The sequence below is a fragment of the Ruegeria sp. AB10 genome (assembly GCF_056542745.1).
The window spans coordinates 57,672-115,342 of record NZ_JBQGAI010000004.1; the positions used below are offsets into that span (position 1 = coordinate 57,672).

General features: G+C 58.6%; 44 protein-coding genes (2 of these 44 cut by a window edge). 21 read left to right on the top strand and 23 right to left on the bottom strand.

The window, feature by feature from the left end:
• From ACR0NT_RS09910 to fahA, 15 genes are all read left to right on the top strand, one after another.
• Window positions 1-132, top strand: the final stretch of a protein-coding gene (locus ACR0NT_RS09910; protein WP_170674793.1) for a tripartite tricarboxylate transporter TctB family protein. The gene continues 405 nt to the left of window position 1, outside the view; 132 of the gene's 537 nt are visible here — the last part of the coding sequence; its start codon lies beyond the left edge, outside the window; its stop codon occupies window positions 130-132.
• Between the two features lie 8 nt (window positions 133-140).
• Window positions 141-1,673 carry a tripartite tricarboxylate transporter permease gene (locus ACR0NT_RS09915; RefSeq protein WP_170674795.1) on the top strand — a complete coding sequence of 511 codons (1,533 nt, stop codon included), beginning with the start codon at window positions 141-143 and terminating at the stop codon, window positions 1,671-1,673.
• Window positions 1,674-1,680: 7 nt separating this feature from the next.
• On the top strand, window positions 1,681-3,165 hold the full coding sequence (locus ACR0NT_RS09920; protein ID WP_170674797.1) for an aldehyde dehydrogenase: 1,485 nt from the start codon (window positions 1,681-1,683) through the stop codon (window positions 3,163-3,165).
• A 15-nt stretch (window positions 3,166-3,180) separates the two neighbouring features.
• Complete coding sequence (locus ACR0NT_RS09925) at window positions 3,181-4,476, top strand: aspartate aminotransferase family protein (RefSeq protein ID WP_170448225.1); 1,296 nt, start codon at window positions 3,181-3,183, stop codon at window positions 4,474-4,476.
• Complete coding sequence (locus ACR0NT_RS09930; protein ID WP_170448227.1) at window positions 4,473-5,432, top strand: homoserine kinase; 960 nt, start codon at window positions 4,473-4,475, stop codon at window positions 5,430-5,432. Before ACR0NT_RS09925 ends, ACR0NT_RS09930 begins: the two co-directional genes overlap by 4 nt.
• Entirely contained in the window at window positions 5,429-6,664 is a 1,236-nt protein-coding gene (locus ACR0NT_RS09935) for a Tm-1-like ATP-binding domain-containing protein (protein WP_170448229.1), read from the top strand. The genes ACR0NT_RS09930 and ACR0NT_RS09935 overlap by 4 nt, the downstream gene beginning before the upstream one ends.
• A 413-nt stretch (window positions 6,665-7,077) precedes the next feature.
• Window positions 7,078-8,028 carry an MBL fold metallo-hydrolase gene (locus ACR0NT_RS09940; RefSeq protein WP_170448231.1) on the top strand — a complete coding sequence of 317 codons (951 nt, stop codon included), beginning with the start codon at window positions 7,078-7,080 and terminating at the stop codon, window positions 8,026-8,028.
• A 68-nt stretch (window positions 8,029-8,096) separates the two neighbouring features.
• On the top strand, window positions 8,097-9,719 hold the full coding sequence (locus ACR0NT_RS09945; protein WP_170674799.1) for an FAD-dependent oxidoreductase: 1,623 nt from the start codon (window positions 8,097-8,099) through the stop codon (window positions 9,717-9,719).
• A gap of 5 nt (window positions 9,720-9,724) precedes the next feature.
• Window positions 9,725-9,913 carry a DUF2783 domain-containing protein gene (locus ACR0NT_RS09950; RefSeq protein WP_170674801.1) on the top strand — a complete coding sequence of 63 codons (189 nt, stop codon included), beginning with the start codon at window positions 9,725-9,727 and terminating at the stop codon, window positions 9,911-9,913.
• 26 nt (window positions 9,914-9,939) lie between these two features.
• Window positions 9,940-10,968 (top strand): TRAP transporter substrate-binding protein, encoded by a 1,029-nt coding sequence (locus tag ACR0NT_RS09955; RefSeq protein WP_480442996.1) that lies wholly within the window; start codon window positions 9,940-9,942, stop codon window positions 10,966-10,968.
• A 3-nt stretch (window positions 10,969-10,971) separates the two neighbouring features.
• Entirely contained in the window at window positions 10,972-11,520 is a 549-nt protein-coding gene (locus ACR0NT_RS09960) for a TRAP transporter small permease (protein WP_480442998.1), read from the top strand.
• The gene (locus tag ACR0NT_RS09965; protein WP_170674804.1) at window positions 11,517-12,833 is read left to right on the top strand and encodes a TRAP transporter large permease; all 1,317 of its coding nucleotides are present in this window, start codon (window positions 11,517-11,519) and stop codon (window positions 12,831-12,833) included. Before ACR0NT_RS09960 ends, ACR0NT_RS09965 begins: the two co-directional genes overlap by 4 nt.
• Window positions 12,834-12,870: 37 nt before the next feature.
• Window positions 12,871-13,416 (top strand): VOC family protein, encoded by a 546-nt coding sequence (locus ACR0NT_RS09970; RefSeq protein ID WP_170328687.1) that lies wholly within the window; start codon window positions 12,871-12,873, stop codon window positions 13,414-13,416.
• Between the two features lie 89 nt (window positions 13,417-13,505).
• Window positions 13,506-14,138, top strand: a complete 633-nt coding sequence (gene maiA / locus ACR0NT_RS09975; protein ID WP_170448241.1) for a maleylacetoacetate isomerase — start codon at window positions 13,506-13,508, stop codon at window positions 14,136-14,138.
• Between the two features lie 10 nt (window positions 14,139-14,148).
• The gene (gene fahA, locus ACR0NT_RS09980; RefSeq protein WP_170448243.1) at window positions 14,149-15,399 is read left to right on the top strand and encodes a fumarylacetoacetase; all 1,251 of its coding nucleotides are present in this window, start codon (window positions 14,149-14,151) and stop codon (window positions 15,397-15,399) included.
• A 42-nt stretch (window positions 15,400-15,441) separates the two neighbouring features.
• Here fahA and ACR0NT_RS09985 read toward each other — a convergent pair whose 3' ends face one another.
• Window positions 15,442-15,870: a MarR family transcriptional regulator gene (locus ACR0NT_RS09985; RefSeq protein WP_170448245.1), complete on the bottom strand. Its 429-nt coding sequence runs from the start codon at window positions 15,868-15,870 to the stop codon at window positions 15,442-15,444.
• 185 nt (window positions 15,871-16,055) lie between these two features.
• Here ACR0NT_RS09985 and ACR0NT_RS09990 point away from each other — a divergent pair, with 185 nt between their 5' ends.
• On the top strand, window positions 16,056-16,688 hold the full coding sequence (locus ACR0NT_RS09990; protein WP_480443000.1) for a dioxygenase family protein: 633 nt from the start codon (window positions 16,056-16,058) through the stop codon (window positions 16,686-16,688).
• A gap of 83 nt (window positions 16,689-16,771) precedes the next feature.
• Here ACR0NT_RS09990 and ACR0NT_RS09995 read toward each other — a convergent pair whose 3' ends face one another.
• From ACR0NT_RS09995 to ACR0NT_RS10015, 5 genes are all read right to left on the bottom strand, one after another.
• Window positions 16,772-17,761: an aldo/keto reductase gene (locus ACR0NT_RS09995; RefSeq protein ID WP_170674806.1), complete on the bottom strand. Its 990-nt coding sequence runs from the start codon at window positions 17,759-17,761 to the stop codon at window positions 16,772-16,774.
• Between the two features lie 164 nt (window positions 17,762-17,925).
• The gene (locus ACR0NT_RS10000) at window positions 17,926-18,705 is read right to left on the bottom strand and encodes an IclR family transcriptional regulator (protein WP_170674808.1); all 780 of its coding nucleotides are present in this window, start codon (window positions 18,703-18,705) and stop codon (window positions 17,926-17,928) included.
• 11 nt (window positions 18,706-18,716) lie between these two features.
• A complete protein-coding gene (locus tag ACR0NT_RS10005; protein ID WP_170448251.1) occupies window positions 18,717-20,075 on the bottom strand; it encodes a TRAP transporter large permease in 1,359 nt (452 codons plus the stop codon).
• Window positions 20,075-20,740, bottom strand: a complete 666-nt coding sequence (locus ACR0NT_RS10010; protein ID WP_170674809.1) for a TRAP transporter small permease subunit — start codon at window positions 20,738-20,740, stop codon at window positions 20,075-20,077. The genes ACR0NT_RS10005 and ACR0NT_RS10010 overlap by 1 nt, the downstream gene beginning before the upstream one ends.
• Window positions 20,741-20,806: 66 nt before the next feature.
• Window positions 20,807-22,045 (bottom strand): TRAP transporter substrate-binding protein, encoded by a 1,239-nt coding sequence (locus ACR0NT_RS10015; protein ID WP_170674811.1) that lies wholly within the window; start codon window positions 22,043-22,045, stop codon window positions 20,807-20,809.
• Between the two features lie 108 nt (window positions 22,046-22,153).
• Here ACR0NT_RS10015 and ACR0NT_RS10020 point away from each other — a divergent pair, with 108 nt between their 5' ends.
• Window positions 22,154-23,749, top strand: a complete 1,596-nt coding sequence (locus ACR0NT_RS10020) for a GMC family oxidoreductase N-terminal domain-containing protein (protein ID WP_170674813.1) — start codon at window positions 22,154-22,156, stop codon at window positions 23,747-23,749.
• Between the two features lie 185 nt (window positions 23,750-23,934).
• On the opposite strand, the gene ACR0NT_RS10025 is transcribed toward ACR0NT_RS10020, so the two are convergent.
• From ACR0NT_RS10025 to ACR0NT_RS10035, 3 genes are read right to left on the bottom strand one after another with little or no spacing between them, the layout of a single operon-like run.
• Window positions 23,935-27,975, bottom strand: a complete 4,041-nt coding sequence (locus tag ACR0NT_RS10025; RefSeq protein ID WP_170674815.1) for a hypothetical protein — start codon at window positions 27,973-27,975, stop codon at window positions 23,935-23,937.
• On the bottom strand, window positions 27,972-30,065 hold the full coding sequence (locus ACR0NT_RS10030) for an ATP-binding protein (RefSeq protein ID WP_170674816.1): 2,094 nt from the start codon (window positions 30,063-30,065) through the stop codon (window positions 27,972-27,974). The genes ACR0NT_RS10025 and ACR0NT_RS10030 overlap by 4 nt, the downstream gene beginning before the upstream one ends.
• 1 nt (window position 30,066) lies before the next feature.
• A complete protein-coding gene (locus ACR0NT_RS10035; RefSeq protein WP_170674818.1) occupies window positions 30,067-31,935 on the bottom strand; it encodes a TIR domain-containing protein in 1,869 nt (622 codons plus the stop codon).
• Window positions 31,936-32,428: 493 nt separating this feature from the next.
• Between ACR0NT_RS10035 and ACR0NT_RS10040 the strand changes: the two genes are divergently transcribed.
• The 3 genes from ACR0NT_RS10040 (at window position 32,429) to ACR0NT_RS10050 (ending at window position 37,845) form a co-directional block, all read left to right on the top strand.
• Window positions 32,429-35,146: a patatin-like phospholipase domain-containing protein gene (locus ACR0NT_RS10040; RefSeq protein ID WP_170674730.1), complete on the top strand. Its 2,718-nt coding sequence runs from the start codon at window positions 32,429-32,431 to the stop codon at window positions 35,144-35,146.
• A 102-nt stretch (window positions 35,147-35,248) separates the two neighbouring features.
• Window positions 35,249-35,938: a DUF928 domain-containing protein gene (locus ACR0NT_RS10045; RefSeq protein ID WP_170448266.1), complete on the top strand. Its 690-nt coding sequence runs from the start codon at window positions 35,249-35,251 to the stop codon at window positions 35,936-35,938.
• Window positions 35,939-35,982: 44 nt separating this feature from the next.
• Window positions 35,983-37,845 (top strand): CHASE2 domain-containing protein, encoded by a 1,863-nt coding sequence (locus ACR0NT_RS10050; protein WP_170674820.1) that lies wholly within the window; start codon window positions 35,983-35,985, stop codon window positions 37,843-37,845.
• A gap of 40 nt (window positions 37,846-37,885) precedes the next feature.
• Here the strand turns inward: ACR0NT_RS10050 and ACR0NT_RS10055 are convergent, their stop codons facing one another.
• Window positions 37,886-39,682, bottom strand: coding sequence for a caspase family protein (locus tag ACR0NT_RS10055; RefSeq protein ID WP_170674822.1), 1,797 nt, complete (start codon window positions 39,680-39,682; stop codon window positions 37,886-37,888).
• A 199-nt stretch (window positions 39,683-39,881) separates the two neighbouring features.
• Here ACR0NT_RS10055 and ACR0NT_RS10060 point away from each other — a divergent pair, with 199 nt between their 5' ends.
• On the top strand, window positions 39,882-40,559 hold the full coding sequence (locus ACR0NT_RS10060; RefSeq protein ID WP_170674824.1) for a glutathione S-transferase: 678 nt from the start codon (window positions 39,882-39,884) through the stop codon (window positions 40,557-40,559).
• Between the two features lie 162 nt (window positions 40,560-40,721).
• Here the strand turns inward: ACR0NT_RS10060 and ACR0NT_RS10065 are convergent, their stop codons facing one another.
• From ACR0NT_RS10065 to ACR0NT_RS10125, 13 genes are all read right to left on the bottom strand, one after another.
• Complete coding sequence (locus ACR0NT_RS10065; protein WP_170674826.1) at window positions 40,722-41,738, bottom strand: helix-turn-helix domain-containing protein; 1,017 nt, start codon at window positions 41,736-41,738, stop codon at window positions 40,722-40,724.
• On the bottom strand, window positions 41,735-43,744 hold the full coding sequence (locus ACR0NT_RS10070; protein WP_170675116.1) for a putative 2-aminoethylphosphonate ABC transporter permease subunit: 2,010 nt from the start codon (window positions 43,742-43,744) through the stop codon (window positions 41,735-41,737). Before ACR0NT_RS10070 ends, ACR0NT_RS10065 begins: the two co-directional genes overlap by 4 nt.
• Entirely contained in the window at window positions 43,744-44,874 is a 1,131-nt protein-coding gene (locus ACR0NT_RS10075; protein WP_480443005.1) for a putative 2-aminoethylphosphonate ABC transporter ATP-binding protein, read from the bottom strand. The genes ACR0NT_RS10070 and ACR0NT_RS10075 overlap by 1 nt, the downstream gene beginning before the upstream one ends.
• Window positions 44,875-45,009: 135 nt before the next feature.
• Window positions 45,010-46,032: a putative 2-aminoethylphosphonate ABC transporter substrate-binding protein gene (locus ACR0NT_RS10080; RefSeq protein ID WP_480443007.1), complete on the bottom strand. Its 1,023-nt coding sequence runs from the start codon at window positions 46,030-46,032 to the stop codon at window positions 45,010-45,012.
• Window positions 46,033-46,415: 383 nt separating this feature from the next.
• Entirely contained in the window at window positions 46,416-47,561 is a 1,146-nt protein-coding gene (locus ACR0NT_RS10085) for an iron-containing alcohol dehydrogenase (RefSeq protein ID WP_170448277.1), read from the bottom strand.
• Window positions 47,558-48,940 carry an aldehyde dehydrogenase family protein gene (locus tag ACR0NT_RS10090; protein WP_170675102.1) on the bottom strand — a complete coding sequence of 461 codons (1,383 nt, stop codon included), beginning with the start codon at window positions 48,938-48,940 and terminating at the stop codon, window positions 47,558-47,560. Before ACR0NT_RS10090 ends, ACR0NT_RS10085 begins: the two co-directional genes overlap by 4 nt.
• A 94-nt stretch (window positions 48,941-49,034) precedes the next feature.
• Window positions 49,035-50,321: a glutamine synthetase family protein gene (locus ACR0NT_RS10095; protein ID WP_480443085.1), complete on the bottom strand. Its 1,287-nt coding sequence runs from the start codon at window positions 50,319-50,321 to the stop codon at window positions 49,035-49,037.
• Window positions 50,322-50,392: 71 nt separating this feature from the next.
• Complete coding sequence (locus ACR0NT_RS10100; RefSeq protein ID WP_170448283.1) at window positions 50,393-51,145, bottom strand: N-formylglutamate amidohydrolase; 753 nt, start codon at window positions 51,143-51,145, stop codon at window positions 50,393-50,395.
• A gap of 11 nt (window positions 51,146-51,156) precedes the next feature.
• Window positions 51,157-51,942, bottom strand: a complete 786-nt coding sequence (locus tag ACR0NT_RS10105; RefSeq protein WP_170448286.1) for an inositol monophosphatase family protein — start codon at window positions 51,940-51,942, stop codon at window positions 51,157-51,159.
• Window positions 51,943-51,952: 10 nt separating this feature from the next.
• Complete coding sequence (locus tag ACR0NT_RS10110) at window positions 51,953-54,397, bottom strand: FAD-dependent oxidoreductase (RefSeq protein ID WP_170448288.1); 2,445 nt, start codon at window positions 54,395-54,397, stop codon at window positions 51,953-51,955.
• A gap of 8 nt (window positions 54,398-54,405) precedes the next feature.
• The gene (locus ACR0NT_RS10115) at window positions 54,406-55,287 is read right to left on the bottom strand and encodes a choline kinase family protein (protein ID WP_170675105.1); all 882 of its coding nucleotides are present in this window, start codon (window positions 55,285-55,287) and stop codon (window positions 54,406-54,408) included.
• 1 nt (window position 55,288) lies between these two features.
• Window positions 55,289-57,280 (bottom strand): ABC transporter permease subunit, encoded by a 1,992-nt coding sequence (locus ACR0NT_RS10120; RefSeq protein ID WP_170448292.1) that lies wholly within the window; start codon window positions 57,278-57,280, stop codon window positions 55,289-55,291.
• Window positions 57,277-57,671, bottom strand: partial view of a betaine/proline/choline family ABC transporter ATP-binding protein gene (locus ACR0NT_RS10125; protein ID WP_170448294.1) — the 3' end only. 628 nt of this gene lie beyond the right edge of the window; the window shows 395 of its 1,023 coding nt (coding positions 629-1,023); the start codon falls outside the window, past its right edge — the gene reads right to left on this strand; the stop codon is at window positions 57,277-57,279. The genes ACR0NT_RS10120 and ACR0NT_RS10125 overlap by 4 nt, the downstream gene beginning before the upstream one ends.

Here is a 57,671-nt window from a genome sequence, read left to right on the forward strand (position 1 = left end):
GGCCTTGCGGCTGCGTTCGGTGTTGCGGTTACCGTCATCTTCCGCGCCTTTCTGCAGGTCAAAATCCCCGCAGGTGCCGTCTATGAATACCTGCCGGATGCGGTGCGCGCCTTTGCGCTGACTTATCTCTGAGGGTCACTATGGAAACGTTTCTGTCCGGACTTTCTATTCTGACGCAATGGCAGGTGATCGTCGCCCTTCTGATCGGCTCGATCGGCGGGGTCATCATCGGTGCTCTGCCCGGAGTTGGTGCGGCTGTGGCCATCGCCATTCTTTTGCCCGCAACTTTCGCCTTTGAACCCATCGTGGGCCTGACGCTGCTGCTGGGCATCTATGGCTCGTCCATGTATGGCGGCGCCATTCCGGCCATTCTGATCAACACGCCGGGCACGGCGGTGAACGCGCTAACCACCTATGACGGCTATCCGATGACCAAACGCGGACAAGGGCACCGCGCGCTGTCACTGGCCTACTCCGCATCCTTCTTTGGCGGCGTTTTCGCCATCATCTGCCTGATGATCCTGTCACCGGTTCTGGCGTTGATCGCACCGCATTTCGGCAGCCGAGAAATATTCCTGGCCGCCCTTTTGGGGATCATTCTAGTGATCCTGGCCCACCGCGGACAGATTTTTGCAGCCGGTATGCTGGCGGCCTTCGGTATCTTCCTGAACACCGTCGGGCTTGAGCCGGTCAAATACACCCGCCGCTTTACCTTTGACCAAAGCTGGCTGGCCTCTGGCGTCGATCTGATCGTGGTCGTGCTGGGACTGTTTGCGATCAGTCAGGCGCTGCTGTTGTTACTGGAAAAGAACCACGCACCGGGCGAGGCGCATGTCAGCGGCAACATCTTTGCTGGCCTCAAGGAACTGCTGGGCATCAAACGGGTTGCAACCGTATCCTCCAGCATCGGCGTGTTCATGGGCATGGTGCCGGGAACGGGTGAGTTCACCTCGCAATTCCTTTCCTACACCTATGCGCAGAAGACCTCGAAAGACCCCGACAAGTTCGGGGATGGCTCGCCCGAGGGGCTGGTGGCGTCCGAGGCCGCCAACAACGCCGTTCCCGGCGCAGCCATGATCCCGCTGCTGGCGCTTGGTATTCCGGGTGAGGCGCTGACCGCGATGATGCTGTCCGTGTTTTATGTGCACAACGTCATCCCCGGCCCGCAGCTTTTCGAAAACCAGATGGACTTTGTCATGGCGCTCTATATGGCGCTGATCCTGCTGAACGTCATCGTTCTGGTGTTCCTGCTGTTCTCGACCAACCTGCTGCTCAAGATCATCCAGATCCCGACCCGGTTTCTGGGCATCATGATCCTGATCCTGGCCTTTGTCGGCGTCTATAGCCTGCGCAATTCGATCACCGACTGCGCCATTGCCGCCGGGTTTGGTGTGTTCGGCCTGATCCTCAAACGGCTGGACTTGCCGATTGTGCCGATCATCCTCGGCATGGTTCTGGGCGGCATCATGGAGGTCAAGCTGCGCAGCGCCATGGCACGGGTCAAAACACCGCTCGATTTCGTCGACCGCCCGATTGCGGCGATCCTGACAGCGCTGATCGTACTGATCCTGCTGCTTCATTTCCGCACGCTGTACTTTGAATTCCGCAACAAGCTGAAACCCGAGCCGACCGCGCTACCGGTCGATTCCGATCACCCCAATCAGCAAGGGTAACCCTGCCATGAACCAATCCGATATTGACGCCCTGCGATCTCAGGTTCTGTCGCCCCGGTCGCATTTCATCGGAGGGCGCTGGGTCGCGGCTTCGGAAGGTGGCCACCGGGATGTGCTGTCGCCGATTGATGGTGGGGTTCTGACCCAGATTGCCGAAGGCACACCAGCGGATATGGAGGCCGCGATTGCCGCCGGCCGAGCCGCCTTCGAAGATGGCCGCTGGTCGCGCCAATCCCCGGCTGAGCGTAAGAAAGTCCTGCTGAAACTGGCTGACCTGATCGAAAAACACGCGCTTGAACTGGCAGTACTGGGCGTGCGCGACAATGGCACCGAGATCACCATGGCCATGAAAGCCGAGCCGATGTCCGCAGCCGGCACGTTCCGCTATTACGCCGAGGCGATCGACAAGGTCTACGGCCAGATCGCCCCCACGGCGGACAGCGTGCTGGGCCTGATCCATCACGCGCCGGTTGGGGTGGTTGGCGCGATTGTGCCATGGAACATGCCGCTGATGATTGGCAGCTGGAAACTGGCTCCGGCGCTGGCCACTGGGAATTCCGTGGTGCTGAAGCCCGCCGAAAGCGCCTCCTTGTCGCTGCTGAAACTGGCCGAACTGGCCGCCGAGGCCGGAGTGCCTGATGGGGTGCTGAACGTCGTCACCGGCTCGGGCCGAGTGGTGGGCGAAACTCTGGCGCTATCGATGGACGTGGACATCATGGTGTTCACCGGCTCGGGCGCTACAGGTCGGCGGCTGCTGGAATACTCGGCACGCTCGAACATGAAACGCTGCTATCTGGAGCTGGGTGGCAAATCCCCCAACATCGTTTTCAACGACGCCCCGGACCTGGGCGAGGCCGCCAAAGTGTCGGCGGGCGGTATCTTCCGCAACGCTGGTCAAATTTGCATCGCCGGATCGCGCCTGCTTGTGCAGCAGGATATCCACGACGATTTTGTTGCCGAACTGATCCAACACGCCGAGGCGATGCGGGTTGGAAACCCGCTGGATCTGGACACGCAAATCGGCGCCGTTCATTCACTGTCCGAACTGGAGTCCAACCTGGACTTCGTCGCCAAGGCCGAGGCCGAAGGCGCCGAGCGCCGCACCGGCGACGGGCGTATCCTTGAGGAGACCGGCGGCTATTACATGGCGCCGACAGTGATGACCGGGGTCAAATCCACCGACAACCTGTTCCAGAACGAGGTGTTTGGCCCGGTTCTGGCGGTGACGCCCTTCAAGGACGAGGAGGAAGCGATCCGGCTGGCCAACTCCACGGTCTATGGTCTGTCCTCGGGCGTGTGGACGTCGAACCTGAGCCGCGCGCACCGCATGATCGCAGGTATCCGCGCAGGCGTCGTGCACGTGAACACCTATGGCGGGTCTGACCTGACCGTGCCGCTGGGCGGGGTGCGCCAGTCGGGCAACGGGCATGACAAGTCCCTGCATGCGTTCGAGAAATATCTCGACCTGAAAACCGCCTGGATAAAACTCTGACCAAAGGCCGACCGCATGACGCTTCCCCCGAAATCCGCCGCGCTTGTTGACCGCCGGGCCAGGCTGCTGGGTCCCAATGTGTCGACCTTCTACGATGAACCGCTTCATATCGTGAAAGGTGAAGGTGTCTGGCTGTGGGATGCGGACGGGCGCAAATACCTGGATTGCTACAACAACGTCCCGCATGTCGGGCACTGCAACCCGCGTGTGGTCGAGGCGATCTACCGTCAGGCATCGACGCTGAACACCCATACGCGCTATTTGCATGATGGCATTCTGGACTATGTCGAAAAGCTGACCGGCACAATGGATGCCACGCTGGACACCGCCATCCTGACCTGCACCGGGTCCGAGGCGAATGACATCGCCCTGCGCATGGCCGAAGGCATGACCGGCAAGCGTGGTATCATCGCCACGGATGCCACCTATCACGGCAACACCTCTCTGGTCAGCCAGCTGAGCAAGTCGAACGTGCCGACGGTTGGCTATGGTCTGGATCAGTATTTTCGGTTTGTCGAGGCCCCCGACAGCTATCGCAATCCGGACCCGGACGGCCGCAAGTTTGCCGATGCCGTGGCCGAACAGATTGCCGAGCACGAAAAGTCCGGCATCGGCTTCGCAGCTTTGATCGTCTGCCCATACTTCCTGAACGAAGGCTTCCCCGACCATCCCGACGGTTGGCTTAAACCCGTGGCCGAGGTGGTGCGCAAGGCCGGTGGCCTGCTCATCTGTGATGAGGTGCAATCCGGCTTTGGCCGCACCGGCACCCATATGTGGGCGCATCAGAAAATGGGCGTCGTGCCGGATATCATGACCATGGGCAAGCCAATGGCGAATGGCCATCCGGTGGGCGGTGTTGTGACGCGCAACGAAATCCTTGCCACCTTCCGCAAGGGCTATCGGTACTTCAACACGTTTGGCGGCAACCCCGTGTCCTGCGCCGCAGCGATGGCAGTGCTGGAAGAGATCGAGGAAAAGAACCTCGTCGCCAATGCCAAGGCAGTGGGCGATCACGCCCGCGCGCGCATGACGGCGTTGCAGCAAAAATATGAGTTCATCGGCGACGTGCGCGGCTCGGGCCTGATATTTGGGGCCGAAATGGTGCTGGATCGTCAAAACAAGGAACCGGCCAGCGAGTTCACCGATCGGGTAATCAACGCGATGCGGCACCGAGGGATCATCCATTCGAAACTCGGCCGCCACAAGAACACGCTCAAAATCCGACCGCCCATGCCGTTCTCGAAAGAAAATGCCGATCTGCTGTTAGACACGCTGGACGAGGTTTTGGCCGAAACCCCGCTGACCCTATGACCCCGATTGTCGAAAAGGCTTTGACCCTTTGGGGCATGGACGGTGCTGAATGGTCGCTGGTCGCGGCGCGGGAAAACCATGTCTACCGGGTTCAGGCCGGCGGGCGCAGCTATGCCCTGCGCTTGCACCGTCGGGGCTTGCATTCGGATGCCGCCCTGCGGTCCGAGTTGCGGTGGATTGCCGAACTTGGCGCAAAGGGTGTCGGCGTGCCTACACCCGTACCGGCCACGGATGGCCGTTATCTGCATCTGTTGGGCGGCGTTCAGGTCGATATGCTGGACTGGCTGCCCGGTCGCCCTCTGGGCTCGACGGGTGGGGGAATTGATCACGAAGACCGCGCCGGGGTTTTTCGGGCTCTCGGGCGTGAGATGGCAAAGCTGCACAAGATCAGCGATGCCTGGACCCTGCCTGATGGCTTTGCACGCTGGTCCTGGGACCGCGCCGGGCTGCTGGGCGATGCCCCTCTGTGGGAGAGATTTTGGGAGAACTCCACGTTAACCGCAGGCGATCGTGCCCTGTTCACCGTGTTCCGCGAGACAGCGAACAGTCACTTGCAGCAGATCGAAGGCCACCTGGATTACGGTCTGATCCACGCCGATCTGGTGCGTGAAAACGTGATGGTCCAGGGCGACAAGCTCTGGCTGATCGACTTCGACGATGCCGGCTTCGGGTTCCGCCTGTTCGACATCGCCACGGCGCTGCTGAAAAACCTGAACGAGCCAGACTATGACGCTCTGCGAGTGGCCCTGTTTGAAGGATACCGGTCGGAACGGGCGCTCGACGTCGAACATCTCGATCTGTTCATGGCCCTGCGCGCGGCGACTTATGTGGGCTGGATATCGTCCCGGATGGGCGAAGACGGATCAGAGACACGCAATATGCGGTTCATTGAAACCGCCCGGGGCCTGCTGACGCGCTACCTCGGACAACACGCATGGACGGGAGAAAACCAATGACCAACAAAACGATCCTGCTGATCGGGACATACGATACCAAAGAGCCCGAGATGCGGTTCATCGAAGACACCGTACGGGCGCAGGGTGCGGATGTACTGACGATGGACGTGTCCGTTCTGGGCGATCCGGCAAAACCGACCGATATCTCGAAACACGATGTCGCCGCCGCCGAAGGCATGACCATCGACGAGGTGATCGCGCTGGGGGACGAGAACAAGGCGTTCCGCGTCATGTCTGCCGGTGCCGCCAAAGTGGTAGCACAAGCCTATGCCGATGGACGGTTTGACGGCATGCTGGCCACCGGCGGCACCATGGGCACCGATCTTGCGCTGGATTGTGCACAAGCTCTGCCGATGGGGGTGCCGAAATATATCGTTTCAACCGTCAGTTTCTCGCCGCTGATCCCGCCGCATCGGCTGGCCCCGGACATTCAGATGATCCTGTGGGCCGGGGGGTTGTACGGTATGAACTCGATCTGCCGATCCTCGCTGGCCCAGGCCGCAGGGGCCGTGGTCGGCGCGGCCAAAGCCGCCATCGCGCCGGATCGCAGCAAACCTCTGATCGGCATGACCAGCCTTGGGTCGTCCTGCCTGCGTTACATGAAAACCCTGAAACCAGCATTGGAAGAGCGCGGCTTTGAGGTCGCGGTGTTTCACTCGACCGGCATGGGTGGCATGGCCTTCGAGAAACTGGCCGCCGAGGGTGCGTTTGCCTGCGTGATGGATTTCTGCATGCAGGAATTCGGCAACTTGTTGGCAGGCTCTGTTGTCTCAAGCGGAGAAGATCGCCTGACCAATGCGGGGCGCGTCGGCACGCCACAGATGGTGGCCCCGGGCGCACTCGACCTGCTGGACTTTGCCGGCTGGCAGGAGATCCCGGACCAATATGCAGATCGTCCTTTTCACGAACATAACCGCCTGATCAAAAGCTCGGTCTTCAATGGCGAGGAACGCCGGGCCTGGATGCGGGAACTGGCAAACCGGCTGGGCGCTGCAACCGGGCCGGTTCATTTCTTCCTGCCCGTGCAGGGCGTCGAGGCATGGGACAAGGAAGGCGAAGAAGCCCATGACCCCAAAGCGCTTGCCGACATGGTTGACGAGGCCCGCAAGGTCATGCCGGGCCGGGTGCCAATGACCGAGCTGAATGCCCACATCAACGACGCAGCATTTTGCGACGCCGTTTTGGCCAAATTTGATGAATGGGTCGAAACTGGAATTGTCAGCCGAGGGTGACAGGCGGTTTTACCTCCGCAAGACTGGTCCCAAGGTTTACCCGGCGATTGCAGCTTTGACAGTAGACCGGTTGAAGCACGGGGTTGTGCACCCCGTGTGACCGGCCGCTCCGGATATTGCCCGCAATGTGGTGGTGATACCCGCCTGGCGCGTAGAAAGCCGCACTGCCCTCAGTGGCCATCAGATCCTGCCCGAGATTTTGGGCCGCAGGCAGCACCTGCCCCGGGTTTGGCGTCCGAAGTGCTTTCCCAAGCCGTTGATAAGAAAGGGCCAGCAGGCTTCTTTTCGGCACAATCTGATTTTTCGTTGACTTTCGTTTCAAATGAAACAAGATTGTTGCAAATGTAACGATATGGCCGATTCCGTGAAAAACGAACTCAAATCCGGCTGCATCGCGTCTTTGGAGGATACACATGGCCAAGGCATTCGCGTCCCAGGGGGACATGTCGGAAAAGAAAATTTCGTTCACCGAGGTCGGCGAGGGCCTGTATGCCTTTACCGCCGAAGGCGATCCCAATTCGGGCGTGATCATCGGCGATGACAGCGTGATGATTGTCGAGGCGCAGGCCACGCCGCGTCTGGCCAACAAGGTGATCGAGTGCGTCCGCTCCGTCACCGACAAGCCGATCACCCATGTAGCGCTGACCCATTACCACGCGGTCCGCGTGCTGGGCGCCAGTGCCTTCGGGGCACAACAGATCCTCATGTCCGATGCGGCGCGTGCCATGGTTGTAGAACGCGGCAAAGAGGATTGGGACAGCGAATTCCAACGCTTCCCCCGCCTGTTCGAAGGGCATGAGAGCATTCCCGGCCTGACCTGGCCAACCACCACCTTCAGCGACACGATGACCGTTTACCTGGGCAACCGTCGGATCGATCTGATGCATCTGGGCCGCGCCCATACCGCGGGTGACATCGTCATCCACGTACCCGATCAGAACGTGATGTTCACCGGCGACATCGTGGAATACCACTCGGCCTGCTACTGCGGCGACGGGCATTTCAGCGATTGGGGCGATACGCTGGATGAAATCAAGTGGTTCGACGTCGATGCCATCGCTCCGGGCCGCGGGGACGCCTTGATTGGCAAGGACATGGTCAACGCCGCCATCGAAAACACCCGTGACTTCGTCGAAAGCACCTACCGCCCTGCCGCAAAGGTCGCGGCGCGCGGAGGATCGCTGAAAGAGGCCTGGGATGCTGTTCGTGCCGAATGCGATCCAAAATTCGCCGATTACGCGATCTACGAACACTGCCTGCCTTTCAACGTCGCCCGCGCCTATGACGAGGCTCGCGGTATCGATACCCCCCGCATCTGGACCGCACAGCGTGATCTGGAGATGTGGGAGGCCCTGCAAGGCTAAGGTAAACCACCCGGCCGATTGGCCGGGTTTCCTGAAAACGAAACGCGCGCAGCCAGAGGACAAAACCGATGTTCGATGACAGATACACGCTCGCCTACAAGCGTTATCCCTACAAGAAATCGACCGACCAGGACGCCGCGGCTCCAGTCCGCCACCCCGTCGTTGTCATGGGTGGAGGGCCGATTGGCGTGGCAACCGCGCTTGATCTTGGACGTCAGGGTATTCCCACACTGGTGCTAGACGACCACGAAGGCGTCGGCATGGGGTCCCGCGCGATCTGTTTCGCCAAACGCTGTCTTGAGGTTGCGGGCCGCTATGGCTGCGGCAAACCGATGGTCGACAAAGGGGTTGTCTGGAACCTCGGCAAGGTCTTCCACAAGGACGAACAGGTTTTCGAGTTCAACCTGCTACCCGAAGAAGGCCATGAATACCCCGCCTTCATCAACATGCAGCAGCCCTATTACGAAAGCTACCAGCTCGACCGGTTTGAAGAGCTGCAGGCGCAGGGCGCACCGATCGAAATCCGCGGCAAAAACCGCGTGGATGCGGTTGAAGTGCATGACGATCACGTCACCCTGTCGATCATGACCCCGGATGGCCCCTACACGCTTGAGGCGGAATGGCTGATCGGGTGCGACGGTGCCTCATCGCCGCTGCGCACGATGCTGGATCTGGATTTCACCGGCAAAGTGTTTCAGGACAGCTTCCTGATTGCCGACATCAAGATGAAGAACGACAGCTTCCCGACCGAGCGCTGGTTCTGGTTCGAACCGACCCACGGGTCGGGCGCGTCCACCCTGCTGCACAAGCAGCCCGACGATGTCTGGCGCGTGGATTTCCAGATCGGCTGGGATGTCGACCGCAAAGAAGAGATGAAAGAGGAAAACATCCGCCGCCGTCTCGACGCGTTCCTGGGCGACGGTGTCGAATACGATATGGTCTGGTCCTCGATCTATACGTTTCAGTGCAAGCGCATGGACAGCTTCCGCCACGGTCGCGTGTTCTTTGCCGGGGACGCGGCGCATCAGGTGTCGCCCTTTGGCGCGCGCGGTGCAAACTCGGGCATGCAGGATGTCGACAACCTCGGCTGGAAACTGGGCATGGTCATGCGCGGTGAAGCTCCTGAAAGCTTGCTGGATACATATGACATCGAGCGCATCCACGGTGCGGATGAGAACATTCTGAACTCAACCCGTTCGACCGATTTCATCACCCCGAAATCCGAGACCAGCCGCCTTCTCCGCGACGCCGTGCTGTCGCTGTCCGACAAGTACGAATTTGCGCGCCCGATGGTGAATTCGGGCCGCCTGTCGGTGCCCTGCACCTATGACGGCTCGCCGCTCAACTCGGCAGATGCTCTGGACGGCCCTGCGCGGTCACGCCCCGGATCGGTTTGCCCGGACGCACCGCTGGGGGACGATTTCCTGTTGTCCAAACTGGGTGACACATTCATCCTTTTGACCATCGACGCTGATGCCCCCGACATGATCGAGGAAGACGGTGTGCAGGTCACCCGCCTGGCCCTTTCGGTCAAGGATGACAAAACCGGCGCCTTGAAAAAGCGGTATCTCGGCGAAGCCGAAAGCGCGGTCTACCTGATCCGCCCGGATCAGCATGTGGCCGCCCGCCGCCCCGGCTTTGACGAAAATGCAATCCGCGCTGCAATCCGACGCGCGGTCGGCAAGGAGTAAGCCTCATGACTGACCTGATCCTGACCCCCAATATCGATGGCGTCGATGACTTCTATGCCGAGCTTCTGGCCGCCCATGACGGTCTGGAAAAAGACCAGAGCGACGCATTAAGCGCCCGCCTGATCCTGATCCTGGCCAATCACATCGGCAAGCGCTCGGTTCTGAGCGCTGCAATCAAAGCCGCCGAAATCTAACACTTCATAGGGAGGAGACTATGAAAATGACCCTGAAAACCCGCGCTCTCGCCTGCGTTGGCGCCACAACCATCGCACTGTCGCTTGCAACAAGCGCAATGGCCGAAACCACCCTGGCCCTGTCCAGCTGGTTGCCGCCGCGCCATCCGATCGTATCGGGCGCGATCAAACCCTGGGCCAAACAGGTTGAAGAGGTCACGGAAGGGCGCGTAACCATCCGTGTTCTGGCCAAACCGCTGGGCCCGCCGCCCGCGCATTACGATATGGCCGCAGACGGTATTGCCGACATCACCTATGGCTTGCATTCCTTTACCACGGATGACCGCTTTACACGCTCGCGGATCGGCCAGTTCTCTTTCATCGGCGATGACGCCGTTGCGGGTTCCAAGGCGTTCTGGAACGTTTACGCCGGCCCGCTGGAAGCACAGAAAGAGCACGAAGGCACCAAGCTTCTGGGTCTGTTCGTGCACGGCCCCGGTATGCTGCACAACAACGTCCGCAAGATCGAAACAACCGATGATTTTGCCGGCCTGAAGATCCGCGTTCCCGGCGGCTATATCTCAGATCTGATGTCGGGCATGGGCTCCACGACGCTCTTCATGTCTTCCGGTGAAGTCTACGAAAAGCTGTCGCGTGGCGTGATTGACGGGGTGACCTTCCCCTATGACGCCCTTGCTGCCTTCAAGCTGACCGAAGACGTCAAATACACCATGACTGTGCCCGGCGGCCTTTATAACACCACCTGGTTCATGGTCATGAACGAGGACAAGTGGAACGAAATCTCCGCCGAGGATCAGGCCGCGATCGAAGCGATCTCGGGCGAGGCTTTTGCCGCGCTGGTGGGCGAAGCCTGGGTCGGTGCCGATGAAAAAGGCAGCGCAGCCGCTGAAAAGGCGGGGATCGAGGTCTATGACGCCCCGGCCGCCGTGGTTGATGCGATCAAATCTCAGGCCGCAGACGCCGAAACAGCGTGGTCCGAGGCGATCTCGGCTGACGGCTATGACGGTGCGGCAGCCCTGCAAGAACTGCGCAAGCAGGCTGGCGTGGACTTCTGATCCATGGAGCGGCTTCGCCATCGTTTCCCAGACCAGCCCCCGGAAGAGGGGCTGGATATCGGGCTGCTGCTCGACCGGTCGCTTGGCGCTGGCGCCGCTCTGATCCTGTTCTGTCTCATTCTCATCACCTGTGTGGATGTGATCGGGCGTTACTTTCTGAATGCGCCGCTGGCTGGCGCATTCGAGCTGACTGAAATTCTGCTGGCTGCTCTGGTTTTTCTGGCTTTGCCACTGACCACAGAGCGCCGCGAACATATCGAAGTCGACTTGCTGAACATGGTTCTCGGCAAGCATACCCAGCGTCTGCTGTCGGCCTTTGCCGGGCTGTTTTCCGCGGCCCTGCTGGCCACCTTCGCCTGGCGGCTGTTTACCCATGCGGCCAAGTCCGCCCATGACGGTGCAGTCAGCAACGCGCTTGAGATCCCGCTGGCACCATTCGGCTATCTGGCCGGTGTGTCCTGTATGGTCTCGGCCTTCATCGCCTTTCTACGCGGGTTGCAGCCGCCGAAACAGCGTGACACCGATCAAACCCCTCCGGAGGCTCTGCCATGATTGAATCGCTCATCGGTTTTGCCGTCCTGCTGGGGCTGATCCTAGTGCGGGTGCCGATTGCCTTTGCCATGGCAGCAGTTGGCGGGTTCGGCTTTGCCTATATGCGTGGCTGGGAGCCGGCTTGGGCGATGACCGGCCAAGTGGCGTTCGACACTGCGCTGTCCTACAGCCTGTCGGTCATTCCGCTGTTTATCTTCATGGGCAACGTGCTGGCCGGATCCGGCGTGGCCCATGGCCTGTTTGCCGGCGCTGACCGGCTGTTCGGCAAGCTGCGCGGCGGCCTTGCCATGGCCTCGGTCTTTTCATGCGGAGGTTTCTCTGCCGTATGCGGGTCTTCGCTGGCGACGGCTGCGACCATGTCCAAGGTCGCGATGCCCTCGATGCGCAAGTTTGGCTATGATGATAGGCTGGCCACCGGGTCGATCGCAGCCGGAGGTACGCTGGGCATCCTGATCCCGCCTTCGGTGATCCTGATCATCTATGGGCTACTGACTGAAACCAACATCGCCAAACTGTTCATCGCCGGGATCATCCCGGGCATAATCGGCGTGGTGCTGTATCTTGGCGCTGTCATGGTCGCGGTCCGCGTGAACCCGGCGTTGGCGCCCGAGGAAGAGAACACTGAACCGATGAGCCGCACCGATCTGGTTGGCGTCTTCTGCGTGCTGGGTCTGTTTCTGTTCATCATGACCGGGATTTATGGCGGGTTCTTCACGCCGACCGAAGCAGCGGGCATGGGCGCAGGCGCATCGGTGCTGATCGCTGTGGCCTTGCGGTCCATGACCTGGAGCGGGTTCTTCGCCGCCACGATGGATTCCATCCGCGCCACGGCGATGATCTTTGCCGTCATCATCGGGGCCGAGCTGTTCACCAATTTCATCAACTTCGCCGGTCTGCCCGACGCGCTGTCCAGCTTTGTGATCGACAACGAAATGCCGGTCTGGGCCGTGATCGTGTTCATCATTCTGGTCTACATGGTGCTTGGCTGCGTGCTGGAAAGCCTGTCGATGATCCTGCTGACGGTGCCGGTCTTCTATCCGCTGATGTTCGAGTTGGAGTTTGCCAACGAACTGCTGCTCGATCCCGAAAACGCACTGATCTGGTTCGCCATCGTAGTCGTGGTCGCAACCGAGATCAGCCTGATCACACCGCCGGTCGGCATGAATGTCTTTGTGCTCAAAGGCGTGCTTCAGGACGTGTCGCTGGCGACCATCTTCAAGGGTGTCCTGCCCTTCTGGATTGCCGACATCCTGCGGCTGGCCCTGCTTATCCTCATCCCCTCACTGTCTCTGTGGCTTGTGGGGCTGATGTGAACCGCGCTGACTTAACCCCTTCGGAAAGGAGGACACGATGAAAATCGAGAAAATTCACCACGTCGCCTATCGCTGTAAAGACGCCAAGGAAACCGTCGAGTGGTACGGCAAGATGCTGAACATGGATTTCATTCTGGCCATTGCCGAGGACCACGTGCCCTCGACCCACGAGCCGGACCCCTACATGCATCTGTTCCTGGATGCCGGTGACGGCAATGTTCTGGCGTTTTTCGAACTGCCCACAAAGCCCGAGATGGGCCGCGACCCGAATACGCCGATCTGGGTGCAGCACATTGCCTTCAAGGTCAAAGACCGTGCAACCTTGATCGAGTTCAAAGAGCATCTCGAGGCCAACGGCGTCGAGGTTCTTGGGGTCACCGACCATTCGATCTTCCACTCGATCTATTTCTTCGATCCCTCCGGCCACCGGATCGAACTGGCCTGCCCCGATCCAGAGGAAGAAGCGATGCTGGCCCGGATGGACGAGGTGAAATGGCTGATGCTCGAAGATTGGTCGAAAACCAAGAAGGCGCCGAAACACGCCGACTGGCTGCACGCCAAAGAGCTTAACAAAACCACATGATGCACTGCCCCGCGCCAGGTGTCCGATCTGGCGCGGGACATGATTGCCGACGGATATTGGCAGTACGTAAGGAACGACTGGGTGAGGTCATGAAACTCTACTCCTATTGGCGCTCGACGACCTCATACCGGGTCCGAATTGCGCTGAACCTCAAAGGTCTCAGCTATGAAACCTGCCCAGTCAATCTGGTCGCCGGAGAGCAATGCGCCCCCGACTACGCCGCCCTTAATCCCGGCAAGGGTGTTCCGACCCTTGTTCTTGAGGACGGCAGCGTTCTGACCCAGTCGCTCGCGATTATCGAATATCTGGATGCCACGGTGCCAGAGCCGCCGCTATTGCCCGCTGAACCGCTGCAGCGTGCCCGCGTTCAGGCCGCCGCGCAGACCATTGCAATGGACATACACCCGGTCAACAACCTCAAGGTTCTGACCCACCTCAAGACCCAAATGGGGCTTACGGCCGACGGCCAGCTTGACTGGTTCCGCCATTGGATGACCGAAGGCTTTGCCGCCTATCAGTCCTTGCTACCAAAGGGCACGGCGTTCAGCTTCGGAGACAGCCCCGACCTTGCCGATATCTGCCTTGTTGCCCAGCTCTACAACGCCCATCGCTGGGGCGTTGACATGTCTCCCTACCCCCGCCTTCTCGAAATCCAGGAGCGCGCCCTTTCCATAGCGGCGTTCAACGACGCGCGCCCCGAAAACCAGCCCGACGCGGCTTAAAGGTATAACGATGACAAACCTCCTGCCCTCCTGGGTCGAAAGCGCGAACTCTGCCACAACCGACTTTCCGCTCAACAACCTGCCCTACGGCGTATTCAGAACCGAAACGGACGCGCTGCACTGTGGTGTGGCTATTGGGGACATGATCCTCGACCTCACGCGGATGGAGGCGGACGGCAAACTCGATCTGCCCCAGGCGTCCATGTTTGCAAGCGGATCTTGGAATGGCTTCATGGCGCTAGGCGCCAAGGTCTGGGGTGAATTCCGCGCCATGCTGATCGATGCATTGTCTGCGGGTTCGGCCCGTCAGGACGAACTGACCGCCTACCTTGTACCGATGGCCTCGGTCACGATGGCAATGCCGTTCAACGTTGCCGAGTACACGGATTTCTACGCCGGCCGCAATCATGCGTTCAATGTCGGCACCATGTTCCGCGGTCCTGAAAACGCCCTGCCCCCCAACTGGCTGCATATCCCGATCGGCTATAATGGCCGTGCATCCTCGGTCGTGGTCAGCGGCACCGATATACGCCGCCCGTGGGGGCAGCTGAAAGGCCCCGATATGGAGGCGCCGATCTTTGCGCCGTCGCGGCGATTTGATCTGGAACTGGAAATGGGCGCGATCGTTGGACAACCTTCGAACGGTCCAGTTTCGGTTCAACAGGCCGACGACATGATTTTTGGCTATGTCCTGCTAAACGACTGGTCTGCGCGCGATATTCAGGCGTGGGAGTACCAGCCGCTCGGCCCGTTTCAGGCCAAGGCCACCGCAACCACGATCAGCCCGTGGATCGTGACCAAATCGGCGCTGGACCCCTTCCGCACTTCAACGCCGGAGCGTGAAAAGGAATTGCTGCCCTATCTGCAAGAGCCCGGCCCGATGCTGTATGACATCGCGCTTGAGATCGGCCTGAAACCCGACGGTGCGGCAGAAACGGTCATCGCACGCACCAACTACGACGAGATGTACTATTCCGCGGCCCAGCAACTGGCACATCACACGACCAGCGGCTGTCCGATGCGCGTGGGCGATCTGCTTGGGTCGGGTACGATTTCCGGCCCGGAAAAGGAAAACCGCGGCAGCCTGCTGGAGCTCAGCTGGGGCGGCAAAGAGCCCCTGACCCTGGACAGTGGAGACGAGCGCAGCTTCCTGGAAGACGGCGATACCCTGACCCTGCGCGGTGCGGCACAGGGCGACGGTTATCGGATCGGATTTGGTCCCTGCACCGGCACACTGCTTGCGGCCATCGACCAGCAGTGACAGAAACGGGCAGAGGTCCTTTCGGCCTCTGTCCTTTTTTGATCAGTCGGTTTTGGCCACTTTCATCAGCGCCGATATACCCCGCTCCAACGCTTCGCGATCCTCGGGGGTCAGTGCGTCAAGCATACGGTTGGCCTGTTCCCGCACCTTTGGCTCCAGATGCTGAAACTGGCGAAACCCTTCGGAGGTACAGCGATAGACCCGGATTCTGCGGTCCTCGTCCGAGGTCTCGCGAAGGATCAGCCCCTTTTCGTCAAGGCGCTTGGCCGCCCGGCTGACCTGCACTTTGTCCAGAGTCGTGCGCCGCGCCAGGTCCAGAGACGTCATGCTTTCCGCGTTTGCCAGCAGAAACAGCAATCGCCATTCCTCTCGCGAGAGACCCAGTTCACGCTCATAGACGTCTGTAAGGTTTCTTGAGAACGCTTCGGACGCCACAGCCAATCGGTATGGAAAAAATTCATCGAGTTGCATACTTTGCACAGAATAAGTCAATATCGTTTCATCTGCAACGATATGTTTGTCTACAACCCGTACCCTCTTCGCGAATTTGGTAATGCTTGCTGATAACGGCTTTGCAGGGGCTTTCGTGCTATATTGTTGGTATCGGTGTCAGCCGCACCCGGCTCGCACCTTTGAACGTGTCAAAAGGAGCGGTCATGAGACAGCCTATCGGTACACGTAGGAAAATGCTGACCGGGCTGCTGGCTCTGGGCGGGAGTGTCGCGCTGGTCAAATCCTCCGAAGCGGCGGCGCAAACCCCGCGGGCCAGCGAAGGTCCGTTTTACCCCGAAGCGGACATGCGGTTTCCTGATGTCGACAATGATCTCGTGAAAATCTCGGGTCTGGTGCGTGATGCCGGAGGCGAAATCTTTACGCTTAAGGGACGGATTATTGATACCGCCGGCAATCCGTTGGCCGGGTACAGAATCGAAATCTGGCAATGTGACATGAACGGAAAATACCTGCATACCGGGGATGACCGGGCTGTAGAATATGACCAGGGGTTTCAAGGATTTGGCCACGATGTCACCAGTGTCGAGGGGTTCTATTCCTTCCGCACGATCAAACCGGGGAAATATCCCGGCCGCACGCCGCATATCCATGTGAAAGTGTTTGATGAAACCGGGCGCGAAAGGCTGACCACGCAGTTTTACGAGGCCGGAAATTCCGAAAACAGTCGCGACGGCCTGTTTCGGCGCTTGTCGGCCACTCAGGCCGAAAGCGTATCCATGATCTATGAAACCGGACCCAAGGGGATTGAAGCCACCGTCAATGTTACCCTTGCGTAGTCAGGTGCAATTGACGGTTTTTGCAGATCCCACGTTCCAACGGGTTTAATCGCGCTGTGCAAAAGCCCCCCCCTTTTGCGCCTTCAGCAGTAGCGTTCAGGCCCGGCCCACTGAGCATAGGAATACCGGTCGCCATGCGCCCATCCCACTGGAAGGATCGTGTCGATCTTGTCCAGCACGTCTTGCGACAAAACCAGTTCCCCGCCCTTTGCCAATTCGCGCAGGTGTTCCGTCTTGCGGGTGCCCGGGATGGCCAGAACATGCTCGGCGCGCTGCAATACCCAGGCTATGGCCAATGTTGCAGCCGATACGCCCAAGTCGGATGCAAGCGTACGGAACGCTTCAGTCTGGGCGACATTGGCACTCAGGTTGGGTTCGTTGAACCGCGGCGTGGCCTTCAGAAACGGCATCTCAGCCACGCGGTCGATCGTATGTGGCCGATCAGTCAGCAATGACCGGCCCACCGGTGAAAACGCCACCAGCGCGGCTCCGATATCTTTACACGTCTGGATCAGCCCCAGATTCGGTGCCCTGGTCGACAGGGAATATTCCGATTGCACCGCCGACACAGGGTGCACGGCATGTGCACGTCGCACAGAGGATGGTGCCACCTCGGACCAGCCCACGGCCTTGACCTTACCCTCTTCGACAAAGCTGGCCATGGTCTCAGCCACGTCCTCAATTTCAAAGCGCGCGTCGCGGCGGTGGACATAATAGAGATCGATTGCCTCGACGCCCAGACGGGTCAGACTGCCCTCAAGTGCTTCACGCAAGTGCGCAGGATCGTTGTTGAAGAGCTGATCGGGGTTTCTGGTGATGCCGCCCTTGGTGGCGATGGTGAACGGGCTTTCGCCACCGCGCTGTTTCAACCAATCGCCGATCACAGATTCCGACCGGCCCATACCATAGACATTGGAGGTGTCGATATGGGTGATACCCAATTCCAAACATGCATCCAGAATCGCCGCCGAGCCCTCATCCGTTGCAGGCCCGTAGAAATCACTGAATGACATGCCCCCACACCCTACAGCACTGACGCTAGGGCCACTTCGTCCAAGTTTGCGCATTTGCATCTGGTCATTCCTGTGACTGGGAAAACTGACGTAAAAGGCTTTGCATGCAAGTCGGCTTTCACGCAAGGGACGTGCAGAAATACTCTTCGATAGGCCGCCAAATTGTCTTTGGCCTTTCGTATTTTAGAAGCCCTGTCGAAAAACTGCACCAGCGGTTCGGAATGTCACTCGGCCAACACGGCCGAAAGCTCATCCGCCCCTTTTTGCAGTATATCCAGGAACGACATCAGGCTGCTGACATCGTGACGTTGGGTTGGGGCGTGAACCGAAAGCGTGCCAACCAACCTGCCCTGCCCGTCCCGAACGGGCACAGCAAGGGCCGTCATTCCGGCCATGAATTCCTCATCATCCGTAGAAAAATCATTCTCCGTGACGCGCCTAATTTCCGCTCGCAGCGTCTTGGGATCAGTCAGGGAACGTTCGGTATGCGGTCGCAGGTTTCCTGCCGAAAGGAACCCATCCAGCGTTTTCTTCCGCAGTGTGGACAGGTACATCTTGCCACTGGCGGTGCAATGAAACGGCACCTGAGAACCGATCGGCAGCTGAATTCGCAGCGGCCACTTTGTTTCCACCCGGTCAAGGTAGATCATTCCCTCCCTATCCGGTATGGCGAGATTGCAGGTTTCACCAACTTCTTCGGCTACGCTGCGTAAGATTGCCAGACGCGCCGTACGCAGGTGTTCAGACGACATTGTATTGACCGAAAGCCGCCGCAGCCGGTGCCCCGGGCCATACGAGCGCCCGTCCAGATCGCGCTGCAGGAAGCCTTCGGCTTCTGCGGTTTGCAGCAGGCGATGGACGGTCGGCTTGGCCAGACCCAACGTCTCAATCAGGTCCGATGGTTTGACGGCGACCCCGCGCCGCGCCACCTCCTCAAGGATGAGAAGAAGGCGCAAGTTGGTTGGGATCTGAGTTTCTTTGTCTTGTGTTTCCGCCTCGGCCATCCTGCAACAGTCTAGTTATTTGGCAACAGGATCAAGGCCAGATCGGGCACCAGCGACACCAAAATCCACACCGACAGCAACGCCACCAGATAGGGTACCGTATACCGCAGCAGCCGGAAATAAGGCACGCCGGTCACACCCGAAGCCACATAGAGGTTCAGACCGTAGGGTGGCGTGATGAACCCGATGGATGCCCCGACAAGAAAGATCACCGAGAAGTGGATCGGGTCAATTCCGACCGAAGCTGCAATCGGGGCCAGGATCGGGGCCAGGATGATGGTTACAGGCAGGCTTTCCAGAACCATGCCCGAGAAGAAGACGATCACCATCGATGTGAACAGAACCGCATGGTATCCCCCCATCGAGGTCACGAAATCCCCAATGGTCTGTTGCGCACCTAGCAAGGAAAGGATCTGCTGCATGACCACCGAAATCGCAATCAGCGGTGCAAGGATGCCGGTGATCTGAGCCGAGCGGATCACGATTGACGGGATCTCGGGGATCGTGAAACCTTCGACCACGAACATTTCGGCAAAGCTCTTTTCGGTGGGCGGAATGTCGTTCCGAGCCCCCATCAGGCGGTTGATCGGATAACTGACCAACCCGGCAATCACGCAGAAACCCACGGTCACACCCGCCGCCTCGGTTGGAGAGAATTTGCCCGTATAAATACCCCAAAGAACCAACCCGATGGCGAAAAAGCCAAGCCACGCCCCGAACGCGGTTTTCAATACGCGGTTCAGCTGCAACGGGATCAGATGACCCCAGCCATTCATACGGCAGATGATCCAACAGGCGAACTGCATCCCCATGACCATCAATGCACCGGGCAGAATACCGGCCACGAACAGCTCGGAAATCGGCAGGTTCATCAGGAAACCATAGACGATGAAGATAATCGACGGAGGAATGATGATCCCAACCGTGCCGCCCGCCGCCGCGGTGGCCGCGCTGAACCGTTCGTCATAGCCACCATTGACCATCTCCGGATGCAGCATTGATCCGATTGTTGCCGTGGTCGCCGAATTGGACCCCGAGATCGCCGCGAACAATCCGCACGCGCCTAGGGATGCCATCGCCAGCCCGCCGCGTATCCAGCCCAGACAGGCATATGCAAAATCGCTAAGGCGCCTCGCGATGCCCGACTTGTTGATCAGATCGCCGGTCAGGATGAACAATGGCATCGCCAGCAGGGCGAACCCTTTGTTGAACACGTTCAGCAGCTCGGCGCCCATATTGTCCAGCGTCAGGCCCAGCACAAACGAACAGCCGATGACCCAGTAGCCGATCACCAGCAGAACCGGCACGCCCAGCATGAACAGAAAAGTGACCCCGACCGAGATCAGTGTGACCATGGTACCGTCTGTCATCAGTCTCCTCCGATCACGGCCTGCTGGATCAGCGGCTCACCTGTTTTCCAGTTGTGCAGATCATCCGCGAGGTTCTGAAACACGCGCCCGACCATCAGAAAGAAGGACAGCGGCGCGGCCAAAAGAAACCACCATTGCATGATATTGTCAGTGCCCAGAACGATCTGAAAATTCGACGCCGACAACGCCACCAGCCGGGACGTGGTCACGATGACGATCACCGCAAATATGAACCACAGTACCGCGTCAAGGATCAGGCACGCCAGTTGACCGCCGCGCGGCATGCCCGCGCGAAACTCGCTGAAGCTGAGATGCGTGCGCAGGCGGACATTGTAAGATGCGCCGAACCACGCCATGACCATGAACAGCAATGGCGGGATTGTGGTTGACCACGGCTCCTGATCGTTGAACACGAAACGGTCGATCACACCCCAGAATATGATCAGAGCAATCGCAAGGTAGGAATACACCATCACTGACCGTTCCAGATGGCGTTCGACAAAGGGCACTGACCGATAGATCAGCATGATCACGAACCCGCCAATCGCTGAGACCACTGCCCCCAGGACCCAAGTCGTGTCGGATTCCAATGCGGATTGAATCTCGAACGAATCCTGACTGAGAAAGGCGCTGAAAATCGCGCCTATATCTGCCCAAAACGTCATCTACCCCGTCCTCCCAGTCGGTGTGTTCCGGAACCGGCCTGTTTAGGGCCGGTTCGCCAAAGCTTATCAGGCCTCGCCCATCCACCAACGGCGCGGCTCGACGTTTTCCGGCAAGGTGTCTGCCGGGATCTCGCGCGCAATGTCGTAGATTTCCTGATAGGTATCGATTCCGCCTGCCCATTTGTTCAGACGCTCGCGCCACTGCTCCCACGGCTCAGGGTTGTAGTTCGGGGCGCACATTTCTTCGGCCAGCTTGATCTGATCGTCGGCCAGGAAGGCGGGACGCACGTCGTTTTCAGCAAAGATCGTGTTGGGCAGTTGCGGGTCCGAGAAGCCCACGGTGTTCAGCAGCGCTGCTTCATTCGCGCCCTGAATTAAAGCCTGTGTGAAATACGAGGATTCCATCACCGCATTCTGCAATTCTCCGCTGAGGCTGTCGAACACCTTGGCCGACATAGACGTATGCTCGGTCCCGCAGAAGAATTTCAGGTTGACCGACTGCGACACCACGGGCGCCATGTTGGCATAGGCCACGGCCGAGGCCCAGGTTTCGGCCCCGTCGATCAGACCGGTTTTCAGGGCGTCCAGCGTTTCCTCCCACGCCACCGGTACCGGGTTCAGGTTCAGCAGCTGCATCGCGATCCGTCCCAGCTGCGTGCCCGTCACGCGGTTCTTGGTGCCGAACAGCTCTTCCAGCTTGGTAACGGTCGGTTTGTCGGCAAATGTCGATCCCATTTGCAGGCCGCGCAGTTCGCAATGCGTGAACAGGAACTTCAACCCGTGCCGTTTTTCCAAAGGATCGCGCAGGATGCGCTGGCTCGCGGGACTATAGAAGAAATGATACTGCGCCGCGCGGCTGGGGAACATGTAAGCATAGTCGAGAACGTTCAGATAAGGCGCACCGCCGGCCGAGTTCTGTGTCGAGGCGGCATAGATGTCGACGATCCCCTGCTGGGTCTTCTCGACACAGCTCAGTTGCCCGCAAATCTGATTGTCGCCGATGAATTCGATGCGAATCTCGCCATCCGTGCGCTCTTCCAGATCACGCGCGAACTCGATTGCACCGGCGCGTTCGATCAGCAGGTTACGGGTGTTGAACCCCGAAGCGCCGAATTTCAGCGTGTGTTTTGGCTCTTTCGAAAAGCGCTTTTCATAGGTTGATTCTGCAGCCTGAGCCAGATTCGCCAGACTCATCGCACCCCCGAACCCACCTGCAGCCAGCAGCGTCGAGCTCATGCCGTAGCGCCCCGCAACACGGAAGAAATCCCGCCGCGAAATACCACTTAGTTTCCGACCGATCTCCATTGCTTACCTCCCTGATTGCAAATATTGAGACGTTTTGTATCAAAAAATGCTAGTATAATTCTTGCATCTTGCATAGAGTTTTTTCGACGGCGTGAGGAGGAGGCAGTCATGGAAGTGGATTATGCGGTTGTTGGCGCGGGATCTTCGGGCTGCGTCATTGCCAACCGGCTAAGCGCCGACCCCAACACAACCGTTGCTCTGCTCGAGGCTGGTGGCCGCGATACCAATCCGTGGATTCACATCCCCGTCGGCTATTTCAAGACCATGCATAACCCCTCGGTCGACTGGTGCTATCGTACCGAACCTGATCCGGGGCTGAACGGGCGCTCCATCGACTGGCCGCGCGGCAAGGTGCTGGGCGGGTCATCGTCACTGAACGGATTGCTTTATGTTCGTGGGCAGAAAGAAGACTACGACCGTTGGCGACAGATGGGCAATGAAGGCTGGGGATGGGACGACGTGCTGCCCCTGTTCAAACGCTGCGAGGATCAGGAGCGCGGCGAAGATGAATTTCACGGTGTCGGCGGGCCTTTGTCCGTGTCGAACATGCGCATCCAACGCCCCATCTGCGACGCGTGGGTGGCCGCCGCACAGGCGGCCGGCTATCCGTTCAACCCCGATTACAACGGCGCGGAACAAGAGGGCGTGGGGTATTTCCAACTGACCACCCGCAACGGCCGCCGGTGCAGCGCCGCCGTGGCCTATCTGAAGCCCATCCAGAGCCGTCAAAACCTGAACATCATCACCAACGCACTGGTGACACGCGTGGTTCTTGAGGGGAAAAAGGCAACCGGTCTGGTGTACCGGGATCGCTCTGGCGTCGAACAAACCCTGACGGTCCGCCGCGAAATCATCCTGTCCGGCGGGGCGATAAACTCCCCACAGATCCTGATGCTTTCGGGAATCGGAGACCCGGACCATCTGAAGGAAAACGCCATCGAACCGCTGCACGCCCTGCCCGGCGTCGGCAAGGGCCTGCAGGATCACCTGCAGGCACGGCTGGTGTTCAAATGCAATGAACCAACGCTGAATGATGAGGTTCGAAGCCCGTTCAATCAGGCGCGCATCGCCCTGAAATACGCGCTGTTTCGTGCAGGTCCAATGACCATGGCCGCCAGCCTTGCCACCGGGTTCATGAAAACCCGCCCGGATGTAGAAACGCCTGACATTCAGTTCCACGTTCAGCCCTGGTCCGCCGACAGCCCCGGCGAGGGCGTGCATCCGTTTTCAGCCTTTACAATGTCGGTCTGCCAACTGCGCCCGGAAAGTCGGGGGGAACTGCGTTTGAACGGCCCGGATCCATCCAAACACGTCAAAATAATCCCGAACTATCTGTCTACTGAAACGGATTGCCGAACCATCGTCGACGGCGTGAACATTGCGCGCAGAATTGCCAAACAGAACCCTCTGGCCTCGAAGATTTCAGAGGAGTTTCGGCCCTCGGCAGACCTGAGCGTCGACGACTACGAAGGCACGCTGGATTGGGCCAGATCGAACACCGCCTCAATCTACCACCCCACCGGCACCTGCGCGATGGGTCACTCAGAGGCATCCGTTGTCGACGCAAAACTGAAGGTACATGGAATAGGCAACCTGCGGGTGGCCGATTGCTCGATCATGCCAGAAATTGTCAGCGGCAACACCAATGCACCAGCGATCATGATCGGAGAAAGGGCCAGCGACCTGATAATGGCGGAGGCCTGACACACAAGCCGTCGTACCGGAACGACATTAAAAACACCCCGTTCTCAGGGGATAGCAGCCCTTGCAACCCCGACTCAGCCGTCCCATTCGGTGATGCGACCTGTTTCCCAAGGCCTGTGGGTCATAGCCGCGAGAACCACGAGCGTGACGCGCACAGGGTTGCCGAACCCCTCTAGCGATCTTTGCTAGGGCAGGTCCCGAATTGGGAATTCTGCTTCGGTGGTATCCGTGATGCCGAACTCGGAACGTCGGTCCATAAACGTTCCTTGACGCGCCGTGTCGCGGGATGCGACGTCCCATACCATCGATGCACGCTGGGGCAGAAACGCGTAGGACGGAACCCAGCCCGAACCGAGATAGGTCACCGATTGAGACCCGACCCAGCAGGTTTCTTCGCAATTGGTGTAGCCGAGCACGATTTCGAACTCCATATCATCTTCGTTATCTGCCCCCGCGCCCATCGCTTTAAGGACTGTGCCGTTGGGTAGGAACTCCACATGTGCGCCTCCGGCAAGCTGCGTACTGACCACGTAGAAGTCATCAAGGTACTTTTCCGTCTCGGGGGGCGGATTTTTCAGGTCGCCGGCGAACAATTCCTCAATATAATCTCCGGCTTTTTCGACAAGCCTGTCCCACGGTTCCTCACATTGCACGGACCGGGCGACCGCTTCGGCGTTCAGTACCAATCCGCGCCCAGCAGCGGCGGTGGCAACGGTGCGGCTCCAGCCCTCAACCTCGTCCACATTGAGCTGCAACGGTTCGACAAAGCTGTCCGCGGGACCACAATCGGCGTCTGGCAGAGACTCTCGCACGCCGTAAGATAGAAGTATCGTGTCGGTGTGGGTTTCATCAGGTTTGATGTGGGTTCCAACTTCGTGCAACGCCAGATAATCTCCGTCGCGCCCGATGCGCAGGTAATGGGTCGGGTTGCCCGATTGCTGCTGACAGCCCTCTGCCTGCAGGGCTCCCGCCAGCGCACTGTCGAAACCCGCCAGCAGCGCAGCCAGCGCCGCTTCGGAGCGTACGGTCCAGTGTGGAACGTCGTGGCGCTTGGCGGCGACGACATGGTATTTTCGGATCAGATCGATCACCTCGGCCAGACCGTCACTTGAGAGGGTCAACAGAGACTTGTCAGCGAACTTGCCGGACTCTACCGTCAACGCACAACCCTCCGACGCGCTTTCCTGCGGTCGCTGGAACTTGTTCCCTGCTGTGATCTCGGATTCCGGTGTCGACGACACCAGGCCTGCCAGCGGACGCAGACGGCCATCGGGGTCGTCCAGGAACAGGCTGCCCTTGTGCCAGCTATTGTTGCCGTCTTGTCGCCGGTGTTGCAGCAGGCGCAAGGTGCCTTCCGCAGCGGGTTCGTCCAGAGACGTCAGGAAGTCCTCGAAGTCCAGAATCGTTGCAGCTTCATCCGGCCCTGTTACCTTTGTTTCGTCACTCCAGGTGATCTCGATTTCACCGGCAGCATCCGCTGTTCCGGGAATCCCAAGGTTTTCCATGTCAAGCGCTGGGGCGGTTTCACAACTTTCCGCCTGCGAGTCGTCGGCGAAAGCTCTTAAACAGATCCGGTAGAGCGTTCCTAGGGGCCCATCCAGAAGTGCCGTCTCGTCACTGCTGCCGGCGTCATCCACGGATCGACCGGGGTCGGATCCGGCCGCGATATGCAAAACGGCATCGTTGTCAGGTATACGCGCAGCCAATCGCAAGTCCCCCTCAACCGGCTTTCGAAACAGGAGCGGTTGGGCAAGCGGAATGCCTCTGATGACCGGCGAAAAGGCTTCGGCGTCAATTTCCGCACAGTCTTCGGCACTCTTTCCCTTCTCATAATTCGGCTGTATGGTCGGCACCCCCGTGGCGGAACTCAGGTCGTCGACCCGCGTATTCCAGAACTCCTCATCCTTAATCGGTATGGCGCCGCGCTGAATATCCGGAATGCGGTAGCAGAAGTTGAGGCTTGGCTGCGCAGTCCACCCATTCACCAAGCGCGCGCGCGCAACGCCGGATTGGTCGTCAACCTCCATCACTTCGAAAATCCCAAACGAACCGTTTGTGCCGGACTCGAAGAATACCTTCTCTGGCCAGGGGTTACGTCCGGTAAATACGGCCTTGATATCCGCAAAAGCCTCGGGCTTGTCCAGCGCTGCAATCATCAGGTCGTGTGACTCAAGGCGGTCCCTGACTCTCTGGGTTAACTCCATGTAAACCCGCAACTTGCTGACCTGCTCGCGCGTCACCTCTTCTGCTGGAAATCCGACCAATGACGCCGGGGGCTCGGCGTTTGGCTGCAGGCGATACACAACTTGATCGGGCCGCCCGGTGCCCACCAGACCACTGACGATCGCCAACGAGTTGCCGTTCTGTGGCCAGAAAACAAGGCTGCCCCGCCGCACGCTCAGCGGTTCGCCCTCGCTACCAATGACGACCGGCAGCACAGTATCAGCGGTGGCCAGCAGGAAATCCGAGCTGCCCTCAGGCGACAGGCTCGCGGCCAGCGCATCGAATGCCTCGACTGTACTCTGCCGATCATCATTATCACCGGGATCCTCAATTCTGACCCGCAGGTAACCGGTGGGCGTGGCGATGCTTTCAACATGTAAAAGCTGCTGGGTTATGAGCTCCCGAGGCCAAGCTGGCGCCTTGTCGGCAATGTGAGAGGTGAGGCCTTCGGCAAATACGCGGGCTGGCACGGTTTCAGTTTCAGTCGAATTCGTGGTACACGCCTCGTTGCGTCCGGATGGCCGCACGCAGATATCGTATTGTCCCGGTGTCAGGTCAAAGATACCGAATCCGCCTGGTGTCGCCGAACCCTGCACCCTGGGCGCGACGGATTGGTCCGGGCGATCCACTGACAGGATCGCAAGGGTATGGCCACCACCCACGCCGACGGGTTGAATGTTCACCGATTGCTGAACACCAATGTTTATCCGCCTGGTTTCGCTGACCGGCAACAGGTGCAGCCATTCGCTATGTCTGGGATCGAACAGGAAGTCTTCGCTAAACGAGGTGTCGAACAACTCGTCGCGGTCTGTGACGGCCGGCCTCACCGAAGCCACCCCGGCAAGCCCCAGTGCAACCAAGAAACAAGCGATTGGCCAACGTGCAAACGAGCTGTCTACGGCCGCCGCATCCGGATCGACGTTATCGATTATCGAGAATGCGATCGCCAGGGACAGCGACACGGGAAGTCCCAGGGCAAGTGTCGCGATTTCCAGAACCCTGCCGTCGTCTCTATGCAGGATCACGACAGCGAGGAAGATGAAAACCGAGGGCGCGATCCCGATCACGATCTGAAGCAGCACGCGCACTGCACGGTGGGCGGACAGCCCGTATGCCACAAGTGTAGCGGGACGTACTATGCCGAGGCCAAGGGTCAAGAGCCCCAGTCCCTGCCAGAAACCTTTGCGGAAGATGTGCTGGGCGCCGTCCTCCATTAACGCTTGGGTGACGAGAAAACAGAAGACGCCAACCAAAAGGCCGAATAACAAAGCAACGGCGGTCTGACCCGGCAGGGCAGCCAACCGATCCGGAGAGGCATGGGCCGGTGCAAACAGCGCCAGCGCGCCCCAAGTGGTCAGGAGCGCCGTGAAGTAGACCAGGAAAGGCGCCGCCAGCAGGTCCGAGGGATCCACGACGCCAAGGTTGAACGGCACCGACAGGACCATGGCCATGGCAAGCGCAGCAGCTGCCGTCAGGGAGGCAGTAGCCAGCTTACGTATGCCCGAAATCGAAAGCGCGCCCATAATGGCCGCCAGCTTGACGCGTTTGGCCAACGGAACGTTGTCCAGCCTGTCAGGCGACCGGCCGGAATCGCGCTTCAACCGCCCGATCAGCTGCCACAGGCGCTTGTCGTCGATTTCCGTTGCCAGGCTCGGCACCGCTTGCCGCAGCCAGCTGTCGTCCCGAGTCCACTGCGCGCTTGCCTCCGCAAGGGCGGCCTCTTGTACCGCCTTGTCCTGCGAAAAGGCCAGATCGAGAAAACGTGACCACGAACGCTTTTTGTCGGAAGTTGGAATTTGGCACATTGCCAACGCAGCCCGCGCGCGGGCGCTTGGATCAGCCGTCGGCAGATCCGTTATCTGTTCAAGTTTCTCGGCTCGGGTAACCTCGTCCAGGTGTTCGCATGCGATTAGGTAGTTCAGTTGTTGCCTTTTCGAGAGCTCTTCGAAAATCGTGCCCGACAGCAGGCGATCCAGCAGCCGGGAAATCTGACTCGTGGTCATTGCTTTACCTCCTGTAGGACTTTCGAAAAATACTCGGGATCGCTGTCAAAGAAGAGGTTTCTCAAGACCATCTCCAACGGCGCTTCATCTACCAGTTCTGCCAATTCACGAAGGGTATCGGATGTGATGAGATCGGGGTCATCGAAACTACCCTTTTTGACCAGTATCTCAATATCCTGACCATCCAGGGTGCCTGAGTGTCGCCGGTCTTTGGATTTGCCGGCCCAATACCCAAGCCGATCCGGACCTTCGGACGCATCGCTGTTCGAAAGCGTCGTCTCAAGGAACATCCGGTCCGCAAGCCAATCGGTGACTTCCTCGTTGTCCAGCATCTCGCGGTACCAGTAGACCGCGTCGACCTGTTCGTCGGTCAGGGATGGTCGCCAGGGATGCACAAATTCGCCGACCCCGCCCGAAAGCCGTTGTAGCGCCCGGCCAAGGACTTCCCATCGCGGCTCGAGGCGTCGGGCGGCTTCAGCGGCATCGTGAATCGGTGACAACAGGCGTTCGTGCACGATTTCAACTTGGTCCCCGCCACGCCGCCGTTCCACCCGCACAATGGAAGCGTCCTGCAGGCGGCGTAGCAACTCTTCGCGGTGCTGTGGCGAGCGAGGGGGCTGCGAGATCAGGTTTTCCTTGAGTTCGATCTTTCGCCGCCGCTCGCCTGTATCCAGCCTGGCGAGCATATCGAACGCCTCGATTTGCAGAAGCTCGCTTTCAAGTCCGGCGAAGAAGTCTTTCACGTGATTATCCAGAATGCTCTCGATGCCATCCAGCCTGATAATGTCGTCCATGACGACCAGATTCTTCGTCGCGAAGGCGTGCAAGTTAGGTTCTTCCATCCCTGCCTCGTCAGCATCAACGCGGCTCTGCTGGAACAGGGTTTGGCCGCACTCCTCCCAGATGCGCGTGCAAACGATTTGAACCTGGCTTGGTTCAACGTATTTTTCTTCTTCGACCAGAACATCACTCATCGCTTTGATGACATCACTGTCGTAGCCATAGCCAAAGGCGCGCGCTGGCATTGCAACGACACCCTGCAGTGAACGCGGAGTGAGTGTTGACAGACGATACCGCGGCCGGGCCTTGGTGCTGTCGTGAAAAGCTTCGATATCGTCCAACCGCCCCAGATACTCGTCGCGCAGGGAAAACAGCACGTGCAGCGGCTCACCTTCGCCGGGTGAAACGTTGATCACCTGCGCGAGGTCGCGGAAAAAGCGGTCTCTGACGCGGTAATCATAAACGCCTGATCGGTCAGAATCTCCGAAACGGGTGAAGAATTCCTCGAACTGGTCGATCACCAGGAACACCCGATGCACACCGCCTTCCGGCGAGAAATAGAGATCGACAACCCGAAAGAACTCGGAAAGGCTATCGCCCATCGTGCGCAGCCTGTCCAAAAGGCGCTGATGACTGGTGTTGAGCTCAGGCGCTTCAAGCGCCGAAATCAGCTCGGGCACGGGCGTCTCTGCCAATACCTGCAGGGCTTTCGCCCGAGTATCGGGTGCCCTGTTGTCGAAGGTCAGCCCGCAATGAACAGCGAGTAGTTGGATATACTGGGCCAGATGAGGATTTCCGTTGCGAAGCGCCAGATAGCGCGACACCAGCGGTGTGCTCGGCGGTCCATCCGGAAGAAACGCCGCGTTGCGTTCGATATGTCCGGTCAGAGATAATCCCAGGCGTTCGTGCAAAGGCTGCTTTCGATAGCGCCGCTGGATGCTGGCCAACGTATCGGACGGGGTTGCCCCTGCTAGTTCCTGCACGATGTGACCAATTGCAGCCGCTTCGGCATTCGGAGACGGCAGCAACCGGGCCAGTGTCGCCCGGCGCACCTCAAGACCCGGGTCCTTGTCCGGCCGGCAGATGATCAGCACGCCACCTTCCTCTTCCAGCGAGCGGGTCAGCCCCGCCTGCAGCAACGACGACTTCCCAACGCCCGACGGCGCATGCAGGATCGAAAGCCGGTTAAGCGAAATCAGGGCCCGAATTTCCAGAACGTCGCTCTCTCGGCCAAAGAACAGTTCGCTGTCTTCCAACCGATAGGATCGCAGGCCGCGATAGGGCGATATGCTCGGTGTCTCGGCGGTCACGTCAATCCACCAGCCCGTGACGGTAGAGTTCCGCAAAGAACGCGTCCGGTCGAGCACCGCTCACAACCCGCAATTGAGGAAAGCGGAAATCCAGGTAGCCACTGTCAAGTTTCGCGCCCAACTTTTTGTCGACAAGGTCGTACGGGTCCCGCAAGGGGCGCGGCGCGTCGCGTGCGTGTTCAGAATTGGTGTCGTCTTCCTCCATCTGGCTCGCAGCAGAAATCAGGTAACGCCAAGGTCCCATGGTGTCGCGTTCCCATCGCAGCATGACAGAGTGCAGAAGGCTGGGATCCGCCATTGAATAACCGACCAGAACCGTGCCCGCGTTTAAGAGTTTGTCTTCAATCTGATTTGGCAGCCAGTTCGCCGAGCGAACCATCTTGAGCGTGCGGCCTATGTCAAATCCGACATCGTCGCTTTGTTCATGCACACAGCCGAATAGCTTCAAAACGATCGGCACACGGTTCTTGAAGCACCAATCATGCACCGGACCGAATTCTGTCGCACTGCCAGCATCGACGATCACCGAGGAGGACTCGACGTGTTCGCGAACCATCCTATCGATTTCGCAGAAACGCCACAGCTGTTCATCTTCGAATTCTTCTTGTTGCGGATCCATGTTGCCGCGGTATTTGTCAAAGTGTTTCATGTCCTTGCGCTCCGCCGGCGTGTTCGGGGCCGTGACGGCAATCAAGTTGAAGGGGCGCTCTGTCTGCTCCTTCTTGGCTTCGAAATACTCGCGGCTGAAAAACAGATGATCGTCTTCGAGACCCGAAAGCTTGTTGTCGAGGCGGAAATAGTCGTCATCGCGCATCACGTTGAAATGCGTCTGCCGCCATGTACCATCGGCGATCGGCGACACCAGCACGAAAGGAACCTGCGACAAGACAAGCTGCCGCTCCAGAAGGCTGTCGGTGTTGCTCGTCGCCAGTATCGTGGCTTTCGCCGAACCACCTTGCTCTTTGTAATCATCAAGCAATGTTCGCATCCGATTGCAGATAGCGACATAGTCGGTCGGAGCTCGTAACGCGACCTTTTCTCTAATCAGGTCCCGGATATCTTCCTGCGGACTGGCGTCCCGCTGCTCAAGCCGCTTGTAGATGCTGAACAAGGTCGCAGCCCGATCAAGCGAGACGACCGCTCCGCTGTCAATTCCGCATTTTCCCAGCAATTCTTCGGCCAATTCGCGCGGGTCGAATACAGAAGCAAGCTTGCGGTCGGGCCAAACCGGGCCGACAAAGATGGCAAGGCCGCCGCGGCGAATGTCTGCGGCAAGCATCTTGGCTGCATCGACGGCGTTTTGGGCCAAGGCCACAGTTGCCGAAGACTCGGGTTCCGAAAAATCCTGATCTCGGTCAGGCAGCGCGTCCCCGGCCGTGACCCGTCGTATCGCAAGCGCTATTTCCCGCACTGACGGCATACCATCGCGCTGAGGGAAGCTATAGATCAGACCTTGGCGCAGCCAACCATCCCAGTCATCGGGCAACGTATCGCGGGTGATATTGTTTCCCAAGCACATGGTTTCCGCCAGCGGCAGCTTGGTCGCCCCGCTGAAAGCTGCGCGCAGTGAGCGCACGAACTCGATCTCCTGACGCTGATAGGGACCCAACACCGGAACCGCCCCGGGTTCCGAACCTTCACCTGGTTCCCCGACACACATCAGCACGAGCCGACATCTCTTCAGGACGTTCTGGATTTCGTCATCAAGACCGCGCTCTGTTCTGGTTGGCAGGTCGACTTCGTCGATGAACACCTTCAGATTGAGCAACTTCAGCGCCTTGGCCAATTTACGCGCCCAAACACTGTCGCGCGAGCCGTGGCTGTAACTGATGAAGACATCCAAATCAATTTCGGTGTTGTGTTCTGCCAATATGTGCTCCGTGACAATCTTGGGTAATAGACAAAACGATTAGTGCAATTAGAGGCATCAGATGGGGGCCGGTCAAGTTAAAGCGGTTACAATTCTAGGGCCGGACCCGGCGATCACGGTGTTATTATTGCTGATCTCGATGCGGCTTGCGGGGTTCGAAAGCCTGCGAACTCAGGGGAACTCCGGGCTGTCAAAGCACACCCATTTGGCAAATCTGTTGATATCACTACATCCAGAAGGTGATGCGTAAACGGATTTTCTCGCCTTTGACTCTAGTGTCCTAAAGTGATGAAAAACGAAGGTTTCGCGCCGCATGGAACAGATTATCGCACGTTTGCACGCCATTTCGGCCGTGTTCAGAGTTTTCGCTGAACCCCTTTATAAATCGACCAGGTTATGACTGCTCATTTTCCGCGATAATTCGTCAATCATTGAAATACCTGGGCGTGCATGGCTTAATCTCAGTGCGTATTTTCAGCTAAGGCATTCTCTCATGGCACAAAAATTCAATAGCAAGGACCCAAATGCACGGGCCGCCCATGTATTTGTCATAGAATTGCGCACCCGGATTGCCTCGCAACACCTGCCCTTTCAACACGGTGATATGCAAACCGCTCTGATCAGCCTTCGCGACCTGTTCGGGATCGCGCGGCGCACCATGTGCGCTCATCCAGGATGCCAGAAGTTCGCGGATGAAGTGATCCCGAAGTTAAACCAAGATTTGCGCTGGATGACAGCCAAGTGGCACAGGTTGTCGCTTGCTGGTGAGCTGAAGACACGCGATGGCGCCGTAGCGTTTCGCCGCGATTTGATGCAGGTGCAAGAGGAGCTGCGCAAGCTCGTCGTCAGCCTGAATGAAATGGCCTACGGACCTCCGGATGCAGAGTCCCGCGACACGCAAGACGTGGCAGAGCAGGGGAAAAGGAGCGAAACCGGCGCCTTAACTAAACCCGATACATTCGGAGGTAAGCTTGAATTCGGCATTCCAGCAGACGGGCATATGCAAGACGCGGACAGACGCCAGATCAATGCTGCTGAGGCCGAGGAAATTGCAAAACGGCGCGCGTTGCAAGACACTTCGCACCCACCCGGTGAAGCGGCTCAGAGCACCAGCGACACCGGCCTTAGCGATGCCGCAGGTCTGGCATTCTCCGGAGGAGGCATCCGTTCTGCCAGTTTTTGTCTCGGCATCGCACAGGTGCTTGCGGACAAGAAGCTTCTCACACAGTTTGATCTGCTCTCCACAGTGTCAGGTGGCGGATACACCGGGTCTTTCCTGGTACGCCGTATTGCGGATGGATCTCAAGAGGACGTTGCGGCCCCGAACGGGCCGGACGCCGAAGCGATCCAATACCTTCGCCGTCGCGCCGCTTATCTGGATGCAGGCAGTTTGCGCAAAACGCTTCCTCAGGCCCTGACTCTACTTGCCGGCATGATCCTGAACTGGACGGTGCCCGCCGCAATCGTTGCCGTACTGACGATGTTCTTGTTTTTCGTCAATCCCTTGACGATTTTCGGCGTGAAAATCGGGAACGTCTGGGAAAACGCGCATTGGATTTCCCTGGTCTTCGCGGTTGCCGCGCTCTCTGTATACGCTTGGGTGAATCGAGATTGGTTGAGGTTGCGGCATTTCTTGCTCTGGGGGCTGTGGGGCCTTGCAGGTGGCTTCCTTCTAGGCGCGCTTCTGCTCTGGGGCTACGAAAAGCTCTACACCGCCGGTGGCGAAACCCAATCCAATATCACCCCGGTTGCTACGGCCGCCATTATTTCTGCCGGGCTTCCCTTGTTTTCGCGCTTATTGCCGATGATAGGAACGGTTTGGGTTCGTCGCGTCGGAAACAATATCGCGTTGACGCTAGCGGCTATTTCGATTCCGCTGCTCTCGATACTGTTCGGGTTTTGGCTCTATTCTTTCAGCGGTACTACCGGTCCGCTATTTTCAAACTCAACCCATCCCATTCTGGCGGGCGTTACGCATACCGGCGCCGCGTTTGTTCTGACCTCTGTTTTGGTTGCCACAGCAGTGTTCCGCGTGGACATCAATTGGACAGGTCCCCATTGGCTTTACCGCGAAGGGCTGCGAAGAACCTTTGTGCAACTGCCGGAACCGGATGACCGGACAGCGACACGCGAGCCAGGAACAAAAGGCATCAAAGCCGTTGCTGCAAGGTGGAAGGCAAGTATTTCGCAACTCATGCACGCGCGGTCCGACGAGAACAGGAACAATATTCCCATCTCAGAGATCGACCCACAGGGCAAAGCCCCATATTTGCTTATGAATGCAGTGGTGAACTTGCCCTCGAGCAAACTGCCCAAACTGCGTGAACGCAAAGGGGATTTCTTTTTGTTCTCGCGGCGCTTTTGCGGCTCGCCTGTCACGCGGTACACCGAGACGCCTAAATGGGTTTCGCGGAACGAAACGCTTGATCTGGCAACAGCTGTTGCGATTTCCGGTGCTGCCGTTGCACCACAAATGGGGCTTCTCAGCATCTCAGCCGCGCGGGCCCTTTTGTCTTTTCTCAATGTGCGGCTGGGCTTCTGGGTGCTCAATCCACATCTGACCTACAAAGGGTTTCGTAAAGTACCCGGTGCTTGGCAATTGCTGCGCGAAATGTTCGCGTACCGGATGGATGCCGACGAACCCTGGGTAATGCTGACAGATGGCGCACATCTGGAGAATTCGGGCGTCTACGAACTCTTGCGGCGGCGCTGCCGATTTATCGTCGCCATCGATGCGAGTGCCGATCCAAACGGCAAATTCGATACGTTGCTCACCCTTGCGCGGCACGCGAGAATTGACTTCGGCATTCGCATCGAACCCAAACTTGACGACCTGCGCGTTGATCCTGATACCGGATTAGCTCCGGCTCATGGGATCATGTGCGATGTTATCTATCCCGATCTCATCAACCCCGACGGATGCAAGGCCGTCATGCTCTACATCAAGACTGCTGTCACGGGGAACGAACCCGCACTTATTCAAGCATATCAAGACGCCAACCCGGCCTTTCCGAACCAATCCACCCTTGATCAGTTCTTTGACGAGCATCAATTCGAGGCCTATCGAAGACTGGGGGTGCATTCCGCGGAAAGCCTATTCGAGGACGTTTTGATCGGCAGCGGCAAAATACCGGACACGGTGCGCGAGTGGTTGTTGCGTCTATACCTGCGCATCCCACCAGAAGCACCGGACGACCGAACGGCGCTGTGACCCGGCATGTCAAAGTGGCACTTGCGGTACCGATGGTAAGAGTGACGGGTTGCAGGGGCCGAACTGGACTCCGATAGGATTCGAGCCTACGCTGAGACATCAATGTTTGGCCTAATTGTTTACTTCGCGAGGCTTCATGTGTCGTGGATCAGAGTTTCAGTAACTGCTTTATTCCTTTCAATGGTCTACCCGCTGATTGCCGACGGGATAGCGCTGGCCGCCGGCGAAAAGGAAAACCCTGCCCCCCCTAGCGACGTGATTTTTGTTCCGCCTGAAATCGGCACACCAAGGGATCGAATGGGCGCAGGAACCAGGGATGTGCCATCACAAACGACATCCGGGGCACTGCTGTTGCTGGTACCGGAAGATGGCGGGCTTACAACTTTGCCATCTCCGCCCTTGGTTTGGCGGCTGACGCGCGGCCACAGAGGGGACTTGGTAGTGGGGTTGAAACCCTCCGGCGCGGATGGCCCGCAGTTTCGGATTAAGGGTCCTTTCGCCGCTGGCGATTACGGGTTGGATCTGAGCCGACAGAACGTTTTGCTGGACACAAATCTGGTTTACCTATGGCACGTCACGCTGGTGGACCAGAACACGGGTGCCGTTATCCAGAGGGCAACCGGTTTGATCGAGCGCCTCCCGGAAAGCTACAGGTCCAGCAAACCCGCGGCGAAAGGCTATTGGTTCGACGCGCTTTCCGAACTTGTGGACATAAGCCTCAGCGGGCGAATACATGCGACGAAACCGGATCAATTCGAGCAACTCATGGTCTCAGCCGGTGTAGGTTCTTGACCCAAAGCAACCGAAACCGGGTCTGGAAGAGAGCCTCATCGCTCATGCCGATCTGGCAAAGGTGGGTATTGGTTGGTGCCATCACATTGATCTCCGGCGTCACGTTGATTGAGCTTCGGCAGAGAGGCGTGCTGGAACCTCTTGAGCTTGTCCAATACGACTGGACAACAACAGTCGCCGCCGATCCTGAACCGATAGCGGACGTTGTCTTGGTCCCCGTTTCCGACCGAGATCTGAGTGAATGGGGCTGGCCCGTTCCCGACAGCCATTTGTCGCAGATAATTCGGAATTTACTGGCCGCCGGTGCGACGACCGTAGGTGTCGATATTTACAGGGACGTCCCCGCAGGTGAAGGGCTGGAAGATCTGCTTGACGTTCTCAACGATCTACGGGTCGTTGTGATATCGAAATTGCCCGATCACCGAGGCGTACGAATTGAGGCCCCGGCTGGTGCTCGAACAGGGTTCTCTGACATTCCGATCGACCCTGACGGCGTTGGTCGGCGTGCCTTGTTGCTGGTCAATACGCAGGATGGGATTTCATTGTCGTTGCCGTTGCAGCTGGCCGCAACCCATACCGGGCAATCCGCACTGAAAACCGATCCTGAAAATCCGCGCCTACTGATGTTGGGCAACACGGTTGTCAAGCCTTTGGCAAAGGGCTCAAACCTGTTTCGCAAAGCCGATACCGCAGGCTATCAGATCATCATCGAATACAAGAACAGACTGCCGATTGTGCAAAGCGTACCGGCAGCAGACGTATTGGCCGGGATCGGCCTTGATCAATTCAAGGGAAAAGCGGTTATCATCGGCATCACAAGCCATTCAGTGAAAGACTATTTTTCAACGCCGCTCAATCGTTCGACCGGAGCCAGCTTTACCTTCGGCGCCGAAATCCACGCCGTTATCCTTCAGCAACTCATCGATTATTCCAACGGTCGGCTATCCCCGCTGACCTCAATGAACGGTCTTTTTTCTTCACTGATTATACTTGCCAGTGCCTGTGTCGGGGCGTGCGTTTCAGTCTTTGTTCGGGTTGCCGGCCACGCGGTATTGGTCGCATTCGTCGGCGGCGTTCTGATCACCTTCGGCCTGTCTGCTTTTCAACAATTTGCGCTGTTGGCACCTGTGGTTCCATCCTGGCTGGCCTGGACATTTGGGTTTCTTTCCGGGTTCGCAATAATATCAGGGTTTTCGCGAAACCAACGACGTGCCATCGCCCAGGTTTTCTCATCCCATCTGTCCGAAGAGCTATCCGCCGAAATCTGGCAACAGCGCAAGAATCTGCTGTCCGGCGACAAACCCAAATCCCGCAGGTTGTTTGTTACCGCGCTGCTTGCCGATATCGAAGGTTCCACCCGCATTGGAAACTCAATGGGCGCGGATGATTTCATGGCATGGGTGGCGCGCCTTCTGGACAGATTGGGCGAAGTGGCCCGTGACCACGGCGGCTTTGTCGAGAAATACACCGGCGACGGAATCCTGGTGGTGTTCGGTGCACCAATTCCAAGCGAAACACAGGACCAAAGAAAGACAGATGCACAATCGGGACTGCGATGCGCACGCGCCATGCGCTCTGCGGTAATCGAGTTGAACAATGTGCTGCACAATCAACCCAAGTATGGGTTGCGCATAGCACTGAACAGCGGCGAAGCGATCGGCGGAACTCTCGGTGTCAGCGGGTCCATGCACTACAATGTCGTTGGCGATACGCTAAACATCGTCGCGCGACTGGAAAGCTGGATCAAAACTCTGCCGCCCGAGGAAGATGGCCTGCGACCGATCTGCATGACGATCGACACAGCGCGCCTGATCGACGCCAAACTGGATTGGCCGGTGCTTTCGGGACTGTTCCACGATGATGGTGAAACGGAAATCCCGGTGGTTGAAGCCTCTCATCTTGAGTGAAGACACGAAGCTTTGGGCGGGCCGCGTATTCTGTTGTATTTCAGCGTCTTGTTATTGTCACGTCGACAAAGAAAGCGTCGTCAAAACGACCTTGATTGGAACGTATGGACTTTCCTTTCACAAATCCCGGCGAAAATTTCTGAGTGATTGAAAATGGCACAACCCTGGATTTCCCAAACAAATATCCCGTGTTTCCCGAGATACGCAGTTTTCCTTTGTCTGATAGCGATGCACGGTACTTTTTGGACCGCGACGCCCCTCCCTTGGTAAAGTCCTGAGCACTAACGAGTTGGAACCCTGCGGCTGATTTTCGGTATACCAATCGCAATACCGTTTTGGGTCTATCGTTGGCGAGTTCTCCACCTTTGTAGCGTGGGTCCGCTCGTCTTGTGACTTCGATGACGTAGTCGCCATAAAAAGTGTTTTGAGACGTAATGCTTGTGGACGGCGCGGGCATTGCCGCCAATGTCTGGCCCCTCGTTTGCTGGTCAATTTGCTTTCGCGGCTCTGGTTTGGCGACGTTTTTCAGTACCGCAACACTTTCGGCGGTCAGGTAGCCGGTGCTGTTGGCGCCGTTATTGCCTTGAAACTTTCTGAGCGCGGCACGCGATCGAGGTCCGAATATTCCATCCTCTGCCCCGGCCGAAAACCCAAGCGCGTTCAGGCCGCGTTGAATGCTCCGATAATCGTTTCGGCTCAGATTCAGGCCGTCCTCGACACCCGCATTTGAGACCGGCGGTGGTGCAGACTCTTCCTTGCGGCTTTCGTTTCGAGGAACTGAAATCGTCGTTTTCGGGGTGACGAGCGTGGCAACCTTTCGATCAGTTTGGTTGACCACATCCGTAATCCGTTGCGAGTACTCCCCTGCACGTGTGTCCGGATAAAGCTGCGCGATCAGTTTCAAAGCGTTCTGTTTTGCGAACTCGTCTTCCAGCTTCATGGCTTCGCTCAAAACGCGTTGTGCGGACTGTTCGCGCTCATCAATGGGAGCAGCCACGGCAGTATCAATAGACTTATTTTCAGCTTCTACGGGCGCTTTGACTGCTGCAGGGACAAGAAAAATATCATGCCCGGGCAACGAGCCGTAAGTGAAGGGTTCCTGATATCCATCTGTCAGGTCGTAAACCGTATCTCGTACCTTGCGGAACATTTTTCCAAGTTCCAGCCCCGGAACCTCGATATGCTCGAGAAAGGCTTGTGCGTAAGGGCTGTTTCGACCGTCCCCGTCCAGCGCCAACGTCCCGCCACGCGCCGAATAGCCCACAAGAACGCCGCTGGGATCGATACGACCCAGCCCTTGTCCGATCGACCGGGTCGCGGTGGTTCGAACCATATCCGACACAAACGGATTGTTCCGGCAGGCATCAACAATCACAAGCTTCAGACCTTTCGCGGTCGATACAGCATTCAGAACCGTCTCAAGCCGGATTGCCTCAAATTCTACATCCTTGTCACTCCTGAGTTCGGCATTTGTCGGTATCAGGTAATTTGTGTTGTCGATTTCGATCCCATGGCCCGCAAAATAGACCAAGGCCATCTCGGCATCGGCCATTTCCTCAGAGAAATCCCTTAGTGTCAGCCGCATTTCGCGGTAGTCGAGATCGTTTCTTGCGGTGACCTCAAAGCCGATCCGCGCAAGAGCGGCGGCAATATCGTTGGCGTCGTTTGCCGAGTTCGGAATATTCGATACATGCTCATATTGTGCGTTTCCGATCACGAGGGCCACGCGTTTTGCATGAGACATTTCAGCAATCGCCGCACCCAATCCGAACACCAAAACGAAACTCAGGTGCTTCCACGATCCACAAAAGCCTAGGAGCAGTTGGCGCGCTAACATGGTAATTCGTCCGCTGAAATCGAAACCATATTAGCACAAATTGGATTGCGGCGCGACTTTGCCGTCAAATTGAGCGTCCATACCCGGACCTCAAAAAGTCGTTTTGCAGATACTAAAACGTCGATCCAGGGGATGGCTCAAAACGTCATCAAGAAATGAAAGGTTTGACCCTATTGGCGGATTTCAGATAATTCCACTTATGACTCATCACCCGATCTTATGGACGTTCCGCCGCTGCCCATATGCAATAAGGGCACGCCTCGCATTGGTGAGCTCGGGTGTCAAAGTCGAATTGCGTGAAGTTCTCTTGCGGGACAAACCAAAGGCTTTCCTGCAGACATCGCCATCCGGAACAGTGCCGGCACTTCGCCTGCCCGACCACGTTGTTGACGAAAGCCTGGACATCATGATCTGGGCGCTCGAACATAATGACCCGCAGCGGTTGTTGGACATGCCTCGTGAAGGCTGGGACCTGATCGAGACAAATGATGGTCCATTCAAGGCTGCATTGGATCACACAAAATACGCCACGCGATACCCGGAACTGGACGCCAATACAGAGCGTAACAGGGCGGCAAGCTACCTGCTGAACCTCGAAGAACGGCTGACCGGGCAGCCTTGGCTTTTCGGAGATCGCCCCACCCTTGCCGATCTGGCGCTTTTGCCATTTGTGCGCCAATTTGCCCATATAGACCGGGCGTGGTTTGATGCTCAGGAGTGGCCGAATTTAATAGCATGGCTGAATCGCTTTCTGGAAAGCGAAGCCTTTTCGCAGGTGATGAACAAATACTCACCGTGGTCAGAAGGCGATACCCCGACCTGGTTCATAGGTCGAGCCGTGAGTGTGATTCCAACTGGTATCTGCGACGCAGACTAATCCAACATGCTGACAGAATGTGAAAACGCCATTCCCACTTGGCGGAATGTTGAGTAGCAGATCACGCTCTCGGACCGCCGATAAAGCAGCGATCAGACTTCGCCCCAATACAAATTCCCGTCTTCCGGCCATTGTAGCTGAACAGGTCAGGCGTCAAATCCGTCATTCGCTGACACCGTGCAGGTTGCGCCTGGATTGCCGGATAGATTCCCCATATTCCTGAATGTAAATTTTGTTGAAATGCGAATAGCTTTCGAAACCACTTGCGGTCGCAATTTCCCTTGCTGAAAGCTCTGTATCAAGCACCAAACTTCGGGCACGTTTGAGACGCAAGAGGCGATAGTGTTTTGCTGGCGTCGTCCCAAGCTGGCAGGCAAATTTTCTCTCAAGTTGGCGAACCGACAGCCCGACTTCCTGCGCGATATCGGCCATTAGCCTTGGTTCTTCTATCGAGGCTTCCATAATTGAGATGACACGCGACAAATGCGCATCCAGAAAATTTCTTGTGGAACTGGCGCCAAGAGGTTGTTCAAGGCCAGCGCTTCGGGCGCGCTCAAGGACCAGCAAACTTGCAAGTTCAGCCAAATCCTGCGCGCCAAGAACTTCCGAAAGCGCTCTCAGCATCAGTTCGACGGTATGCCCAGAGCCCGCACATGTTGTTATGCCAGCGTTCTCTTCAGCAAGGCTTTTCGTAAGCGTGGGAAAGTCACCTTGCATATGCAGTGAGTAAGCATCTTTCCAATGCGTCGTAATTGGTCCTTCGAAAGGTGCACATGCCTTGATGAAGGCTGTGGCGGCTTCCGACAGCAGATAGACGGGCTTTCTGCATTTCTGCATTGCCCTGACCCGCTGCATCCAAACACTGTCGCCGCAAGACATACCCCCAACAACGATCAGGCAATCTGGCAATAAGCTCGCCTTAGTGGCTGGCCCGGCCCGCACGGCAAGCTCACAGTCACTGGCAATCAGCCCAGGTGTGTCGGATGCGATTGTCCAGTTCAGGGACACATCTTTGGACAGCGTATCTGCCAGTTTCAGCACACTGGTGACAGAGGACACCTCCAGCGCAGAGAACCCGTTACGGACGAAAATCTCAAAGCTCAACTTACGTTTGCCGATAGACGGATTGACCCTTGATGCATTGGTCTGCAGTTTGCTCATTTGGGACAAGTGGGTCATCTTGCTCTCCATGCTTGGGTTTTTTTGAGGATACCCTTTGAGGCGATGAGGTGCAGGATGCGTGCTGCGGCGTTGGTGTAGAAGATCATCATTCCCATTGCCGCTGCCGGTGCGATATCGCCTGCATCGTCCATGTTCAGCACCGCGATCGAGGCCAGTGTTGTTTTCGGCGAATACAGGAACACCACCGCCGACACCGTCGTCATCGCGTTGACGAACAGGTAGATCGAGATGTCCAGCACCGCCGGCAGGCAGACCGGCACCGTCACCCGCGCGAACAGCTTCATGGTCGGCTGCTTGAGCGAGGCCGAGACCGATTCGAACTCGGTATCCATCTGCTTGAGCGCGGTCACCGCAGTCAGGTGCGACACGGTATAGAAGTGGGTCACCGAGCAGATCACCAGAATGGCCATGGTGCCGTAGATCGCATTCAGCGGGTTCGAGGGGTTGTTGAAGAAGAAGATATAGGCCAGGCCCAGCACCATTCCGGGGATCGCCATGGGCAACATGGCAAACATCTGGAACAATGCGCGGCCGGTTTTGAACCCGTTCGACTTTTCAACCAGATAAGCCCCGAAGAACACGATCGAGGTGCCGATCACCGCGGTCAGCAGCGCCATCTTGATCGAGTTGAAATAGGACCCCCAGCCGCCGCCATCCATCTTGTCGAACTGATAGTTGTTCAGGCTCAGGCTCAGGTCATAGGGCCAGAACTTGATCAGCGCGGCGAACTGGCAGACCGCCAGAAGACCCAGGATGAACAGCGCAACCAGGCTGCAATAGATCAGCATGATACGGTCGGTTTTCGGGTTCGGGCTGGGCTGATACGGCACCGAGCGCGCCGACAGCAGCGCCACCTGTTTCGACTGCACCAGACGGTCGATGGCAAAGGCCAGGATCGCCGGAACCACCAGAACAACCGACACCACCGCGCCCATCTCAAAGTTCTGCTGGCCGATCACCTGCTTGTAGATGTCCACCGCCAGAACGTTGAACTGACCGCCGATCACCTTGGGCAGGCCAAAATCGGTGATCACCAGGTTGAACACCACAAACGCCGCCGAGATCAGGCCATAGCGCGCGCCCGGAATGGTCACCGTCCAGAAGGTGCGCCACGGGGTCGAGCGCAGGCTCGAGGCGGCCTCGTAAAGACGCGCGTCCGAGATTGCCAGCGCCGTCGAGATGATCAGGAACGCATGGGGAAAGGTGAAGAAGACCGAGCCGATCACGATCCCTATGGGCCCGTAGATACTGGCTCCGAACAGCAGCTCTTTCAGCATCCCCTGATTGCCGAACAGATAGACCAGCGCGATACCGGGCAGCAGCGACGGCACCAGGATCGGGGCCATGGCGACCAGCCGGAACACACCCTTGAAGCGCATGCAGCTGCGGTTCAGCGCATAGGCGAACCAGAAGGCCAGCGTGACGGTGATGATGGTGCTGACGACCGCAATCCACAGCGAGTTCTTGATCGAGTTGAACAGCGCCGGGGTCGAGAAATAGCTGATGAAGTTGTCAACACCGGTCGATTGGACAGGCCGCAACTGCACCCGGCGGAAGGTGTTGGAATCCAGCTCGACCCAGTCCGTGCCTTTTTGCAGGTTCGATCCGATCAGGAACCGGCCATCGGGCACGGTGTTGCGGATCTGATACATCACCGGGCTGCGGAAACTGAAGTCGGGGAAGAACGGTGTCACCGACAACCGCCCGTCTGCCCCGGTCGAAAGCTCCTGATCGGTATAGGCGCCGGTTTCAGCGTTCAGCTGAGCGCCGTTCAGGATGGCTCCGCTGAACACGCCGTTGTCGTCGCTGACCTGGAATTCGTATTGCGACAGCTCCATCCGGTAGGTCGAGAACGACTTGGACAGCATCGCCCAAAGCGGGAACGCCAGGGTCACGACCAGATAAAGCGCGATGACCATCATGCCGCCGCGCATGATGAGATCGTCGCGGCTCAGCTTGCCCTTGATGACCGGGCCGGCGGGCAGAGAGGTGGTATCGGTCATCAGCCCTCCTCCGCCGGGGTAAAGGCCATCAGGCGGTTGCGGGGCAGTTCGATCATCATCTTGCCGCCCTCTTCAAGGCCCAGACGGCGCACCGCGTTGATCGAGAAATCGGCGATCAGCTCTTCGGCGCCAAAAATCTCATGCGACAGACGGCAGCGCCAGAACGAGCCCAGGAATTCCATCTCGTTGATGCGCACTTCGAAGGCATTTTCCGGCGTGGTGATGATATCCGGCGCACCCGGAGACCGCGCCCCTTCGCCATGCGGGATGATATCCTCGGGACGGACGGCGGCAACGATACGGCTGCCCTTCTGATGATCATGGGGTTCACATTTCAGAACCGAACCGCCAAGCTCCAGACTTTCAGCATCACCCGCGACCGCAGGCAGCTGGTTCATCTCACCGATGAAGTCGGCCACGAACAGGTTGGCCGGGTGGCGATAGATCTCGGTCGGGGTGCCGACCTGTTCGATCACCCCGTGGTTCATGACCACGATCCGGTCGGCCATGGCCAGCGCCTCTTCCTGATCGTGGGTCACCATCACCGTGGTCACGCCCAGCTTGCGCTGCAATTCCTTGATCTCATGGCGCAAATGCACGCGCACCTTGGCGTCCAGCGCCGACAGCGGCTCGTCCAGCAGCAGCAGGCCGGGATTGGTGGCAATCGCCCGCGCCAGCGCGATCCGCTGTTGCTGGCCGCCCGACAGCTGGGCCGGGTATTTGCTGCCCTGATCCGGCAGGCCCACAAGTTTCAGCAACTCGGCCACGCGCACCGCGATCTCGGATTTGCTGCGGCCGGTGTTTTCCAGCCCGAAGGCGATGTTCTTTTCGATCGTCAGGTTCGGAAACAGCGCATAAGACTGGAACACGATGCCGAAGTCGCGCTCGGACGGGGGCAGGTTCGACACATCCTTGCCATCCTGCATCACCGTGCCCTTGGTTTGCAGGTCCAGACCCGCAATGGCGCGCAGCAGGGTGGTCTTGCCGCAGCCCGAAGGCCCCAGAAAGCAGATGAATTCACCTTCGTTGATGTCCAGCGAGATATCCCGAAGGGCCAGAAATTCGCCAAAAGCTTTCCAGAGGTCTTGGATACTCAGATAGAGATCACCGGGAGAGGTTTTCTTAAGCACTGGGAGGGGTCCTTGAGCTTTGCGCAGCAGCCATGACAAGAGAGTGGCCAGAAATTCGCCGCGCCGTTCACATGAGATGTAGGGGAGTTTATCCAAAAAACCGGAGGAGCATTAAGCCCCTCCGGCTCGAGTGGTTTACTCTTTGGGTTCGGACTTGCCGTCATAGCGCGACTGCCATTCCTTCAGGATGGCGGCGCGGTTGTTGGCGGCAAACTCGAAATCATTGTCGATCATCGCGTCCAGCAGGCCTTCGGGGAAGTACTCAACCGGCTTGGCAACGCCCGGCATCGCAACAACCGCGTACCCGCTGTTGTACATCTCGTTGGCTTCCTTGGTGACCGAGAAATCAACCAGCTTCTGCGCGGCTTCCAGCTTGTCGGTGCCCGCTACAATCGCGGTGGCCTCCATGTCCCAGCCAACACCTTCGCTCGGTACGATGATTTCCAGAGGCGCACCTGCCGCCTTGGACTTGGCGCCACGGAAGGCAAACGAGATGCCGATCGGAATCTCGCCGGCCGCAGCCAGCTTGCACGGCTTGGACCCCGAATGGGTGTAGCGCGCGATGTTCTCGTGCAGGCCGTCCATGTATTCCCAGCCGCCCTCTTCACCAAACAGCTGCAGCCAGCTCGACACGTCCAGGAAACCGGTGCCCGAAGAGTTCGGGTTCGGCATGATCACGTGGCCCTTGTACTGCGCGTCGGTCAGGTCCTTCCACGAGGTCGGCGGCGTCAGACCGGCCTTTTCGGCCTCGACCGTGTTATAGCAGACCGACGCCACCCAGGCGTCCATGCCAACCCAGCTGGGCACATCGCCGCTGTCGACGAACTTCGCATCCAGCTTCTCGACACCAACCGGCGCGTAGGGCTCCAGCATGTCTTCCGACTTCAGCAGCAGCAGCGAGGTCGCAGCCAGACCCCAGACAACGTCAGCCTGCGGGTTGTCACGCTCGGCCAAAAGCTTGGCGGTGATGATGCCGGTGGAATCCCGCACCCAGTTGATCTGAATATCCGGATGCACCGCGTTGAACTGTTCCGCGTAACGCGCCAGATCCTCGGCTTCAACCGCCGTATAAACCGTCAGCTCGGTTTCGGCCGCAGCAGACGACGCAACCAGCGCCCCCACCACTATTGCTGCAAACTTCAAAGTCGTGTGTTCCATGATTTCCTCTGTTGGGTGGCAAATACCGGATTTTGCCAATTTCTTTTTATAGACAGGCCGGTCACAAATGAGATGGCCGCCTTGGTTGGCTGGTTACCGGAATTTTTGTATTTCACTTGCGCAATAGTCGCCGCGAACCAAACTCTGACTGGAATATGATCCGCACGTACATTCGGAACTTCAGCTTCTGAACCCGAGTTGGCATGTCTCGAATCCATATGGCTTCCAAATGCCTGATATTGCGTAAGATCGTGTATCCTGACGCTTTTGGCTTCAGAATACTTGCTAATCAAAGCCGAGATGTTAATCGTCCATATATCCCCTCTCGTTACTGTAAACTCTCATGCGGATTTCTGTGCCCAGCTCTGCAAGTGGCAAGCCCCTTACAGCGCGGCTTTGAACAAGGTGGTCAGGTTGGCTTCGGTCAGTTCGATCGGGTTGCCACCGCAGGACGGGTCGATGATCGCGCCCTGGACCAGTTCAGGGATCGACGCCTCGGTCACGCCCAGATCGGACAGTTTGCGTGGGATGCCCAGAGAGTCGTTGAACTCCTGCACAAAGGCACGGAAGCCGTCAAAGCCACCATTGACGTTCAGATATGCGGCGGCGGATTGAAAACGGTCTGCGATGGCAGGCGCGTTGAACTCCAGCACCGCAGGCATACAGACCGCGTTGGTGGTGCCATGGTGAGTATTGAACACCGCGCCTACCGGATGGCTCATGGCGTGGATCGCACCGAGGCCTTTCTGGAAGGCTGTCGCGCCCATCGCCGCCGCGCTCATCATCTGGGCGCGGGCCTCGATATCGGAACCGTCGGCATAGGCGCGTGGCAGGTATTCCATCACCAGACGCATCCCCTCCAGTGCGATACCCTGGCTCATCGGGTGGTAATGCGGGCTCGAGAACGCCTCGACGCAGTGCGCGAAGGCATCCAGCCCCGTGCCCGCAGTGATGAACCTGGGCATCCCCACGGTCAGTTCCGGATCGCAGATCACCACGGTCGGCAGCACCTTGGGATGGAAGATGATCTTCTTGGCGTGCGTCTCGGAATTGGTGATGACACTGGCGCGGCCCACCTCGGACCCCGTCCCCGCCGTCGTCGGCACCGCAACGATCGGAGCGATGGCATCGGCGTCCGCTCGGGTCCACCAGTCGCCGATATCCTCAAAATCCCAGACAGGCCGCGTCTGACCGGCCATGAAGGCAACCATCTTGCCCAGATCCAGACCCGAGCCGCCACCAAACGCGATCACCCCATCGTGGCCGCCTGCCTTATAGGCCGCAACACCCGCATCAAGGTTCTTTTCATTCGGGTTCGGATCCACGTCGCTGAACAATCCGCGACCCATCCCTGCAGCTTCCAGGATATCCAGCGTCGACGAGGTGACCGGCAGATCGGCCAGCCCCTTGTCGGTCACCAGCAGAGGGCGCTTCATGCCAGCCGCCACGCAGGCCTCAGGCAGTTCCGTGATCCGGCCAGCACCGAATTTGATTGCGGTCGGGTAGGACCAGTTTCCAACAAGGCTCATGATGTCACCTTCTTCAGATGGTAGGATTTGGGACGTGTGAGGTTGTGATAGCCGATCACCGACAGGCCACCCCCACGCCCGGTATTCTTGCAACCAGTCCAGCACAGGCCCGGATCCAGATAGTCTGCCCGGTTCATAAACACGGTGCCGGTTTCGACTTGGTCGCCGACCCGCGCCGCACGATCCAGATCGCGGGTCCAGAGGCTGGCGGTCAGGCCGAACTCACTATCGTTCATCAGCGCGATCGCCTCGTTATCCGAGGACACTTTCATGATGCCCACGACCGGGCCAAAGCTTTCGTCCCGCATCACGCGCATATCGTGGGTGACATTGGTCAGGATTTGTGGGGTCAGGTAGGCACCACCATCATCTTCGGGGAATGCATCGATATGGGCGACGGCCCCGGTTGCGACAGCCTCGGCAATCTGCGCGCGAACCTCGTCGGCGAACCGCACGTTGGCCATCGGACCGATCGTCGTCTCAGCGTCCATTGGATTGCCCAGCTTATAGCCTTTCACGATCTCCACCGCCTTGGCGACGAAATCATCATAGAGGCTTTCATGCACGTAAATCCGCTCGATCCCGCAGCAGCACTGGCCCGCGTTGAACATAGCCCCGTCGATCAGAGTATCCACGGCGGCATCCAGATCAGCGTCGTCCATCACATAGCCGGGGTCCTTACCGCCCAGCTCAGTCCCGACACCAGTAAAGGTACCTGCCGCTGCTTTCTCCATCGCCTGCCCGCCACCGACCGAACCGGTGAAGTTCACGAAGTCGAACGCATTGCCTGCGATCAGGTCATTGGTCACATCATGGCTTAAGAACACGTTCTGGAACACGTCCTCCGGCACCCCCGCAGAATGGAACACCTGCGCCATCCGCTCACCCACCAGCAGGGTCTGTGTGGCGTGTTTCAGGATCACGGTATTCCCCGCAATCAGCGCCGGGGCTACCGTGTTGATCGCCGTCATGTACGGATAGTTCCAGGGCGCCACCACAAACACCACCCCATGCGGAATGCGCTTGATGTAACGTTTGAAGGTCTCATCCTCGCCGACTTCGATATCGGCGAGTGACGTATCGGCAATCTGCGCCATATGGTTGGCGCGCTCGTTGAACCCGCCGAACTCCCCACCATAACGAACGGGACGCCCCATCATATGCGCCAGTTCGGGAACGATCTCATCATTCATCGCACCAACGGCTGCCACGCCCGCCATCACAAGATCAATTCGCTCCTGCAACGGCCGCGCCGCCCAAGCTGTCTGCGCCGCCCGCGCCCGCGCCGCTGCCTCAAACGCTGCCTCACGCGACAGAACCGCACGTTCCGCAAAAACCGACCCATCAATCGGCGAGACACATTTCAACATCTGCCCCATAGTCACTCCATTTCCGAAAGAAACAGGATCCCCTGCTTCATCTGTCCTTAAATATCCCGGGGAGCGCGAGGGGCTGGCCCCTCGCTCCTGCCCTCTACGCCCGCTCGAACCCGCGGGCAATTTCCCAATCGGTCACCACGCGCTCGAACTCTTCGATTTCCACTTCAGCAGCACGGGCATAGTGATCCACCACATCATCTCCCATCGCGGCACGCAGCATGGCTGACCCATGCAGCGCATCCTGCGCAGCGCGCAGGTTGCCCGGGATCATCCCGGTCTCGCCCTGATAAACATCGCCGGTGGTCGGAGGCTGCAAGTCCAACCCCTCTTCAATCCCTGCAATCCCTGCAGCCAGCATCCCTGCCATCGCCAGATAGGGGTTCATGTCCGAGCCCGGAATCCGGCACTCGACCCGCACCGCCTTGGTGCCGTCACCGCACAGCCGGAAGCCTGCGGTGCGGTTATCCACTGACCAGATGATCCGCGTCGGCGCAAAGGTCCCTTTCATGAAGCGTTTGTAGCTGTTGATATAAGGCGCCATGAAATAGGTGTAATCGGCAGCGTATTTCAGCAGACCGGCCATATAGGCTTTCATCAGCGCCGACATGCCCAGCTCATCACCTTTGTCGTAAAACGCCGGCTGCCCATCTGCCCAAAGCGACTGATGGACATGAGACGAACTGCCGACCTTCTCATGATGCCATTTCGGCAGGAAGGTCGCCGCGTGCCCGTGCTGCCAGGCGATCTCTTTCACCGCGTTCTTGGCGATCGAATGATACTCGGCCGTGTCCATCGCAGGCGCGTATTTGATGTTCAGCTCTTCCTGCCCGGTCTCTGCCTCGCCTTTCGTGTTTTCAACCGGAATACCCGCATTCCACAAATGGTTGCGGATCGGGCGCATCACATGTTCTTCCTTGGTGGTCTGCAGGATGTGATAATCCTCGTTATAGCCCGAGATCGGCTCGAGATCGCGGAACCCTTCCTTGCGGATCGCATCAAAGCTCTTCTCGAACAGGAAGAACTCCAGCTCGGTGGCGCACATGGCGTCATAGCCCATCGCCTTCAGGCGGTTGACCTGTTTCTTCAGGATCGAACGCGGCGCGTGGGGCACTTCTTCATGCGTATGGTGATCCAGTACATCGCACATCACCATTGCCGTGCCTTCCAGCCACGGCACCGGGCGCAGCGTGCTCAGGTCCGGCTTCATCACGTAGTCGCCATAGCCCCGTTCCCAACTGGTCGAGGCATAGCCGTCCGGCGTGCCCATCTCAAGATCGGTGGCCAGCAGATAGTTGCAGCAATGGGTCTCTTCCCACGCGCCTGCCACGAAATGACCCGCATGGAACCGTTTGCCCATCAACCGCCCCTGCATATCGACCATGCAGACCAAAACGGTGTCGATCTCTCCGGCAGTAACCTGGGTCGCAAGTTGTTCGAATGTTAAAGGTGCCGTCACGTTGCACTCTCCTTGATCGGGATGTCTTTCAAAGCCGGTTCCAGCAGCGTCAGGATGTCCCGCGCCATATCGGCAATCTGCGTTTCAGTGCGCATCAGATCGTTACGCACTTCGATCATCACATTCGCCAGCCCGCGGCTGAGCGCATGTAGTTTCAACGAATGGGTCACCCCGTCCGCCGGCCCATAGGGTTCGTTTCGTTCCACGCGCCGGTGCGGTATGCCTCCGGCGCGGCTGAGCATCGCATCGACCAGACGGCTATCGTCGTCATGCAGCAGGCCCAGCTCGACACTGCGCGGCTGGCCGTAGAAGACCGGCGTGAAGGAATGCACCGTCACCACCACCGTGTCGGGTCCGCGTTTGTCCAGTTCAGTGGCCACGGCAGCGCAAAACGGGTGGTAGACCGCGTCTGTGCGTGCGTCGCGCTGCAACTGCGTCAGCCCAACATTGCCCGGCACCTCGATCAGCTCGGATTTTTCGGGCATGGCGCTGGCCGCTTCGGGCGGACGGTTGCAGTCATAGACAAGTCGCGACACGGTCGAGGTCACAGCCGTGGCATCCAACGCCTGCGACAGGGCCCGCGTCAACGCAAGCGCGCCGGGATCCCAGGCGGCATGGCTGTCGCGATCGGCATCAGACAGGCCGAGGCCATTATACTCCGCCGGAATCCTGTTGCTGGCATGTTCGCACAGCAACAGGGCGCGCCCTTTGCCGCCGGGGTTGATGATTTCAACTGGCTTGGTTTCCATGTGCTCTCCCGTTAGCCCGGCTGCCCTGCGTGCAGCACATCCAGCAACTCGGCATGAAGCGCGGGCGTCGCCGCCGAAATGACAGCCCCGTCCGACTCGAGCGTCAGGGCGTTGCCGTCCCAGTCTGTCATCACCCCTCCGGCCGCTTCGATCAGCGGCGACAGAGCCAGGTAATCATAAGGTTGCAGATCGTAATCCACCACCGCGTCCACATGGCCGGCGGCCAACAGGGCATGGGGATAGCAATCATAGGCAAATCGCCGTGTCTGCCCCGCCTGCATAAGGCGGCTGAACACATCCGGGTGGTCGCGATAGATCTTGTCGCCCTCATTCACGAACAGGATCGCCTGATCCAGCCGCGTCTGGTCCGAAACGTGGATCGGCTGGTCGTTCAGCGTCGCCCCCTTGCCAACGACCCCCACAAAGGTCTCGTCCAGAGCGGGCATTCCGACAACACCCAACTCGGCCCGGCCCTCGCTCAGATGCGCCAGAAGGAAGCCGAACAGGGGGTGCCCGGACAGGAATGACCGGGTGCCATCAATGGGATCGATGACCCACATATGGCGCCCGTCGCCCATATCCTTGCCTTCTTCCTCCCCGAACACACCGTGATCGGGGAAGTGCTGTTTCAGATAGGCGCGCACCTCGGCTTCGACCTGTTTGTCAGCCTGCGTGACCGGGCTTTCGTCGGGCTTGAACTCGATCCCCAGCCGCCCGCGGAAGTACCGCATCGCCGCGTCCGAGGCAACTTTCGCAACCGCCTTCGCGTGGTCTTCCAATATGTTGGTGTCCAACATCAATCGATCCTTACGCCTTGATGCGTTCCATCTTGGGGTCGTAGAGCGGCTGCAATGTCACGTCACAGGGCACCCGCTCGGTCGCGACCTCAAGCTCATAACTGCCAGAGGTCACGTAATCGGCATCAACCCCGTCCGCATCGCGAATGTAACCATAACCGATTGATTTGTTCACAGTATAGCCATAACCGCCCGAGGTCAGCCAGCCCACCCGTTTGCCATCGCGATAAATAGTTTCACGCCCTTGCAGCACGATATTGGGGTCGACGGTAAAGCAGGCCAGCATCTTGGCGACGCCCTCGGCCTTTTGCTTCTCGGCTGCGGCGCGGCCCTTGAAGTCGATGTTCTTGCGCAGCTTCACGGCCCAGCCCAGCCCGCTTTCGAACGGGGTGTGGTCGGGTCCGATATCCGACCCCCAGGCGCGATAGCCCTTTTCAAGCCGCAGCGATTCAATCGAGCGATAGCCCGCGTTGACCAGACCGTGCGGTTCGCCTGCCTCTTTGAGCGCATCATAGACGGTTTGGGCATATTCCACCGGCAGGTGCAGCTCCCAGCCCAGTTCACCCACATAGGTCACGCGCAGCGCTTTGACCGGGCAACCGGCGATGCCGATGGTGCGGATCGTGCCGAATTTGAACCCGTCATTCGACACGTCATCGCGTGTCACCGCCGCCAGAATATCCCGCGCCTTCGGGCCCATCAGCGACAGAACCGCGTTGGACGAGGTGATATCGAATAGCTGACAGTTCATACCTTCCGGAATGTTCCGGTTGATCCAGTCGAAATCATGGGTGGCGAAGCCGGTACCGGTGACGATGTAGAACTCATCATGCGCCACGCGGCCAACAGTCAGGTCACATTCGATGCCGCCCTTGTCATTCAGCATCTGGGTATAGACCAGCGCGCCCACCGGCTTGTTCACATCATTGGCGCAAATCCAGCTCATCGCCGCCAGCGCATCGGGTCCTTTCAGCGAAAACTTGGCAAAGGAGGTCTGGTCATACAGCACTGCCGCCTCGCGCGCGGCCTTGTGTTCGCGGCCCACGGCGGCAAACCAGTTCTGGCGGCCAAAGCTGTAAACATCCTTGGCGATCTCGCCCAGAGACGCATCCGCGTACCAGTTCGGACGCTCCCAGCCCAGCTTCTCGCCAAAGCACGCGCCCTGCTCCTTGAGCGTGTCGTAAAGCGGCGATTTGCGGCAGGGGCGGCCGCTGTCATGTTCCTCATGCGGCCAGGCCATGGTGTAGTGTTTGCCATAGGCCTCGACCGTGCGGGTGCGCACCCAGTCGGTATCGAAATGTGGGCGGCCAAAGCGGCGGATATCGGCAGACCACAGGTCAAACGGCGGCTCGCCATTGTGGACCCATTCGGCCAACGCCATGCCTGCCCCGCCCCCGGCGGCGATACCAAAGGCGTTGAAGCCAGCGCCGACGAAGAAGTTGCTCAGCTCCGGCGCCTCACCGATGATGAAATTGCCGTCGGGGGTGAAGCTTTCCGGCCCGTTGGTCAGGGTCTTGACGCCCGCATTTTCCAACGCTGGCACCCGCCCCAGCGCCAGCTCCATCAACTGCTCGAAATGGTCGAAATTGCTGTCCAGCAAGGTATAGTGGAAGCCCTGCGGAATACCTTTGGTGGCCCAGGGGATCGGGTTGGGCTCATACCCGCCCATGACCAGACCGCCGACTTCTTCCTTATAGTAGGTCAGGCGATCAGGGTCGCGCAGAGTGGGCAGGTTAGACGGCACATCGAACGGTTCGGTCACCATGTACTGGTGCTCCATCGGCACCAGCGGCACGTTGACGCCGAACCGGCCCGCAAAGGTGCGTGTCCACTGGCCTGCACAGCAGATCACCTTTTCGCACTCGATCCGGCCATGTTCAGTGATCACAGCGCGGATCTTGCCATCCTCGATCTCGATATCGGTGACTTTGGTGTCTTCGAAAATCTTCGCCCCGGCCATGCGCGCGCCCTTGGCCAGCGCCTGCGTGATGTCCGACGGGTTCGCCTGACCATCGGTCGGCAGATATGCGGCCCCGACCACGTCCGAGACATCCATCAGCGGCCACAGTTCCTGCGCCTCTGACGGGGTCAGCAACTGCATGTCCAGACCAAAGGAATGTGCGGTGGTGGCCTGCCGCTTGACCTCGGTCCAGCGTTCCTCGTTACAGGCCAGCCGCAGACCGCCATTCATCTTCCAGCCGGTGCCAAGCCCGGTTTCTTCCTCGATCTTGTTATACAGATCGACCGAATAGCCCAGCAACTGCGTGATATTCGCGTTCGAGCGCAGCTGGCCCACCAGACCCGCCGCATGGAACGTCGTGCCCGAAGTCAGCTTTTTGCGTTCCAGCAGCACCGTATCGGTCCAGCCCAGCTTGGCCAGGTGATAAGCGGTCGAGCACCCGATGATGCCGCCTCCGATAATGACGGCTTTGGCTGTTTTGGGAAGGTCGGTCATATCTGTCCTCAGGTGTTTTTAAAATCTGTCAGGGCCGCGCGGAACCGCGCGAGGTTCTCGGCCGAGTAGGCCGCATAATCAAAGTCGATCTCCGAGGTGATCTCGGACACCATGCTCCACATCGTTTCGCGCAGGAGCGAGGCGCATTTCATTGCCGTATAGCGGTGGCGCAGATCGTCGGTGACGGGGGTTTCGAAATAGGTTTCCAGCACCCAGTCTTCCTGCTGGGGTGACAGGCCGTTGTTCGAAGCCAGCCCGCCCAGATCAAACAGCGGCGAATTGAAACCCGCATAGTCGAAATCGATCAGCCAGAGCCGATCGCCATCATCCAGAAAGTTACCGCAAAGCAGGTCGTTATGGCCAAAGACCATGTCATAAGGCCCGGCCTCACGCTCCAGCTCGGCTCCTGCGCCGACTAGATCGGGTATCAGCGCTGCATGCGCGCTGCCGCGTTCCGTGAGGGTGGCGGCATAGTCGCGGATGACGTGAAACACCCAGAACACCAGCGACGGGCCGCGCAGATATTTGGGCACCTCGGTATGGCAGTCCTTTACCAATTGCAGAACGCGCGGCAGCATTTCGGGATTGCGCACATCCTCTTCGCTGAGCGTCCGGCTTTCGATAAACTCCAGCACCGTCAGGTCGCCCGCCGCATGGACCACCCCCGGGGACAGACCCGCGTCATGGGCGGCCTTGCTGGCGGCTAGTTCGTTGAACCGCATTACCTGATGCAACGGGATGTCATCACCGACGCGCACCACATAAGAGCCTTTGGCGTCCGTCACCTTGTAGTTCACATTGGTGATGCCGCCGGTCAGCGGCTGTGCCGAGATCGCGCCGTCCCAGATGGGCAGGTCCTGAATGCGGGCGAGTAGATCGGATTGGGTCATGTCAGCTCTCCAGTCCAAAGCGAATGCGGGCCTGACGCGCACCGGCATTGATCAGCCGGTCGGCAATGATGGCGATGAAGGCGATGGACAGACCGGCCACAAGGCCGCGGCCCGTATCCGCCTTGGTCAGTGCGATATAGACCTCCTGCCCCAGATCGCGGGTGCCGACCAGCGCGGTGATCACCAGCATCGACAGCGCCAGCATGATGGTCTGGTTGATGCCCAGCAGAATTTCAGGCAGGGCCATCGGCAGGCGGATATGGCGCAACAGCTGCGTGCGGGTACAGCCCGAGACCAGACCGGCCTCAATCAGGTCTTCACTGACCGACCGCACCCCATGCGCCGCATAGCGCACCGCCGGGGCCAACGCATACAGGACGATGGCGATCAGGGCGGTGAAGTCACCCACGCGGAACAGCATCACAACCGGGATCAGATAGACAAAGCTGGGCAGGGTCTGCAGCGTGTCGATCAGCAGGTTGATGGCCGTCCCGGCGCGTTTGTTCAGCGCCGCCAGCACACCCAGCGGAACCCCGATCAGTGTGGCGAGGATCACAGACGCGCCACACAGATAGACCGTGACCATCGCCTTGGACCACAGGCCCGACACCAGGATCAACGAGGCCATACCGCCGCACAGCAGCGCCAGCCGCCAGCCACCTGCGTGCCAGCCCAGCAGGGTCAGCATCGCGATGGCCCAGGGCCACGGAATGCCCAACAGCACGGTCTTGATCGGGATCATGAACCAGGTCAGGAAGAAGACCTTGATCGCTTCGAAAAAGTCGAAATAGTTGACGTTCAGATATTTGACGGTGTTGTCCCAGAAGGCGCCCGTAGTGATCGTCTGGCTTTCGGGATATTCCAGCAACAGCGGGGAAAACTGCCCCAGCACCCAGGTCACGACCAGCAGGATCAGCACCAGAACCGTGCGGCGATGACGTGCGACCCAGCTGCCGGGGACCTCATGATGCACCTGCCCCATACGCTCGGCAAAGGCCTGGCTCAGCCGGTCGACGGCAATGGCAAGAACGACGATGGCGATACCGGCTTCGAACCCGGCGCCAATGTCCAGACGGCGCAGCGCCGCCAGCACGTCAAAGCCCAGCCCCCCTGCCCCGATCATCGAGGCGATGATCACCATGTTCAGGGTCAGCATGATCACCTGATTAACGCCCACCATCAGGCTGTGGCTGGCCGAGGGCACCAGAACGCGCCACATCAGTTGCCGCTGCGTTGTGCCCGCCATGCGGCCGAAATCCAGAATTTCCGAATCCACCGACTTGAGCGCCATCGTGGTGATCCGCACCATCGGCGGGGTGGCATAGACGATCGTCGCAACCAGCGCCGAGATCGGGCCAAAACCGAACATGAACAGGATCGGCACCAGATAGGCAAAGATCGGGATCGTCTGCATCAGGTCCAGAACCGGCGAGATCACCTTTTCAAAAGTGGGATGCCGATAGGCCAATATGCCCAGCAACAGCCCGCCGCCCGCACCAATCGGCACGGCAATCAGGACCGAGGCCAGCGTGACCATCGCGCTGTCCCATTGGCCAAAAACGGCCAGATAGATGAAACAGCCCCCCACCAGCGCAGCCAGTGCCCAGTCGCGGCAATACTGACCCAGCGCAACCACGGCGGTGGTAACCACGATCCAGCTGATCGCCGGCAGGATGACCTGCGCGTTGTTGCCTTGCCCTTTGACGAAGCCGTCCGCCAAAAGCGCCAGCACAAAATCATAGGGCTGTTCGATCAGCCAGGCGATAGTCCTCGTCACATCGGTAAACGAGACCGGGCCAATGGCAGCTTCCTCGATCAGCCAAGTCATCGCCGACGAGATATAGGTCTTGAACGGGATCACCCAGGCCGAGGGGAACTTGGTCAGCCAGCGCGCATCCAGCGCCTTGCCCAGATCGCGGCCATAGTAGCCCAGAACGATTGTGACCAGCACAAGCGCCAGAATGGTGAACTGGCTGCGGCTCAGGCGCGTCATTCCGCATCCCCTTCACCAAACAGCACATGCGCCACGGCCTTGCGATCAATCGCGCCAACGCTCTGGCCATTCTCGTCCACCACCGGCAGGGGCACGTCCGAGGCGATGATCCGTTCCGCCACATCCGAGACGCGAGCGGATTGCGCGATGGGCTCGCCTTCGCCGGTCCCCCCTGCGTTCATAACGCCGCCAACGGTCAGCACCTTCGAGCGTGGAATATGGCGGGTGAATTCGGCCACATAGTCTGTTGCCGGGTGCATCACCAGCTCTTCCGGCGTGGCGATCTGGATCACTTCACCGTCTTTCATGATGGCAATCCGATCGGCCAGACGCACGGCCTCTTCGAAATCATGGGTGATGAAAACGATGGTCTTGTGCAGCCGTTCCTGCA

Coding starts and splice junctions, on each gene's coding strand:
- ACR0NT_RS09915 (WP_170674795.1), top strand. CDS start 141: ATGGAAACGTTTCTGTCCGGACTTTCTATTCTGACGCAATGGCAGGTG.
- ACR0NT_RS09920 (WP_170674797.1), top strand. CDS start 1,681: ATGAACCAATCCGATATTGACGCCCTGCGATCTCAGGTTCTGTCGCCC.
- ACR0NT_RS09925 (WP_170448225.1), top strand. CDS start 3,181: ATGACGCTTCCCCCGAAATCCGCCGCGCTTGTTGACCGCCGGGCCAGG.
- ACR0NT_RS09930 (WP_170448227.1), top strand. CDS start 4,473: ATGACCCCGATTGTCGAAAAGGCTTTGACCCTTTGGGGCATGGACGGT.
- ACR0NT_RS09935 (WP_170448229.1), top strand. CDS start 5,429: ATGACCAACAAAACGATCCTGCTGATCGGGACATACGATACCAAAGAG.
- ACR0NT_RS09940 (WP_170448231.1), top strand. CDS start 7,078: ATGGCCAAGGCATTCGCGTCCCAGGGGGACATGTCGGAAAAGAAAATT.
- ACR0NT_RS09945 (WP_170674799.1), top strand. CDS start 8,097: ATGTTCGATGACAGATACACGCTCGCCTACAAGCGTTATCCCTACAAG.
- ACR0NT_RS09950 (WP_170674801.1), top strand. CDS start 9,725: ATGACTGACCTGATCCTGACCCCCAATATCGATGGCGTCGATGACTTC.
- ACR0NT_RS09955 (WP_480442996.1), top strand. CDS start 9,940: ATGACCCTGAAAACCCGCGCTCTCGCCTGCGTTGGCGCCACAACCATC.
- ACR0NT_RS09960 (WP_480442998.1), top strand. CDS start 10,972: ATGGAGCGGCTTCGCCATCGTTTCCCAGACCAGCCCCCGGAAGAGGGG.
- ACR0NT_RS09965 (WP_170674804.1), top strand. CDS start 11,517: ATGATTGAATCGCTCATCGGTTTTGCCGTCCTGCTGGGGCTGATCCTA.
- ACR0NT_RS09970 (WP_170328687.1), top strand. CDS start 12,871: ATGAAAATCGAGAAAATTCACCACGTCGCCTATCGCTGTAAAGACGCC.
- maiA (WP_170448241.1), top strand. CDS start 13,506: ATGAAACTCTACTCCTATTGGCGCTCGACGACCTCATACCGGGTCCGA.
- fahA (WP_170448243.1), top strand. CDS start 14,149: ATGACAAACCTCCTGCCCTCCTGGGTCGAAAGCGCGAACTCTGCCACA.
- ACR0NT_RS09985 (WP_170448245.1), bottom strand. CDS start 15,870: ATGCAACTCGATGAATTTTTTCCATACCGATTGGCTGTGGCGTCCGAA.
- ACR0NT_RS09990 (WP_480443000.1), top strand. CDS start 16,056: ATGAGACAGCCTATCGGTACACGTAGGAAAATGCTGACCGGGCTGCTG.
- ACR0NT_RS09995 (WP_170674806.1), bottom strand. CDS start 17,761: ATGCAAATGCGCAAACTTGGACGAAGTGGCCCTAGCGTCAGTGCTGTA.
- ACR0NT_RS10000 (WP_170674808.1), bottom strand. CDS start 18,705: ATGGCCGAGGCGGAAACACAAGACAAAGAAACTCAGATCCCAACCAAC.
- ACR0NT_RS10005 (WP_170448251.1), bottom strand. CDS start 20,075: ATGACAGACGGTACCATGGTCACACTGATCTCGGTCGGGGTCACTTTT.
- ACR0NT_RS10010 (WP_170674809.1), bottom strand. CDS start 20,740: ATGACGTTTTGGGCAGATATAGGCGCGATTTTCAGCGCCTTTCTCAGT.
- ACR0NT_RS10015 (WP_170674811.1), bottom strand. CDS start 22,045: ATGGAGATCGGTCGGAAACTAAGTGGTATTTCGCGGCGGGATTTCTTC.
- ACR0NT_RS10020 (WP_170674813.1), top strand. CDS start 22,154: ATGGAAGTGGATTATGCGGTTGTTGGCGCGGGATCTTCGGGCTGCGTC.
- ACR0NT_RS10025 (WP_170674815.1), bottom strand. CDS start 27,975: ATGACCACGAGTCAGATTTCCCGGCTGCTGGATCGCCTGCTGTCGGGC.
- ACR0NT_RS10040 (WP_170674730.1), top strand. CDS start 32,429: ATGGCACAAAAATTCAATAGCAAGGACCCAAATGCACGGGCCGCCCAT.
- ACR0NT_RS10045 (WP_170448266.1), top strand. CDS start 35,249: ATGTTTGGCCTAATTGTTTACTTCGCGAGGCTTCATGTGTCGTGGATC.
- ACR0NT_RS10050 (WP_170674820.1), top strand. CDS start 35,983: ATGCCGATCTGGCAAAGGTGGGTATTGGTTGGTGCCATCACATTGATC.
- ACR0NT_RS10055 (WP_170674822.1), bottom strand. CDS start 39,682: ATGTTAGCGCGCCAACTGCTCCTAGGCTTTTGTGGATCGTGGAAGCAC.
- ACR0NT_RS10060 (WP_170674824.1), top strand. CDS start 39,882: ATGACTCATCACCCGATCTTATGGACGTTCCGCCGCTGCCCATATGCA.
- ACR0NT_RS10065 (WP_170674826.1), bottom strand. CDS start 41,738: ATGACCCACTTGTCCCAAATGAGCAAACTGCAGACCAATGCATCAAGG.
- ACR0NT_RS10070 (WP_170675116.1), bottom strand. CDS start 43,744: ATGACCGATACCACCTCTCTGCCCGCCGGCCCGGTCATCAAGGGCAAG.
- ACR0NT_RS10080 (WP_480443007.1), bottom strand. CDS start 46,032: ATGGAACACACGACTTTGAAGTTTGCAGCAATAGTGGTGGGGGCGCTG.
- ACR0NT_RS10085 (WP_170448277.1), bottom strand. CDS start 47,561: ATGAGCCTTGTTGGAAACTGGTCCTACCCGACCGCAATCAAATTCGGT.
- ACR0NT_RS10090 (WP_170675102.1), bottom strand. CDS start 48,940: ATGGGGCAGATGTTGAAATGTGTCTCGCCGATTGATGGGTCGGTTTTT.
- ACR0NT_RS10095 (WP_480443085.1), bottom strand. CDS start 50,321: ATGGTCGATATGCAGGGGCGGTTGATGGGCAAACGGTTCCATGCGGGT.
- ACR0NT_RS10100 (WP_170448283.1), bottom strand. CDS start 51,145: ATGGAAACCAAGCCAGTTGAAATCATCAACCCCGGCGGCAAAGGGCGC.
- ACR0NT_RS10105 (WP_170448286.1), bottom strand. CDS start 51,942: ATGTTGGACACCAACATATTGGAAGACCACGCGAAGGCGGTTGCGAAA.
- ACR0NT_RS10110 (WP_170448288.1), bottom strand. CDS start 54,397: ATGACCGACCTTCCCAAAACAGCCAAAGCCGTCATTATCGGAGGCGGC.
- ACR0NT_RS10115 (WP_170675105.1), bottom strand. CDS start 55,287: ATGACCCAATCCGATCTACTCGCCCGCATTCAGGACCTGCCCATCTGG.
- ACR0NT_RS10120 (WP_170448292.1), bottom strand. CDS start 57,280: ATGACGCGCCTGAGCCGCAGCCAGTTCACCATTCTGGCGCTTGTGCTG.